The sequence below is a fragment of the Antarctobacter sp. genome (assembly GCF_965277915.1).
Taxonomy (GTDB): Bacteria; Pseudomonadota; Alphaproteobacteria; order Rhodobacterales; family Rhodobacteraceae; genus Antarctobacter.
In genome coordinates this window covers 4,539,344-4,593,874 of record NZ_OZ255849.1, presented here as the reverse complement: position 1 = coordinate 4,593,874, position 54,531 = coordinate 4,539,344, and the positions used below count along the sequence as shown (strand labels likewise).

Below are 54,531 nucleotides of genomic sequence, written 5' to 3'. Positions count from 1 at the left end.
GATGTCACAGACCGACCAGAACAATCTGGATGCCAGCGTGGACGTCGCGATGGGTGGGTCGCTTCTGTTCTTGGTCTGGGCGATCGTGGCGCTGGTTGCCGGGATCTGGATGGCGGTGGCGTGGCACCGATACGTGCTGACCGGCGAACAATCCGGCACCTGGCTGCCAATCTGGCGTCCGCGGCTTGTGCTTGGCTACCTGGGGCGGACCATCCTGCTGGGCCTTCTGAGCATCCTGGCCTTTGTCGTGCTGGGCATTCCGCTGGGCTTCATCATTGCCTTTCTGCCGCTGCTGATGCTGCCGGCGATGGTGGTCTACCTTGCCTTTGGGCTTTTCGTGTTCTTCCGCCTGTCGCTGATCCTGCCCGCCGTCGCGATGGAGAAGCGGATGAAGCTTCTTGCGTCCTGGGACGCCACGGGGACCGACGCCGGCGCGGTACTGGGCTTGTCCGCGATTGTCGCTGTCGTCGTTGCGATGTTGATGTTCGTATCAATGATCTTTGCCGCCATTTCTCCGTTCCTGGGAATGGTGTGGACGATCGGTTCGGGCTGGCTCTTCAGCTTTGTGTCGATCACATGCATGACCACGCTCTATGGCGTGTATGTCGAAGGGCGCGACATTCCCTGACTTGCGTCGGCGCGGGGCTTGGGTCACTTCTGGACCATGACCAGTTTCCAGGACCAGGCCCGCGCCGCCGAGGCCGCCATGCGCGACGTCTTTCCGCCGACGCCGCTGTTGCGCAATGCCCATCTATCCGAACGGTTCGGCGCCGAGGTGCTGCTGAAACGCGAGGATCTCAGCCCGGTGCGCAGTTACAAGCTGCGCGGGGCGTTCAATGCCATGCGCAAGGCCGAGGGCGAGATCCTGTTCGTCTGCGCCTCTGCCGGCAACCACGCACAGGGTGTGGCCTATATGTGCCGACACTTCGGGGTGCAGGGCGTGATCTTCATGCCCGTGACGACGCCGCAGCAGAAGATCCAGAAAACCCGGATGTTCGGCGGCGACAGTATCGAGATCCGCCTGATCGGGGATTATTTCGACGATTGCCTGAAGGCGGCGCAGGCGTTCTGCGCGCAGGAAGGCGGGCATTTCCTGTCGCCCTTCGACGATGACGACGTGATCGAGGGGCAGGCCAGCGTCGCGGTCGAGATCGAACAGCAGCTGGGCCGCGCACCCGATCACCTGGTGATCCCGGTGGGCGGCGGGGGTCTGTCCTCGGGTGTGCTCAGCTATTTCGGCAATGCGGTGCAATACACCTTTGTCGAACCTTCGGGTGGTGCCTGCCTGCGCGCGGCGCTGCAGGCCGGGCGTCCCGTGGCCCTGCCACAGGTCAACACCTTTGCCGATGGCGCCGCCGTGGCGCGGATCGGCGCGCGGACCTTTGACCGGCTCAAGGGCGTGGGCCTTGCCAACACGCTGACCATCAACGAGGACAGGCTGTGCCTGACCATCCTGGAAATGCTGAACGTCGAGGGGATCGTTCTGGAACCGGCCGGCGCCCTGTCGGTCGATGCGCTGCAGGACCTGGGGCAGGGGATCTCCGGGCGGACCGTGGTCTGCATCACCTCGGGCGGGAATTTCGATTTCGAACGCCTGCCAGAGGTCAAGGAACGCGGGCAGCGCTATTCCGGGGTGAAGAAGTATTTCATCCTGCGCCTGCCGCAGAGGCCCGGCGCGCTCAAGGATTTCCTGGGGCTGCTTGGCCCCGAGGATGACATCGCGCGATTCGAATACCTCAAGAAATCGGCCCGCAACTTCGGCTCTGTCCTGATCGGGATCGAGACCTCGGCGCCCGAGAATTTTGCCAAGCTTTTTGCCCAGCTGGATGCGCAGGGTTTTACCTATCAGGACATCACCGAGGACGAGATCCTCGCCCAGTTCGTGATCTGATGTTTGCCGGGCGGCGTATTCTGCTGACCGGTGCGGCGCAGGGGATCGGCCTTGCGTTGGCCCGGGCCCTGGCGGCCGAAGGCGCGCGGCTGTTCCTGACGGACAGGGCGGGTTCGGATCTGGACGATGTTGCGCGGGATTTGGGCGCAGGGACCTTTGCCGCCGATCTGCGCGACCCCGGGCAGATCGAAGCGCTGGTGTCCGGCGCGCAGGACGCGCTGGGCGGGGTCGACATGCTGATCTCGAACGCAGGGTTTGCGCGGGGCGCGATGGAGGGACCCTGCAGCGCCCCCGACGACCAGTGGCAGGACAGCTGGGACCTGCATGTCATGGCACATCTGCGCGCCGCGCGGCTTGTCCTGCCCCAGATGCGGGAAAGGGGCGAGGGCTGGCTGATCAATGTCGCCTCGGCGGCAGGGTTGTTGTCGCAGATCGGCGATGCCCCCTATTCGGCCAGCAAACACGCCGCCGTCAGCCTGGCGCAATCCCTGGCGATCGAACATGGCGACGAGGGAATCCATGTCTCTGTCGTCTGTCCGCTTTACGTCGCCACGCCGCTTTTGGGCTACGAGGCTGGCGAAGAGGACAGGCCCGTGGGCGTCCTGACACCCGAGGTGGTTGCAAACCGGGTCTTACAGGGAATGAGAGAGCAGCGTTTCCTGATCCTGCCGCATCCCGAGGCCGCGGAGTTTGCCCGGCGCCGTGCGGCGGATATGGACCGTTGGATAGAAGGTATGCGCCGATTGCGGCGCGAGGCCTTTTCCGAAGGCGCGCCGCGTGACCTGTCAGAGCTGCACCGCCTGATCTGAGCGGCCCGGATCAATTTTGCCTGTCAGGCGGCCAGCCGGCCGGGCAGATCCTGTTCGAACTTGCGGCGCGATACTTCGAAGGTTTGTCGTACCTGCGCAGGGCTGACCGCGTCCGGATCGTTCGATGCGGCGGATTTCTCACCCTCCAGGCACAGTTGGGCGAGGTCGGCGAACCCCAGGTTCAGCGATGCGCCCTTGAGGAAGTGCATCTGTTCCTCTGTCACCACCGGATTGCCCTCGCATTTTTCCAACGCGACGATGGCGGTTTCGACCTCGTCCAGAAACAGCTCGACCACCTCGGCGAAATCCTCGGCGCCGATTTCTTCCACCAATTCGTCGACACGCGACCAATCAATCATTTCCCGACCTCCTGCGACGTGCACCCCTTGGTTGCGGAGCGGCGAAAGAGGCCGTGGCCCCTTTGTGTGCCCTGTGTATGCGGAGCAGGTAAAGGCAGCCTTTCCGTTCCTGCCGCTGCGGGGAAGGAATGTGGGACATTTTATCTTTCAGGTCCCGTTAAGGAACTGACCTTAGAACCCGCTGCATTGGAAACGCCAGCAGGGGCATGATTTGCAGACCCAAAGCACCAGTATCCCGTCCGGGCTGACAGGCGCTATTCAGCGCGTGCTGGTGGTCGATGACAGCCGCGCCCAGTTGAAGATGGTCGAAACCATGGTCCGCCGCTGGGGGTACGAGGTGATGACCGCCGATTCCGGACACCGGGCGCTGGAAATCGTGCGCAACACGCCGCCCGATCTGATCCTGTCAGATTGGATGATGCCGGGCATGACGGGTTTGGAATTCTGTCGTCATTTCAGGGCCCTGTCCCAGAACGGCTATGGCTATTTCATCCTGCTCACCTCGAAAAGCGAAAAGGGCGACATTGCCAAGGGACTGGACGCCGGCGCCGATGATTTCCTGACCAAGCCGGTCAATGCCCACGAACTGCGCGCCCGTATCACGGCCGGCGAACGTATCGTGTCGATGGAAAGGCAGTTGTCGGAAAAGAACCGCCAGGTCTCTGACGCGTTGGAGGAACTGCGCGAGATCCACACGGCGATAGACAACGACCTGCGCCAGGCGCGCACGATCCAGCAATCGCTGGTGCCCGAACGCATCTGCGAAGTGTTGACCTCACGCGTCAGCCTGCTGCTGCGGCCCTGCGGCCATGTCGGCGGCGATCTGGTGGGCCTGTTCAAGCCGGGATTCGGGCGGCTGGGTCTCTACAGTATCGATGTCTCCGGCCACGGCATCACCTCGGCGATGGTGACGGCGCGCGTGGCGGGGTATCTCTCGTCGACCTTCCCGGAACAGAATGTCGCGCTGGAACGCCGGTTCGAGCGTTTCTACGCCATGCGCGAACCGGCAGAGACGGCACAGATGCTGAACCAGCGTCTGGCGGCCGATCCGGGGGTCGAGGAATACCTGACGATGGCCTATGTGGCCGCCGACCTTGCCTCCGGGCGGATGCGGATGGTTCAGGCTGGACATTCGCCGCCGCTCTTGCTGCGGGCGGACGGCAGCCATGATTTCATCGGGAATGGCGGGCTGCCCATCGGGCTGGTCGACGAGGTCAGCTATGACCAGCATGAGTTCCAGCTACGGTCCGGGGACCGCCTGCTGCTTTACTCCGACGGTTTCACCGAGGCGGTGATGAAGAACGGTGAGATGCTGGGTGACGATGGCCTGGTCGAGATCTTTCGCGAAAGCGCCCGCTTTGGCAGCGGGCCCGACCTGCTCGAAGACATGTTCTGGCGCCTGACCCAGCAGATGGAGAGTGCCGCCAAGCTGGGCGACGATGTCTCTGCCGCCCTGCTGGAATTCGACGTGCTCAGGGACGCCAGGCCCTGATGTCCCGCAGGCAGAATTGCCGGACAAAACCGCTGTCACCACGATTGCCAAGCTCTTGGACCGCCACGTCGGGGCTGCGCCAGATCGCGGTGTGTCCGGCCTCTATCGGGGGGCCATGCGGGCGGACGGGCTGCGCCATGTAGATCACGCACAGCTTTTCCGCCCAGAGGTCATATTCCGGCATGAAGGTGAACCGCCGAAAGGCGCCCAGCCTGCGCGGCCGGGCGATTCGCCAGCCGGTTTCCTCGAACACCTCGCGGTGCAGGGCTGACAGCGGATGTTCCCCAGGGTCGATCCCGCCACCGGGCAGCTGCACCTCTGGTCCCGGATCAGCCTGCAGGGTCAGCAACAGGCGCCCGTTGCGGGGCAGGATGGCATAGACACCGGGCCGCAGCGTGTAGCGCCGCCCGGGTTCCGGCGGCGTCCCGATCCTGGGTGTCATCCCTGGCCCCCTTTGCGTCCGGGTTCATTCCTCTTATATGGACGCGATATGCCAGCCAAAGGCAGACAAGGAAACCCCATGAGCATCGGCAACAAACTCGCCTGGGACGACACCGTCCTGCCCTTTCAGCTTGACCGTTCGGACATGCGCGGCCGGGTCGCCCGACTTGACGGCGTGCTGTCGGGCGTTCTGAAACAGCATGACTATCCTGCCCCGGTCGAAGCACTGGTGGCCGAAATGGCGCTGCTGACCGCGCTGATCGGCCAAACCATCAAGCTGCGCTGGAAACTGTCGCTGCAGGTGCAGACGAACGGTCCGGTGCGGATGATCGCCACCGACTATTTCGGCCCCGAGGAAGAGGGCCAGCCTGCGCGCATCCGCGCCTACGCCAGTTTCGACCGCGACCGGATCACCGACGCGCCGCCGTTCCAGCAGCTGGGCACCGGGTACTTCGCGATCCTGATCGACCAGGGTCAGGGCATGCAGCCCTATCAGGGCATCACGCCCATCGCGGGCAGCAGCCTGTCGGATTGTGCCGCCGCCTATTTCGCCCAGTCCGAACAACTGCCGACCACCTTTGCCCTGTCCTATGGCCGGTCGACCGAACCGGGCGTGGCCGAACACTGGCGCGCGGGCGGGATCATGCTGCAGCACATGCCCAAGGCCTCGCCCTTTGCCAGTGGCGAGGGTGGATCCGGCGAAGAAGGGCTGTTGCAGGCCGAGGATCTGCTCAGCGGTGACAACGAGGAAAACTGGACCCGGGTGAACAGCCACCTGCACACGCTGGAGGAAATGGAACTGATCGGCCCGACCGTGCCGCCGACCGAGCTGCTGCTGCGCCTGTTCCACGAGGAACAGCCGCGCGTCTATGACACGCAGCCGGTCAGGTTCGGATGTACCTGCTCGGAGGACCGCGTGCGCCAGAGCCTGTCGATCTACTCGGCCCGGGACATCGAAAAGATGACCACGGACGAGGGACTGGTGACAGCGGATTGCCAGTTCTGCGGCGCGCATTACACGCTGGACCCGGCCACGGTCGGGTTCGAGGCCGGTGATTCCGACGACAAGGCCCAATGAGACGCATTGACCAGGAAGCGCTGCTGCGCCGGGCGCCGGATGCGCCCGGCGCGCCCTCGTCGGATTTCGACCTGAATCCCAAGGTTGTCCTGCCCGAAGGCCGCAAGCTGCGCCCGGCGGGTGTGCTGGCGGCCTTTCGCCCCGGCGCAGATGGATTGGACCTGATCCTGACCAAGCGGTCCAGCCGGTTGAAACACCATCCCGGTCAGATCGCCTTTCCCGGGGGCAAGGTCGATCCGGGCGATGCCGACGAGGTGGCCGCCGCCCTGCGCGAGGCGCATGAGGAAGTGGCGCTGGATCCGGGCCAGGTCGAGGTGCTGGGCACGCTGCCGCCGCATGAGACGGTGACCGGCTTCGTGGTGACGCCGGTCATCGGACTTGTGCATGGTGACTTCACGCCAGTCCCGGAACCCGGTGAGGTCGAAGAGGTGTTCACCGTGCCCTACGCCCATGTCACGGACCCGGAACGCTATTCCGTGCAATGGCGGCGCTGGCGCGGGCAGCGGCGGCTGTATTACACGGTGCCCTATGGGCCCTATTACATCTGGGGTGCGACGGCGCGGATGCTGCGCGCCCTTGCCGAGCGGGTGCAGCCGTGACCCGGGTCACCGGAGACTGGCTGGAATCGCCCGCGACCCAGACGGTCATGGGCCTGCTCGAAGAGGGGGGGCACCTTGCCTACGCGGTCGGTGGCTGCGTGCGCAACGCGCTTTTGGGTGTGCCGGTCAGCGACGTGGATATTTCCACGGACGCGCGCCCGGAGCGGGTGATGGAACTCGCACGGGACGCGGGGCTCAAGGTCGTGCCCACGGGGATCGACCACGGCACGGTGACGGTGGTCGCCGATGGCGAGGGGTTCGAGGTCACGACCTTCCGTGCCGACGTCGAAACCGATGGCCGGCGGGCCGTGGTGCGCTTTGCCGATGACGTGCATGAGGACGCGGTGCGGCGCGATTTCACCATGAACGCGCTTTATGCCGATCGGCGCGGCACGCTGGTCGACCCGCTGAACGGATTGCCGGACCTCGAGGCGCGGCACTTCCGCTTTATCCTGGATGCCGACACCCGCATCCGCGAGGATTACCTGCGCATCCTGCGCTTTTTCCGGTTCAGTGCCTGGTACGGGGATCCCGAGGCCGGGATGGACCCCGAGGCGCTGGCCGCCATTGCCGCCAACATCGACGGGCTGGACGTGCTGTCGCGTGAGCGGGTCGGCGTGGAACTGGTCAAGCTGCTGAAGGCACCCGACCCGCTGGTGTCGGTTGCGGTGATGGAGCGGCTGGGTGTGCTGGCGCATGTCCTGCCGGGGGCGAGTATCACGGCGCTGGGTCCCTACCTGCTGCTGGAGGCGGAACAGGGCATGGCGCCCGATCCGATGGCCCGCATGGCGGTCATGGGGTATTTCGACGGGGCGGCGTTGCGCCTGTCCCGGGCTCAACAGCGCGAACTGGACCTGTTCCACAGGCTCATGTCCGGGACCGAGGGCCCGGCAGAACTGGCTTATCGCCAAGGACCAAGGGCGGCGCAGACCGTGATGATCCTGCGGGCTGCCAGCCTGGGGATGCCCGTGCCGAGCGATCTGGCGGCAGAGCTGTCGCGCGGGGCGCAGGCCAAATTTCCTCTGAAAGCCAAGCACTTGATGCCAGCCTATCAAGGCGCCGCGCTGGGTGAGGCGCTGAACCGGGCCGAAGATCAGTGGATTGCGCAGGATTTCGCGCCTGATGGCCCGACCCTGCGCAACTGGCTCGACGAGGGGTGACAGGCCGGGATTTCTGGCCTAATACATGTTCGACTCATGTAATTCCCGGGAGACATGATGGTGCGTGACAGGATCCTGATCAGCTTCGCCTGAGCCGATCTGCACGCGCGGGTCGGCCAGAGGCAGCCCCGCTTTACCCTTATCATTGTCAAAATGCTCCAAGGAGCGCCCGGTATGTTCCGTTTCTTTGAAAACCTCGTCGATCCCTACGTCCCCTACACGCAAAAGGACGCCCCGCCGCAGCGCCTGCTGCCGTTCCTGATGGACTATGCCCAGCCGTTCAGGCGGCTGTTCATGCTGACCGCTTTCATGTCGGTTGTCGTGGCGGCGGTCGAGGTCGGCTTGATCTGGGCGATGGGCTGGGTGGTCGACATCCTGTCCGGCAATCCGGCCCAAGTCTGGGAGTCGCATGGCACGGCGCTGATCTGGCTGGCCATCTTCATCCTGCTGCTTCGGCCCGCGATCCAGGTGCTGGACGTGCTCTTGCTCAACAACGCGGTGATGCCGAATTTCGGGACCTTGATCCGCTGGCGGTCACATGCGCATGTGCTGCGGCAGTCGGTGGGCTGGTTCGAGAACGATTTTGCCGGACGCATCGCCAACCGCATCATGCAGACGCCCCCGGCGGCGGGCGAGGCGGTGTTCCAGGTCTTTGACGCGATCACCTTTTCGCTGGCTTACCTGGTTGGCGCGATGGTCCTGCTGGGCGATGCGGACCCGCGGCTGATGATCCCGCTGGTGGTCTGGTTCGGCCTTTATGCCGTTCTGATGCGCTGGATCATCCTGCGCGTCGGCCCGGCGTCCAAGGCGGCCTCTGACGCGCGGTCCAAGGTCACGGGCCGGGTGGTGGACAGCTATACCAACATCCATTCGGTCAAGATGTTCGCGCATCATTCGCGCGAGTTGGACTACGCCAAGGAGGCGATAGAGGACACGCGCCAGACCTTCCAGGTCGAGATGCGGCTATACACGATCATGGACCTTGCGCTGATGATCCTGAACGGCGTGTTGATCGTCGGGGTTGTCGGATGGGCGATTGCCCTGTGGATGCAGGGCGCGGCCTCGACCGGGGCCGTGGCGGCGGCCACCGCGCTGACCCTGCGGCTGAACGCCATGACCGGCTGGATCATGTGGGCGCTGACCACGTTCTTTCGCCAGCTTGGCGTCGTGGCCGAGGGGATGGAGACGATTGCCCAGCCGATCACCCTCGTGGATTCGCCGGAGGCAAAGCCGCTGCAACTGACACAGGGCGAAATTCGCATAGAGCACCTCAGCCACCATTACGGACGCGGGACCGGCGGTCTGGACGACATATCTCTGACCATCGCACCGGGCGAAAAGATCGGCCTTGTCGGGCGATCGGGCGCGGGCAAGTCGACCCTGGTGAAACTGTTGTTGCGCTTTTACGACGTGGAACAGGGCCGGATCCTGATCGACGGGCAGGAGATTTCCACCGTCACGCAGGACAGCCTGCGGCTGAATATCGGGATGGTCCAGCAGGATTCGGCGCTATTGCACCGTTCGGTCCGTGACAACATCCTGTACGGGCGCCCCGACGCTACAGAGGCAGAGATGCTGGAGGCGGCGCAACAGGCACAGGCGCATGACTTCATCCTGGATCTCGAAGATCCGCAGGGGCGCACCGGCTATGACGCCCATGTGGGCGAACGCGGCGTGAAACTGTCCGGCGGCCAAAGACAGCGGGTGACGCTGGCGCGGGTGATCCTCAAGGACGCGCCGATCCTGCTGCTGGACGAGGCGACAAGCGCGCTGGATTCCGAGGTCGAGGCCGCGATCCAGGACACGCTTTACGGCATGATGCAGGGCAAGACGGTGATCGCCATCGCTCACCGCCTGTCGACCATCGCCCAGATGGACCGCATCCTGGTCATGGACGAAGGGCGGATCGCCGAAGAAGGCAGTCATGACGCGCTTTTGGCCAAGGGCGGGCTATATGCCAGTTTCTGGGCACGCCAATCGGGCGGTTTTCTTGATCCGGACACGCAGGCAGCGGAGTAATGCAGGCAATTTTCCAAAAACTGATCGCACGCGCGGGCAACATGATCGACCCGGAGCGGCAAGCCGAAGGCATGCCGCCCGACCGTCTGCGCCCCTTCATTTCATGGGCCCTGAAAGGCGGTGGCGTCATCATCTGGCTGGGCATCGCGATCTCGGTGCTGGCCGGTGTGACGGAGGTGCTGTCGATGTACCTGCTGGGCCGGGTGGTCGACGCGGTCAGCGGTCCCGTGCAGGACGGTTTCCTTTCCGATCACATGGGGTTGATTGCCTTGGCGGTCGGCATCCTGCTGGTCGCACGTCCGTTGTTGTTCGGCGGTCTGGCGCTGACGCAATCCGTGATGATCGGGCCCAACATCTTCAAGCTGGTGCTGGCGCGGCTGTACCGCTGGACCATCGGTCAGTCGGTCACCTTCTTTGACGACGATTACGCGGGCCGTATCGCGCAGAAGATGGTGCAGGCCGCGCGCTCGTTGACGGAAATCGTGATCGAGACGGTCAATGCCGTGACTTTCGGGTTGGCGACCATGATCGGCACCGCCGTGTTGCTGGCCGCGATCCACCCGGGGATGCTGGTGCTGCTGGCGGGATGGTTCGCGCTTTACCTGGCCTTTTTGCGGGTGATGTTGCCGATCATCCGCCGCCGGTCCGCCGCCCGGGCCGAGGCGCAGGCGATGGTGACGGGCCAGGTGGTCGATACGATTTCCAACATCAAGACGGTCAAGCTGTTTGCCGGCGACATGCACGAGGACCGCCGCGCGCTGGGCGCGATGGAAAGCCTGCGGGGCAAAACGCTGGATTTCGGCGAGGCGACCACCGCCTTTCGCCTTGGCCTGATCTTTATCGCCGGGCTTCTGCCCGTGATCATGGTGGGCATGGCCATCGCCATGCGCAGCGCGGGCGTGTCGCCGGGCGACATCGCCGCGGTGGGCGCGGTCACGATCCGGCTGGCGCAGATGACCGGCTGGATCAGCTTCACCCTGATGGTGATCTACGGCCATGTGGGCGAGGTCGAGGACGGGATGACCACGCTCAGCGTCTCGCACGCGCTGACGGACAAGCCCGGCGCCACCGATCTGCAGGTAACAGAGGGCGAGATCACCTTTGACGATGTGCATTTCGCCTATGGCGGCAGGACCGGGGGCGTATCCGGCATCGACCTGACCATTCATCCGGGCGAAAAGCTGGCCATTGTCGGCGCCTCGGGCGCGGGCAAGTCCACGCTGCTGTCGTTGCTCTTGCGGCTATACGATAGCGAAAGCGGGCAGGTGCGGATCGACGGTACCGACGTGTCGGGCGTCACGCAGACCAGCCTGCGCAGCCAGATTGGCATGGTCACGCAGGAAACGGCCATGTTCAACCGCTCGGCGCTGGACAATATCCGCTATGGCCGCCCCGGCGCCAGCGAGGCCGAGGTGATCGAGGCCGCGAAACGGGCCGAGGCGCATGAGTTCATCCTGGAATTGGAGGATTTCCGTGGCCGGACCGGCTATGGCGCCTACCTGGGCGAACGCGGGGTCAAGCTGTCCGGCGGCCAACGCCAGCGGATCGCGTTGGCCCGTGCCATCCTCAAGGATGCGCCGATCCTGGTGCTGGACGAGGCGACCAGCGCGCTGGATTCCGAGGTCGAGGCCGCCATCCAGGAGGCACTGGGCCGGGTGATGGAGGGCAAGACCGTGCTGGCCATTGCGCACCGGCTGTCGACCATTTCCAGCATGGACCGGATCGTGGTGCTGCATGAGGGCCGCATCGCCGAACAGGGCACCCATGACGAGCTGCTGGAGAAGAAGGGCCTTTATGCCCGCTACTGGGATCGGCAGTCCGGCGGGTTCCTGGGCGAGGACGCGGTGGAGGCGGCGGAATGATCCGACGCCTGCTGCCCAGGATCGACCCGTTCCAACCCGCGGACGGTGCGCCGCCGCAGGGCCTGTGGGCCTTTGCACGCTGGGCGCTGAAGGGTGCGGAAAAGCCGATCCTGCTGGCCGTCTTCGTGACCGCGATGACCGGGGTTTCCGAACTGGTCGCGGCGCGCTTTACCGGCTGGGTGATCGACGGCGCAGAGGCCACCGGCCCGGGTGCCTTCTGGGAGCCGTTCTGGTGGTTGATCCTCTTTGGCCTGGCCTTTTTCCTGCTGATCCGCCCGCTGATCTTCGTCTTTGACGCCGGGGTCTCCGGCGTGATGCTGGGGCCGAACCTGTTTCCGATGGTCCTGCAACGGTTGAACAGCCATGTCCTTGGCCATTCGATGCGCTTCTTCGAGAACGATTTTGCCGGGCGGCTCAGCCAGAAGGCGCTGCAGGTTGCGCGCGCGCTGACCGACCTGGTGCTGGAAACCACGGATGTGGTTGTCTATGCGCTGGCGATGTTCGTTGGGGCCTTTTTCCTGCTGGGGGCGATCGACCCCTGGCTGCTGGGGGTCTTTGCGCTTTGGGCGGTGCTCTATGCGATGGCGCTACGCTATTTCATCCCGCGGGTGCGGCGCCTGTCGGCGGCACGGGCGGGGGCGCGGACCGCTGTGACCGGGCAGATCGTCGACACCTATTCCAACATCGCCACGGTCAAGCTGTTCACCCGCGACGATGATGAGGACGCGGCGACCCACGCGGCGCTGGATCATTACCGTGCCCGCGCGCTGGATTTTGGCGAGCTGTCGGCGGTCTTCCGCATGGCGCTGATGACGCTGGGGGGCATCCTGCCGGTGGTGTCGATCCTGGGCGCGCTCTACCTCTACAGCATCGGAACGGCGACGGCGGGCGACATCGCGGTAACGGCCATGGTCACGACCCGGCTGTCGATGCTGACCAACCGGCTGGGCCGCGTGGCCATGTCGATCTTTACCAACATCGGAGAGATGCAGGACGGGATCGGCACGTTGACGCCCGGGCATGAAATCACCAACAGGCCCGAGGCCCTGCCGCAGGCGCCGGTGGGTGAGATCCGTTTTGACAATGTGGGCTTTGCTTATGGCGGCGAGGGCCGCGCGCTGGCCGGGTTCGACCTGACCATCGCGCCGGGGGAAAAGGTGGCATTGGTGGGCGCCTCGGGCGCCGGGAAATCCACCGCCGTCTCGCTGCTGTTGCGGCTTTACGACGTCGAAAAGGGGCGCATCCTGATGGGCGGCACGGATATCCGTGACCTGACCCAGCAGGCGCTGCGGCGGCAGATCTCTGTCGTCCGCCAGGAAACCGCCATGTTCAACCGCTCGGCGCTGGAAAACATCCGTTACGGTCGCGCCGAGGCAAGCGACGAAGAGGTCTATGAGGCCGCGCGCCGCGCCTCGGCACATGACTTCATTCTCGATCTGACGGACCACAAGGGCAATCGGGGTTATGCCGCGCGACTGGGTGAACGTGGGGTAAAGCTCTCGGGCGGGCAACGGCAGCGTATTGCGCTGGCACGCGCCATCCTCAAGGACGCGCCGGTGCTGGTGCTGGACGAGGCGACAAGCGCGCTGGACAGCGAGATCGAGGCGGAAATCCAGGATGCGCTGGGCGAGGTCATGCGCGGCAAGACCGTTCTGGCCATCGCGCACCGATTGTCCACCATCGCCCAGATGGACCGGATCCTGGTTCTGGACCAGGGACGTATCGTCGAGGAAGGCAGCCACGAGGCGCTGTTGGCGAAAGGCGGGCTATACGTCCGCTACTGGGAGCGGCAGTCCGGCGGTTTCATCGGTGCAGAGGCGGCCGAGTAACACCGGGCTCTGGCCTGTCTGGCCGGTGCCGGATAGTGAGTATTTTCAGAGAGAAGAAGCAGCAGGGGGTCGCGCATGTCGGACAGTGCGCAGGAAGTGACCATCGAGCGTCTGGGCCATCACGGCGACGGGATCGCGCCGGGCCCGATCTATGTGCCCGGTGTCCTGCCGGGTGAGGTGGTTTGCGGCGAGGTGGTCAATTCGGTCATGGCGGCGCCGCGCATCGTGACGCCCTCGGATCAGCGGGTGTCACCGCCCTGTCGGCACGCGAAATCCTGTGGCGGCTGCCAGTTGCAACATGCCGCCGACGGTTTCGTCACCGGCTGGAAGGAAGAGGTGGTGCGCCGCGCGCTGGAGGCACAGGGGCTGGGCTGTCCGATGCGCGAGACGGTGACATCCCCTGCGCGGTCGCGGCGGCGGGCGGCGTTTTCCGTGCGCCGCACCAAGAAGGGCGCCCTGGCGGGCTTTCACCAGAAGGCCTCTGACGTGATTGTCGCGGTGCCGGACTGCCAGTTGGTGACGCCCGCATTGTCGGCCGCGCTGCCGATGGTGGAAAGGCTGGCGGTGGCCGGCGCCTCGCGCAAGGGAGAGATGTCGGTCCTGGTGACCGAGAGCCTGGCGGGGCTGGATGTCATGGTGAAGGGCGGCAAGTCTGTGGATGAGGCTCTGAGGGTCGAACTGGCCAATATCGCGCAGGGTGACGGGCTGGCCCGGCTGGCCTGGGGCGACGAGGTGCTGACCCTGAGGCCACCGCACCAGCAATTCGGCACGGCCCTGGTGACACCGCCGCCGGGCGCCTTTCTGCAGGCGACACAGACCGGGCAGGAGGCGCTGCTGGCGGGTGTGCTGGAGGCGCTGGAGGGGGCAAAGCACGTTGCCGATCTGTTCGCAGGTTGCGGTACCTTTGCCCTGCCGCTGGCGGAAAAGGCCCGGGTGCACGCGGTCGAGGGGGACCGGGCCATGACCGCCGCGCTGGACAAGGGGTGGCGGCAGGGGCAGGGGCTGCGCCATGTCACGATGGAGGCGCGCGACCTGTTCCGCAACCCTTTGCTGCCGGACGAATTGAAACGATTTGACGGGGTGGTCATCGACCCGCCGCGCGCGGGGGCCGAGGCGCAGGTGGCCGAACTGGCGCGTGCGCGGGTGCCGCACATCGCCCATGTTTCGTGCAACCCCGTCACCTTTGCGCGCGACTGTGCGCGGCTGGTGGCGGCGGGCTATCGCCTCGACTGGGTGAGGGTGGTTGACCAGTTCCGCTGGTCCACCCATGTGGAACTGGTCGCCGCATTGCAGCTGGAGAATTGAACCCATGAGTTTTCGCGCCCGCGCCGGGGCCATCGTCGATGCGCCCCGCGTGCAGAATGCCATCATCGCCGTCATCATCCTGAACGCCGTGGTCCTGGGCATGGAGACCTCTGAGGTCCTGATGGGCCAGTATGGCCCGCTGATCATCGCGCTGGACAAGCTCTGTCTTGCGGTCTTTGTCGTCGAGATCGCGGCAAAACTGCTGGCCCGCGGGGCCGGGTTCTTTCGCAATGGCTGGAACGTCTTCGATTTCCTGATCGTGGGCATCGCGCTGGTGCCGGGCGGGCAGGGGCTGTCCGTCCTTCGGGCGCTGCGCATCCTGAGGGTGTTGCGGGTGATTTCCGTGGCGCCGCGTCTGCGCCGGGTGGTCGAGGGGTTCGTCACCGCGTTGCCGGGCATGGGCAGCGTCTTTCTGCTGATGGCGATCATCTTCTACATCGGCAGTGTCATGGCGACAAAGCTCTTTGGCGACAGTTTCCCGGACTGGTTCGGCGACCTGGGCCTGTCGGCCTATTCGCTGTTCCAGATCATGACGCTGGAAAGCTGGTCGATGGGGATCGTGCGCCCGGTGATGGAGGTCTACCCCTATGCCTGGGTGTTCTTCGTGCCTTTCATCATGGTCACCACCTTTGCGGTGGTGAACCTGCTGGTCGGCCTGATCGTGAACTCGATGCAGGACGCCCACCACGAGGAGGATACGATAGCCACCGATGCCTACCGTGACGAGGTGCTGGCCCGGCTGGATGCGATTGAGCGGCGCCTGGCCGAAAGGACGGATGATGGCGAAAACGTGAGCTACGCAAAACAGGGCGACTGAGATAGACTGCCGCAAAACAAAACGAGGCAGTGAAATGACGATTCTCAGGCTGGTCCTGTTGGTGGCCCTGGGTCTGACGGTGGCGGGATGCGGAAAGTTTCCCACCTACAACGGACCGGCGGTGACCCATGTCCTTGTGAACAAGGGCGAACGCAGAATGTACCTGATTCATGACCAGGAGGTGCTGGAATCCTATGACATCGGTCTGGGATTCGCGCCGCAGGGTGACAAGAAGATAGAGGGCGACGGAAAGACGCCCGAAGGCAGCTACATCATCGACCGGCGCAATCCGAACAGCCAGTTCTACCTGTCGATCGGCGTGTCCTATCCCAACCAGGAAGACCGGGCAGAGGCTAGGGAACTGGGCAAGAGCCCGGGGGGCGACATCTTTATCCATGGCCGCCCGCGAAAGTACCGCAAGGGCGGACAGGACTGGACGGCGGGCTGTATCGCCGTGACCAACCGTGAAATGCGCCAGATCTATTCGATGGTAAAGAACGGCACACCCATCACGATCACGCCGTAAGGCGGTGCCAGAGGTCCCGGGTCACGCCTGGGACCGGATCGGCGGCAGTCGTCGCCGGGCCCGAAAGCCGGGCGATACTCGGTGCGTCAGCTTGCGGCGGGGGGTGTCGCGCTGGGGACCGGACCTGCGGTGCCGGGGGCGCCAAGCACCATCGTCCACCAGATCTTGCCGTTGGATTCCTGGTGCCAGGCAAAACCGAGGTCGCGCGCGGCAGGATCGAGGATCACGTTGCGCGTGCTTTCCTGTTCCATCCAGGCGGCCAGGGTTTCCAGCTCGGATTCGTAGGTTTCGGACAGGGTTTCGCCCACCAGGCTGCCCTCGTAGCCGACGCGGCGCACGCGGTCGATCGGAGAGGACCCGTCCGAGCCGAAATGCCAGGGCCGGTTCTGGACCGACATGTCGCGGGCATGCGTCTCTGCGGCGGCGTTGAGCTTGGAGTCCAGTTGCAGCTCGGGGGCGCCGGCGCTCTTGCGCAGGGCATTGACCGAGTCGAGCATCCGGTACTGGATACGGCCGCGCCCGACCGAAGAGATCCGATAGACCTGCGGCAACGGCTTGCCGTCCGGCCCCAGGCGCGGTTCGGAGGTGCCGGTCGGGGTCGTGGTGCAGGCCGCCGCTGCGGCGGAGGCGGACAGGGCGATAAAGGCGCGACGGTTCATCTGGCTGCTCTTGGACTTTTCATTTGACCCTGCCTTAGCGAAGGACGCGTTGCCGATCAAACCCACATCGGCGTGAGTCGGCATATTGACAGGTGTTTGAATTGCGACTGAGGCATTCGAGCCATATTATGTGCAACAGTATTCATACCCCCGAGGACAATGCAGCATGACGAAACCGGCAGGAAGACCCTTTGACCGCCGCGCGTTCCTCGCCGGCGGAGCGGCGCTGATCGGCACACCCGCGCTGGCACAGAACGTGAATGACGGCACCACCGAGATCGAGCGCAACGTGACGAATGTCGTGCGCCGCAACATCTCGAGCTTTCGCACGCTGGAGTGGAAGGACTACTTCAGCAACCTCAACAAGGGCGCGATCCTCGTCGACATCTCGTCGCGGGCGCTGCACTTCTGGCGTGAGGACGGCAGCTATTACCTGTACCCGTCGTCCGTCCCCCTGACTGAGGACCTGACCCGGCGGGGCCGCACCCGCGTCATCCTGAAGGACCCCGAGCCCGACTGGCGTCCGACCCCGGCGATGAAGCGTCGCAACCCGGAATGGCCGGACTATGTCGGTCCCGGTCCGGACAACCCGCTGGGCACCCGCGCCCTGCACCTCAGCTGGACGTATTACCGGATTCACGGCACCCACGACACCCGCAAGATCGGGCGTCGATCGTCCAACGGATGCATCGGTCTGTACAACGAACATATCGAGCAACTGTACGAGATGGCCTACGTCGGAACGCAGGTGTTGCTAATTTGACGACATGGGGGTGGACCTCAAAATCGGGCGCCCAAGAACCAATTGCAAAGCCTCTGAATTACTGCTTAGACAGGGTTACGAGGTAAGTCTTGGGTGCCTGTCGTGTGTTCAATAGTGGCCACGGTAGGCGAATATCTGGAGAAGAAACATGAAAAAACTCGCTCTCGCAGCCGTTTTCGCTGGTGCAGCAACCACCGCATTCGCCGGTTCGTACAAGTCGTACGCCAAGGACGAAGTGGTCATGGAGCCCGTCGTGGTCGTGGAAGAAACCCAAGAGGCATCGTCCTCCGCTGGTCTCCTGATCCCGCTGCTGCTCATCGCGATCATCGCAGCTGTTGCCGCCGACTAATCGTCGACGGTCGCAAGATCATGCAAAAAGGCGGTGCAACGGCACCGCCTTTTTCATTTCCGGACCCAGGTATCGCGCGGCCACTCGTCGGTTTTCACCAACGAAACCGTGAGCTTGGCCGGGTCAGGAGACCCAGCCGCCCAGGTTCTCCTCGATCAGTTGCGACAGGGCGTCGATATGCGCCGGGTCGTCGTTGAGGCAGGGAATATAGGTGAATTTCTCGCCGCCCGCCTCTTCAAAGCTCTCCTTGATCTCTTCGTTGATCTCTTCGAGCGTCTCGATGCAATCGGCCGAGAAGGCAGGGGCGCAGACGGCGATGTGCTTCTTGCCGTCCTCTTTCGCAAGCCGGGCGACCTCGTCCACCGTGTAAGGTTTCAACCACTCCTCGGGGCCGAATCGACTCTGGAAGGTGGTGGTGATCTCGGTCTTGTCCCAGCCCAGACGCTCGCGCAGCAGGCGTGTCGTCTTCTGGCACTGGCAGTGGTAGGGGTCGCCTTCCAGCAGGTAGCGTTTCGGCACCCCGTGGTAGGAACAGACCAGGATGTCGGGGCGCGATTCGGCCTGGGCGTAGGCACGTTCGATCGACTGGGCCAGTGCATCGATGTACATCGGATGGCCAAAATAGGGATCGACGACCCGCGCGGTCGGCTGCCATTTCTCCTGCATCAGCGCGCGAAAGAACTGATCGTTCGCGGTGGCCGAGGTGGCGCCGGCGTAATGCGGATATAGCGGGAAAAACAGGATCTTGTGGCAACCGGCCTCGACCATCTCGCGCACCTTGGACTGGGTCGAGGGATTGCCGTAGCGCATGCAGAAATCGACCCGGACCTGGTCGCCGTAGCGGTCGGCCATCTTGCGGGCGATGGCCGCGGTCTGGTCCTTGGTGATCGTCATCAGCGGGCTTTCCCCCGCCTCTTCATTCCAGATCGACTTGTAGGCCTCGCCCGAGCTGAAGGGGCGTTTGGTCAGGATGATGAGTTGCAACAACGGCTGCCATTTCCACTTGGGATAGTCGATCACCCGCTGGTCCGAGAGGAATTCGTTCAGGTAGCGCCGCATCGACCAATAGTCGTAGTTGTCCGGCGTCCCAAGGTTGGCCAGCAGCACACCCACGCGTTCGCGCGGGAGGCTGGGATGGTCGTCGGGCGCATGGGCCGGACGTTCGGCAGCAGAGGAGGCGTCAAGCATGATGTCTGTCCCGTGATCACGCGTTTGGCTGGATGTATCGTCGTTTTGCAATGCGTCAATCTTTCAAAGGCGTTTCCGAGGTATTAAGCGCATCGGCCAGGCGCTGGGCGGCGGACCCGGGGCGCAGCGGCTTTGGCTGCGAGGCATCGGGCGCCCATCCGGTCAGCGTGATGATCTCGAATGTCGCGGGCACCCGCCCGTCGGGCAGCGCGAACTCCCGGGCATAGATCTCGGCCGCGCGCAGCAGGACGGCGCGCCGTGTGGGGTGCCGCAACCGGCCTTCCAGGGCGTTGCCTTCTCCCATCGCGCGCAGTTCGTGCATCAGGTGCAGCGGCGTGGCGTAGCTGGCGGTCAATGGCGCGGAATCAGCTACCGGCAGAGCCAGCCCCGCGCGTTGCAACAGGGCGCCCAGGTCGCGGATCTCGCCCATCGGGGCCACCCGCGGCGACAGCCCGCCGGTGACTTCGGTTTCGGCCTGGGCCAGCGCGGCCCGCAACTCGTGCAAGGTCTGCCCGCCCAGTGTCAGCACCAGGCACAACCCGTCGGGCCGCAGCGCGCGTCGGCACTGGATCAACTGGCCCACGGGGTCATCCGCCCAGTGCAGGCACAGCGCGTGGATCACCAGGTCATGCGCGCCTTCGTCGAGGTCCAGCACCTCGGCGTCGGCGAGGCATTTCGCCGAGGCGAAATGCGGCTGCCAGACCTGCGGGAAAGGCGTCACCACGGCGATGTCCGTAAACCCCTTGTTAACCATCGAGAGACGATCCTGCGCGTCGTCCCGCGCGGCCTCGTGCAGGAACAGCGCGTCCATGCGCGCACGGGCGCGGTGCAGGGTCAGGGCGTGCCGGTCGGTAAGGCGGGGAGGATTGGGCATATGTTGGCTCATAGGCTGTGGTCGACGGGGATGCAAACCCTGGTGCAGATGGTCTATCCGCCGCGTTGCCTGGCCTGCGGCGGGCTGGTGGAGACGGACTTTGGCCTGTGCGGAACCTGCTGGCGGGATACGCCATTCATATCAGGCCTGTCCTGTGATCTATGCGGTGTACCCCTGCCCGGCCAGTCCGACCGGACGGAACATTGCGACGATTGTCTCACCATTGCACGCCCCTGGAGCCACGGGCGCGCCGCGCTGGTCTATCGCGACCGGGGTCGGCGGATGGTGCTGGCGCTGAAACACGGCGACCGCCACGACATCGCGCGCCCGGCGGCAAAGTGGATGGCCCGGGTTTCGCGCGGGATGATCCGGGACAACATGTTGGTGGTGCCGGTGCCCCTGCATGTCAGACGTCACCTGAAACGGCGCTACAACCAGTCCGCCCTTCTGGCAGAGGCCTTGGCGCGGGATCTGGGCCTGGATTGGTGCCCTGACGCATTGCACCGGCTCAGGGCCACGCCCAGTCTCGAAGGCAAGAGCCGCGAGGAACGCTTCAGCGCGCTGTCCGGCATGATCCGCGTGCCGGACTGGCGCACCCCGATGATTAAGGGGCGGCCGGTGTTGATCGTTGACGATGTCATGACTAGCGGGGCGACCCTGGCGGCGGCGTCAGAGGCCTGTCTTGCAGCCGGCGCAACGGAGGTTTGTGTCAGCGTACTGGCGCGCGCGGCCAAAGACGCATAAGTCCTGCGGGAAGCGAACGAACGATCTGGAGGACCGAAATGCAACCGGTCGAGATGTACTATTCACCGCTCTGCGGCTACTGCCACGCGGCCAAACGCCTGCTGGACAGCAAGGGTGTCGACTATGCTGGCGTCAACGTGCTCGAAGAGCCGAACCGCCGATCCGAGATGATGGACCGCGCCCACGGCCGCCACACCGTGCCGCAGATCTTCATCGGAGAGACCCACGTGGGCGGCTACGATGAACTCGCGGCACTGGAACAGCAGGGCAAGCTGGACGCCTTGCTGGCCGGCTGATGCGGGCCGCATTGCTGCAGATGACCTCGTCGGATGATCCGGCGGACAACCTGGCCACGATGCGGGGGATGTTGTCCCGCGCACAGGGCGACGGTGCGCAGATCGCGCTGACGCCCGAGGTCTGCAATTGCGTCTCGATGGACCGTGCCCACCAGGCCGAAGTGCTGCATCCCGAGAACGCGGACCCGACACTGGCCGGTCTGCGGGATGCGACGGCGGACCTGGGGATCTGGGTACTGGCCGGATCGCTTGCGCTGAAGGCAGAGCCGCCGGAAACGCGTTTCGTAAACCGGTCGGTCCTGATCGCGCCCGATGGCAGCATCGCGGCGCGCTATGACAAGATGCATATGTTCGACGTGCAGGTCTCCGAGACGGAGACCTACCGCGAATCCTCGGGCTTTGCGCCGGGCGGGCAGGCGGTTCTGGCGCACACGCCACTGGGCAAGCTGGGCCTTAGCATCTGCTACGACATCCGCTTCGCCTATCTCTATCGCGCGCTGGCGCAAGCGGGCGCGCAGGTGCTCACCGTTCCGGCGGCCTTTTCGCCGGGCACCGGTCCCATGCATTGGCAGCCGCTCTTGCAGGCCCGCGCAATCGAGACCGGCTGTTACGTCCTGGCCCCGGCGCAGACGGGCCGGCACAGGGCCAAGGAGGGCCGCGCGCGTAAGACTCATGGCCATTCGATGGCGATTTCTCCCTGGGGCGAGGTGCTGTTGGACGCGGGCACGGAACCGGGCGTTTTTTGCGTCGATCTCGACATGGGCGCGGTCGACGAGGCACGCCGCAAGGTGCCTGCGCTGACCCACGATCGCAGTTTCGAGGGACCGGCATGAGCGACGCCAGCGGCCTTGCCATCTCGCTTTTCTCGGAACTGCTGACGGCGGATCAGCTGTTGCGCGCGCGCCTGACCAAGGTCCTGCCGAACCGCATGGAAATCTCGCATTTTTCCGTGCTCAACCATCTTGCCCGGGGCGGAGAGAAGACCCCGGCACAACTGGCGCGCGCCTTTCACGTCACCCGTGGCGCGATGACCAACACCTTGTCGAAACTGGAAATCGCGGGCTACGTCCACATCCGCCCGGATTGGGACGATGCACGGCGCAAGCTGGTCTCGATCTCGCCTGCGGGCCGGTCTGCCCGCGAGGCGGCGCTTGCCGCGATCACGCCGCTCATCGACGAGATGCTGGGCGACCTGGGCGAGGACCGCGTGCGCGCGGCCTTGCCCGTCCTGCGGGAATTGCGGCTGCGGCTGGAGGAATAAAGGGCCACCGCCGCGGTCCTTCCCCGCAGGTCTTCAGCTCACAGGAAAGTCGCAGGGCGCGCCCGTGTTTCTTTGGGCCAAAAATACCTCCGGGGGAGCCGACCGGAGGGAGACGGGGGGCAGCGCCCCCCTCCTCAGACCGGGTTCAGCGCGGCAGTGACATAGTTCACGCTGAGGTCGCGGTCCGACACGCTCCACGCCCAGCTGATCGGGTTGAAGACGAATCCCTTGCGGTCCACCGGCTCCAGCCCGGCCTGGCGCATCAACTCGTACAACTCGTCCGGCGTGATGAACTTGGCCCATTCATGGGTGCCCTTTGGCAGCCAGCGCATCACATATTCCGCGCCCACGATGGCCACCGCGAAACTCTTGGGGTTGCGGTTTATGGTCGAACAGATGTGCAGACCGCCGGGTTTCAGCAACTGCCGGCAGGCCGTCAGGTAGGCCAGCGGATCGGCGACGTGTTCCACCACTTCCATGTTGAGCACCACGTCGAACCGTTCGCCCGCCTCGGCCATGGCTTCGGCCGTGGTATGACGATAGTCGATCTGCAGGCCGGATTGCGCCGCGTGGGTCTGGGCCACGGGGATGTTGCGCTCGGCGGCATCCACGCCGACAACATCGGCGCCCAGCCGCGCCATCGGTTCGCTGAGCAGCCCGCCGCCACACCCGATGTCCATGATGCGCAGGCCCGCAAAGGGCTGCGCGCCGGTCAGGTCGCGGTCGAATTCCGCCGCGATCTGGCTGGTGATATAGTCCAGCCGCACGGGATTCATCATGTGCAGCGGCTTGAACTTGCCGTGCGGATCCCACCATTCGGCGGCCATCGCTTCGAACTTGGCGATCTCGGATGCGTCCACGGTGGTCGTCATGAATTTCCTCATGGTCTTTTGCCCTTGAGGCGCAATATAGGTAGGGCATGGACAAAATCCCGGGCCAAAAGCGCGCAGTGCAATATCTCTATCCGGCGATCGACCCGTTCGACCAGCGTATGCTGGACGTGGGCGACGGGCACAGGATCTATGTCGAACAATGCGGCAATCCCGAAGGCCAGCCTGTCATCGTGTTGCACGGGGGCCCCGGCGGTGGCTGCAGCCCGGCGATGCGACGCTATTTCGACCCAAGGCACTATCGCGTCATCCTGTTCGATCAGCGCGGCTGCGGTCGCTCGCGGCCCCATGCCAGCGTGGTCGCCAATACCACCTGGAACCTCGTCGCCGACATCGAGACGATCCGCGCCGAGCTGGAAATCGACCGTGCCGTGGTCTTTGGCGGCAGTTGGGGCGCCACGCTGGCGCTGATCTATGCCATCAGCCACCCCGAGGCCGTGTCCCAGTTGGTGCTGCGCGGTGTCTTCCTGATGACCCGGACAGAACTGGACTGGTTCTATGGTGGTGGCGCCGGGCAATTCTGGCCAGAGCCCTGGGCGCGATTTGCCGACATGGTCCCCGAGGACGAGCGCGGCGACCTGATCGGCGCCTATCACAAGCGTCTGTTCAGCGGCGACCTTCGGACCGAGACGCGCTTTGCGCAGGCGTGGTCGTCCTGGGAAAACGCGCTGGCCTCTGTCTATTCCAACGGGATCGGCGGCGAGGCGCCCGGTGAATACGCGCGTGCCTTTGCCCGGCTCGAGAATCACTATTTCATCAACGCGGGCTTCCTGGACGAGGACGGCTGGATCCTGAACAACATCGGCCGGCTGGCCGATGTGCCGGGGGTCATCGTGCAAGGCCGCTATGACATGATCTGCCCGCCGCGCCGCGCCTGGGACCTGGCGCAGGCCTGGCCGGGGGCCGACCTGCGGATGATCCGGAACGCGGGTCACGCGCTTTCGGAACCCGGGATCAGCGCCGAATTGGTGCGCGTCATGGACGATCTGGCCAGCCTGAGGGACTGAAACGGTCCAGACACAGGGTTTACACACCGATTTCAGGCGCTAACCTAACTGTAACGAAAACAAGAAAACGACAGGGATCTTGAATCCGGTAATCAAAATCATCCTCCAGCGACTTGCGCTGGGCCTTTTGACTCTGTTCATCGTTTCAATCGTGATCTTTGCGGCGGTGAACATGCTGCCGGGGGATTTCGCCGAGGCGATCTTGGGGCAGGGGGCCACACCCGAGGCCGTGGCGGCCATCCGTCGGGATCTCGGGCTCGATCAGGACCCGGTGACGCGCTACCTTCAATGGCTGGCCGGTGCGTTGCAGGGCGATCTGGGCAATTCCTTTGCCCAGGCGAATTTTGCCAGCTTCGTCGGTGACGATTCGGGTGTGCGGACCACCGTGGCCCAGCAGATCGCACCGCGCTTTGCGAACACGATGTTCCTTGCCGGTGTCACTGCCGCCATCGCGGTGCCCTTTGCGGTGACGCTTGGGGTCCTTGCGGCGCTTTATCGGAACTCCGTCTTCGACAAGGTGGCGAACATCTCGACGCTGACCTCGATTTCCAGCCCCGAGTTCTTTCTGGCCTATGTGCTGATCCTCTTCCTCGCGGTGCTGAACCCGCTGCTGCCGTCCTTGTCCAACATCTATGCGGACATGGGCTTTGGCGAGCGGCTGCAAAAGACGCTGTTGCCGGCACTGACGCTGACGCTGGTGGTGACCGCGCACATGATGCGCATGACCCGCGCGGCGATCATCAACCTGCTTGCCAGCCCCTATATCGAGATGGCGCGCCTGAAAGGCATCAAGCCGATGCGGGTGATCGTGCACCATGCGCTGCCCAACGCGCTGGCGCCGATCATCAACGTGATCGCGCTGAACCTGGCCTATCTCATCACCGGCGTCGTGGTGGTCGAGGTGGTTTTTGTCTATCCCGGCATCGGACAGCTTTTCGTGGACAGCGTCAAGATCCGTGACATCCCGGTGGTGCAGGCCTGCTGCCTGATCTTTGCTGCCGCCTATATCCTGCTGAACCTGACAGCCGACATCCTGTCGATCCTGTCCAACCCGCGGTTGAGGCATCCGAAATGAGCACCGTACTCTGGATTCTCGGCGCCATCGTGGTCTTGCTGGCGGGCGGATGGGTCATGCGCCTGGCCGGGCAGACCCTGACCGGAAACAAGCCCTTTTTCCGCGACATGCCGCTGGCGGTGGCCTTTGGCTACGTTCTGGGCGCGGCGCTGTTGCTGTTCGGCATCTGGTACTACTTCCAGCCTGCGGTGACGGCCGATGGCGTGCCCGTGGCCTCGGTCCAGTTCTTCCGCTGGGCGGTGCAGGGCGTGCTGATCGGCGCGGCGGCGGCCTTTGCCTTTCGCCTGATCGGGCGCACCGTGGGCACCGCGGGCAGCCGCAAGATGTTCCGCCAGATGCCGCTGACCGCCGCCTTCGGCGTGCTGGTCATCCTGATCTATGCGCTTTTGGCGATCTTTGCCCCGGCGCTGGCCCCACACGGACAGGAAGAGGTCTTCGGCCAGGCCAACATCGTGCCCGGCGGTAACCCGGCGCTGGGCGGCAACCCGGATTTCCCGCTTGGCACCGACCAGATCGGCCGGGACATCCTGTCCCGCCTGATCTACGGCGCCCAGAACACCGTGGGCATCGCCTTTGCCACGACGGTGCTGGCCTTTGTCCTCGGCGGCACCTTCGGCTTCCTGGCCGCCACCCTGCGCGGCTGGATGGACCAGGTCTTGAGCCGCATGGTCGATGTGCTGATGGCGATCCCCTCGCTGATCTTCTCGCTTTTGCTGATCACCGTGGCCTCGGCCTGGGTGTCCGGCTTTGGCCTGACGGTGGCGATGGTAGTGATCATCGCGGTGATCGATTCGACGCGGGTCTTTCGCCTGGCGCGCGCCGTGGGCATGAACATCGTCGTGATGGATTACATCGAGGCGGCCAAGCTGCGCGGCGAGGGACTGCCCTATCTCATCTTCCGAGAGATCCTGCCCAATGCCACCGCACCGCTGCTGGCAGAGTTCGGGTTGCGGTTCTGTTTCGTGTTCCTGACGATTTCCGCACTCAGCTTCCTCGGCCTTGGCATCCAGCCGCCGCTCGCGGACTGGGGCACGATGGTCAAGGACCTCTCGGCCTTCATCAACTACGCCAGTTTCGCGCCGCTTGCGGCCAGCGTGCCGCTGCTGGCCGCCGGGGCGATCGCCCTGCTGACGGTCGCCGTGAACTTCGTGGTCGACTGGATGCTGAACCGCTCCTCGGGGCTGAAGGATTGAGCCATGTCTGACTTTCTGGTCGAAATGCGCGACGTGCGGATCGAGGGCCGCTCGGACGAAACCTGGATGCCAATCATCAACGGCGTCGACCTGACCCTGAAAAAGGGCGAGGTGCTGGGCCTCATCGGTGAATCCGGTGCCGGCAAGTCGACGCTGGGCCTGGCCGCGATGGGCTTTTGCCGCGACGGCGTGCGCATCTCGGGCGGCAACGTGACGTTCGACGGCATCGACTTGCTGTCCGCCAGCGCCGAACAAAAGCGCCAGTTGCTGGGCAAGCGCATCGCCTATGTGGCGCAATCCGCCGCGGCCAGTTTCAACCCCGCGCACAAGCTGATCGATCAGCACACGGAGGCGCCGGTACAGCATGGCGTATCCGGCAAGTCCGAAAGCGCCGACGACGGGATCGAACTGTACCGCAAGCTGCGGCTGCCCAACCCGGACGAGATCGGTTTTCGCTATCCGCACCAGGTCTCTGGCGGCCAGTTGCAGCGGGCCATGACCGCGATGGCCATGGCCTGCCGTCCCGACCTGATCATCTTTGACGAGCCGACCACCGCGCTGGACGTGACCACCCAGATCGAGGTGCTGGCCAGCATCCGGCAGATTGTCGAGGAATTCGACACCGCCGCGATCTACATCACCCATGACCTGGCCGTGGTCGCGCAGATGGCCGACCGCATCAAGGTGCTGCTGAAGGGCGACGAGGTCGAAGAGGCCGATACCCGCACGATGCTCAGCACGCCGACGCAGGAGTACACGAAAAGCCTATGGGCCGTGCGCGCCTTTGAACGGCCCGACAAACCGCCTGTCGCCACCGATGCGACGCCGGTGATCTCTGTCCAGGGGGTGACGGCGGCCTACGGGACGGTGGACGTTCTGCACGACGTCAGCTTTGACATCCATGCGGGTCGTACGGTGGCTGTGGTGGGCGAATCCGGTTCCGGCAAATCGACCACCGCGCGCTGTATCACTGGGCTCTTGCCGCCGCGCATTGGCACGATCGAGCTGGATGGCGAGCCGCTGCCGCTGGACTATCGCAAGCGCAGCAAGGAACAGCTGCGCCAGGTCCAGATGATCTATCAGATGGCGGACACCGCACTGAACCCGCGCAAGACCATCGGAGAGATCATCGGCCGCCCGGTCGAATTTTACATGGGCCTGCGCGGGTCGGCCAAGCGCAAGCGCGTGGCCGAGCTGATGGACCAGATCGAGCTGCCCGCCGACCAGTATATCGACCGTCTGCCCTCGGAGCTGTCGGGCGGGCAGAAACAACGCATCGGCATCGCCCGCGCCCTGGCCGCCGAGCCGAAGTTCATCATCTGCGACGAAGTCACCAGCGCGCTGGACCAACTGGTTGCCGAGGGTATCCTCAAGTTGCTGGCCCGGCTGCAGGACGAACTTGGCCTGAGCTACATGTTCATCACCCATGACCTGGCAACCGTGCGTGCCATCGCAGACGAAGTGGTGGTGATGAAGGACGGGCTGGTGGTCGAACAGGGGCCGAAACGCGACATGTTCAAGCCCCCTCACCACGCCTACACCGATCTGCTGCTGTCCTCCGTCCCCGAGATGGACCCGGATTGGCTGACAAATCTGCTGAAAGAACGCGGAGTTGATAACATAGGCGATGCCGCCGTTGATAAAATGTCGTAGGAATCGCCAAAAAGCGACAAACCTGTCCCGAAACCGAACCGGGGCGGGCAATGACCAAGGGAGACTGACATGACCAGAATTAGCAGACGCGGACTTCTGACCACCGGCGCCGCTGCCGGTGTGCTCGCCGCCAGCGGCCTGCCGCTGCGTGCCCAGGCCAAGCGGGGCGGCCGCCTGCGCGCCGCTCTGTCGGGGGCCAACACCTCGGACAGCTGGGATGCCCGCACGCATTCCGACCTGTTCATGATCGCCTCGGCCCAGGGGTCGGTCTTTGACAACCTCACCGAGGTCGGCGCCGACGGCACGCTCAAGGGTGAGCTGGCAACCTCCTGGGAGGCGACGCCGGACGCCAAGACCTGGACCTTCAACCTGCGCCAGGGCGTGACCTTCCACAATGGCAAGGCCTTTGGCGCGGATGACGTGATCGCCTCCTTGCAGATGCACGTTGCCGAGGGTGCGAAATCGGCGGCCAAGCCGATCATCGAATCCATCACCGAGATGAAGAAGATCACCGACCACCAGGTGCAGTTCACGCTGGAGGCCGGCAACGCCGACTTCCCCTACCTGCTGTCGGATTATCACCTGCTGATCTACCCGGCGGGTCAGATCGAAGAGGCCATCGCCAAGGGCATCGGCACCGGGCTGTACAAGGTCCAGAGCTTTGAACCGGGCGTGCGCATGGTCGCGACGCGGGTCGACAGCCACTACAAGGATGGTGACGCCGGGTTCTTTGACGAGATCGAGTACATCGCGGTCAACGACAACACCGCGCGGATGAATGCGCTGCTGACCGGTCAGGTCGACGCGATCAACCGCATCGACCTCAAGACAGAGTCGCTGCTCAAGGCGAACCCGATGGTGCGCATCCAGGAAGTGTCCTGCAACCAGCAGTACACCTTCCCGATGCTGACCGACGTGGCGCCCTTCAACGACGTCAACGTGCGCCGGGCGCTGAAATTCGCCATCAACCGCCAGGAGATGGTCGACAAGATCCTGCTGGGCCACGGCCGCGTGGGCAACGACACGCCCATCGGTCCCGCAAACCAGTATTTCGCCGCCGACATGGAGCAGAACAGCTACGATCCGGACAAGGCGAAGTTCTACCTCAAGGAGGCGGGCCTTTCCTCGCTGGATATCGACCTTTCCGCCTCCAGCGCGGCCTTCGAGGGTGCCGTCGACGCGGCGCAGCTGTACCAGGCCTCGGCCAAGTCGGCGGGCATCAACATCAACGTGGTGCAGGAACCGGCGGATGGCTACTGGTCGAACGTCTGGCTGAAAAAGCCCTTCTGCGCCTGCTACTGGTCGGGCCGTGCGACCGAGGACTGGATGTTCTCCAGCGCCTACGAGGAAGGCGTGCCGTGGAACGACACCCAGTGGGGACGCGAAGACAGCGAACGCTTCCAGGACCTTCTGGTCGAGGCCCGCGCCGAGCTGGACCCGACCAAGCGCCGCGAGATGTACACGGAGATGCAGCAGATCCTGCGCACCGATGGCGGCGTGGTCCTGCCGATGTTCGCCAACTACGTGCAGGCGGTTTCCAACAAGATTGCCAACCCGGAAAAGGTGGGCAACCTCTGGCAGATGGACAACGCCCGCATGGCCGAGCGTTGGTGGACGGCCTGAGCATGACCTTGTCCCGGATCTGATCCGAGACCTCTACCGAAACGAAACGCCCCGCAGGATCTGCGGGGCGTTTCCTTTTTTGGGGGCGGCCCATGTTTCCTGGGCCGAAGGATTCCTTTGGTGGCGCGAGGGGCCAGCCGCTCGCGATCCGCCGAAATTCAGAGAACGTAGCGGCTCAGGTCGGTCGAGCGGGTCAGTTCGCCCAGGTGCTGCTCGACGAAATCCGCATCCACCGTGACCTCGGTCCCGGCTTGATCCGGCGCGGTAAAGCTCAGTTCTTCGAACACACGCTCCATCACCGTGTAAAGCCGCCGCGCGCCGATATTCTCGACGCTGGTGTTTACCTCGGCTGCGATCTTGGCCAGTGCGGCGATGCCCTCGTCGGTAAAGCTGACAGTGACCTCTTCGGTTGCCATCAGCGCCGTGTACTGGCGGGTCAGGGCATTGTCCGTTTCGGTCAGGATGCGCACGAAATCCTCTTCGGTCAGGGCACGCAGGTTGACGCGGATTGGCAGACGTCCCTGCAGCTCCGGCAACAGGTCCGACGGCTTGGCGATGTGGAAGGCGCCCGAGGCGATGAACAGGATGTGGTCGGTCTTGACCGCGCCGTGCTTGGTGCTGACGGTCGTGCCCTCGATCAACGGCAGCAGGTCACGCTGCACGCCCTCGCGGGAGACATCGCCACCGCGTGCCTCTTGCCGCGCGGCCACCTTGTCGATCTCGTCAAGGAAGACGATGCCGTTCTGTTCGACCGTCTCAAGGGCTGCCGTCTTGACGACCTCGTCGTCCAGAAGCTTGTCCGCCTCTTCGGAAATCAGCACCTCGTAGCTTTCGGCAACGGTCATCCGCTTGCGGGTAGTGCGCCCGCCAAAGGCCTTTCCGAACATTTCTCCGAGGTTCATCATGCCCATGTTTCCGCCGGGCTGGCCGGGGATCTCCATCATTGGAAAGGGCGAGCCCGTCTCGGCCACGTCCAGCTCGATTTCGGTGTCGTCCAGTTCGCCGTTCTTGAGTTTCCGGCGGAACATCTCACGCGTGCCTTCGCGCGCATCGGTGCCGGCGATGGCGGTGATGACCCGGTCCTCGGCGGCCTCATGGGCGCGTGCCTTGACCTCTTCGCGCATGTGTTCGCGGGTGTCGACGATGGCGGTGTCCACCAGGTCCCGGATGATCTGTTCCACGTCGCGGCCAACATAGCCCACTTCGGTGAACTTGGTCGCCTCGACCTTGATGAAGGGCGCGCGGGCCAGTTTCGCCAAGCGACGGCTGATCTCGGTCTTGCCGACGCCGGTGGGGCCGATCATCAGGATGTTCTTGGGATAAACCTCGTCACGCAGATCGTCCGACAGTTGCTTGCGCCGCCAGCGGTTGCGCAGGGCCACGGCGACGGCGCGCTTGGCCTCTTTCTGGCCGATGATGAAACGGTCGAGTTCCGAGACGATTTCGCGGGGGGTGAGGTCGGTCATGCGTCTTGTTCCTTGTGCCGCGCCAGTGGGCGTGGGTTTCGCCGTGAGATATACATGTGACGCCAGAATCCAAGCCCTTTCCGGGAACCGCCTTCGTCGCTGGGGGTTCCCGTCAACGAAAGCGAGGGCGCCATGCGGGATACGGGCACGATGCAGGACGGCATGAAAATCGGGGCGACCGGGCGGATCTGCATCGTCGCCAACCTGAAATCCGGGCGCAACTCGCGCGATGCAGCGGCGGTTGACGCGGCCGCGCAGGTTCTGGGGGCCGAGGTGCTGGCCTGCACCCGCCCCGACCAACTGGGTGCGACGCTGGACAAGGCCGTGGCCCGGCAGCCCGATATGATCGTCTCAGCCGGGGGCGACGGCACCGCGGTTGCCACCGCGGGCAAGCTGCTGGGGACCGGGATTGCGATGGGGGTCCTGCCTCTGGGGACCTTCAACTATTTCGCACGGGGTCTTGGGCTGCACCCGGACCCGGCCGAGGCCGCCCGCCAGATCGCGGCCGGCCGGATCGAGCCAAGGCGGTTGGGCCAGGTGAACGGGCAGATCTTTCTCAACAACGCCAGCGTCGGCGTCTATCCCCGCATCCTGAAAGAGCGCGAGGAGATCTATCGCCGCTGGGGCCGCCGGCGCCTGATGGCGCATTGGTCGGTCGTCCGCAGTTTCCTGCGCTTTCGCCGTCCGATGCGGGTTCGACTTGGTACCGGCGATGGCAGTCACGTCCGCAAGACGGCCCTCGTGTTTGTCGGGCGTTCGGGCTTTCAACTGGCGCGGTTTGGTCTGGCCGGGGGCGAGGCGATCAAGGCCGGCGGTTTCGCGGTATTGGTTGTCCGCGCAGAAAGTCGCGGAGAACTGTTCCGCAGGGTGGCTCGTCTGGCCGCGGGCGCGGTCGAGGAAGGCGTGGACTACGACCTGATCCGGGGCGACCGGCTGGATCTCGACCTGCTCGGGAAACGGCGGATGCTGCTGGCCTATGATGGTGAAAAGCGCAAGATGGAGGGGCCGTTGCGCTTTGCCATGACGGAGGAGGAATTGCGGCTGGTCATGCCGCAGGAGAGACAATGAAGCGAATTCTTCACCTGTCGGACCTGCACTACGGGCGCGCGCGGGAAGACCTGGAACAGCCGCTGCTGGATACGATCGGCCGGTTGGCGCCAAATCTGGTGGTGATCTCGGGCGATTTCACCCAGCGCGCGCGCCTGGGCCAATTCGCACGGGCGCGGGCCTTTCTGGACCGCCTCGATGCGCCCTGGCTGGCGGTGCCGGGCAACCATGACACGCCGCTCGACAATCTCTGGCTGCGGATGGTCGCGCCTTGGCGGCGCTATAGGCGCGCGGTCCATCAGGACCTGGAACCGCGATACGCCGATGACGGCATGGTGGTGGTCGGCGTGAACACGGTGAACCGCTTTTCCTGGCAACGCGGGCGGCTGTCTTCGCGGCGGATAGAACGGGCCTGCAAGGGCTTCGATGCCGCTGGTGACCGGGCGCGCGTCGCGGTGTTGCATCATCCCCTGCAACACGGTGCCGGGGTGCGGAAACGGCTGATGCGGGGGGCAGACGCGGGGCTGAGGGGGTTTGCGCAATGCGGTGCGCAGATCGTCCTGTCCGGCCATCTGCACAACACGGTGGTTGCCCCGATGCGGGCCTGGCCCGAATTGCTGTTCGTGCAGGCGGGCACCTGCCTGTCCAGCCGGGTGCGGGGTGAGCCCAATACCTTCAACCTGCTCGATCTCGACGGACCGGGCGTGCGGATCGGGCGCTGGGCAGCTGAAGGAACGCGATTCGTCGAAAGCGACGCCGTCAGCTATGTGAGGCGTGACGGCGTCTGGAACCGAACGGGCTGAACCGAGGTCAGCCCAGCGTTTCCACGGTCAGATTGCCGTTGGTGTAGACGCAGATGTCGGAGGCAATGGCCATCGCGGTGCGTGCCACCTCTTCGGCGGACTTGTCGGTGTCCATCATGGCACGCGCTGCTGCCAGGGCGAAATTCCCGCCCGAGCCAATGGCCGCCACGTCATGTTCCGGTTCAAGAACGTCGCCGGCGCCCGTGATCACATAAAGATCCTTGCCGTCGGTCACGATCAGCATCGCCTCGAGTTTCTGGAGGTACTTGTCGGTGCGCCAGTCCTTGGCCAGCTCGACGCTGGCACGCTGCAACTGTCCCGGCGCGGCCTCCAGCTTTTTCTCCAGCCGTTCCAGCAGGGTAAAGGCATCCGCCGTGGATCCGGCGAAGCCGCAGAGCACGTCATGACCGCCCGGAGACAGGCGGCGCACCTTGCGCGCGGTGCCCTTTATCACGGTCTGGCCAAGGCTGACCTGCCCGTCACCTGCGATGACCACCTGCCCGCCCTTGCGGACGCCGATGATCGTGGTGCCGTGCCAGCCGGGAAACTCGTCGGACATGAGAACGCTCCTTGTCGGTTGTGGCCCGATATGGGCCATGCCGCGCAAAACGACAAGGGCGCCCGAAGGCGCCCTTGCGAATTCAACTGGTTACGCGGCTCAGATCGATTCTTCGATCCAGCTTTGCAGTGCGGCCTTGGGGCGCGCACCGGCAAGGTTCGACACCGCCTGGCCGTCCTTGAAGACGAAGAGCGCGGGGATGCCGCGCACGCCCATTGCCGCGGCGGTGTTGGGGTTCTGGTCAACGTCGACCTTGGCGATCTTGACCTTGCCTTCCATCTCGGCGGACAGCTCTTCGAGCGCGGGGCCGATCTGCTTGCAGGGGCCGCACCACTCGGCCCAGAAATCGACGACGACGGGGATGTCGGAATTCTTCACTTCGGCGTCGAAGGTGTCATCGGTGACGGCGACGGTGGCCATAGGGGAATCTCCTGAGATTTGAGGCAGCCTGTTCAGGTGTGGGAAGGTATGGAGGGGCCGCCAGCACGTCAAGATGCGGCGGCCCGACCGAGAGCTTGTGTCACAACATCGTGCGGCAGCGGCATATAGTGTGCACTGGCGGTCCAGATCAGGGCGGTTTCGATTTCCCGACCGGGATAGACCTGCGCCAGGGCGGCGGCATAGGCCCCCATCTGCCGCAAGAGCCCGTCGGGCACTTCTGCGGCATTGGCAGGCACAGTGCGGTTGGATTTGAAATCGACGGCGGTGATCCGGTCGGGCGCGATCAGCAGCCGGTCGATGATGCCATGTATCCGCCCCAGCCCCGGCAGGTCGGCTGTCACGGGCACCTCTGCCAGCGCATCGGGGGCAAAGACATGCGCCAGCGCGGGCGCCTCCAGCACCGCCAGCGCCTCGTCCCGGATCGCGGGCAGATGTTCGGTGACAAGGATCAGGTCCGGGTCCGTTTCCATTTGGGTGCAGAGCGCTTCAGCCGCTGCGGCGCGATGTTCCGCAGGCAGGGGCGCGAGGTTTTCCAGCAGGTGATGCAGCGCCGTGCCGCGGGCCTTCGCCATGTCCTCGGTATCGCCGGCAGCCCCGGGCAGGGCCTTGGCGCCGCCAAGGTCGGAAGGGGACAGGGCCTTTGCGGCGGCCACTGGATCCGGCGCGGGGGCCAGCAACGCCGCTGGGAGATCGACCGGCGCGGGCCGTGGCGTGTCGTGGGTGTCCAGCGGCAGGTGCGACCAGTCCGATAGGCCCAGCCGCAGCCCTTCGCCGCCGCCCAGGTCACCGAAATCGAACATCACCTGTTCCGGGCCGGAGGCCTCCATCCCGCGCGCAACCTTGTCGTACCAGGCCTCGCCGGATTTCCCCAGGTCGCCTGCCGCCGCCACGATCAGCCATTTCTCGGCCCGTGTCATGGCGACATACAACAGCCGGTCTTTTTCCTGCGCCGCTTTTTCCTTGGCCGCTTCGACCACGGCCTGCTGGCGCGGCGGCATGGCGTCGGCGCCCGTCTTCCACATCGGGCCGTCATCGTCGGCGAACAGATCGTCGCGCAGCTTGGTGTCCGGCTCGGCACAGTCGGGCAGGATGACGATGGGCGCCTCCAGACCCTTGGAGCCATGCACCGTCATCACCCGGAGGGTTTCGCCCGCGCTGTCCGGGGCGCGCTTGATTTTCAGGTTGTCCGACCGCGCCCATTCCAGAAATCCGGTCAAAGAGGGCACGGCGCTTTGCTCATAGGCCAGTGCCTGTTGCAGCAGCGCGTTGATCCCGTCTTCGGCCTCTGGTCCCAGCCGACCGATCAGCAGGCGGCGGCCCTCGTGGCGGGTCAGGATGCGGTCGATCAGGTCATAGGGGCGCAGGAAATCGGTCTGCCCGCGCAGATCGTCCAGAACGCGCAACACCTCGGGGAATTCCTCGCGCCGCACGCGCAGTTCCTCCCAGAGATATTTTTTCCGGCGCCGGTGGGCGAGGTCGAACAGCGCCTGTTCCGTGAGGCCGAAGAGCGGCGAACGCAGCAACGTCGCCAGCGACAGGTCGTCCTCTGGCGTGGCAAGGAAACTGAGCAGGGCGATGATGTCCTTGACCGCCAGTTCCGCCATGACCTTGAGCACGTCGGCCCCGGCAATGGGCAGGTCCTGCTGCTTGCAGGCGCGGATGATCTCCTTGAACAGGCGCCCGCGCTTCTGCACGAGGATCAGGAAATCCCCCGCGTGGACGGGCCGCGCCCGGTAGGTGCCGGTATGGCCGACCTCCTCTGGCAGCGGGGTGCCGGTCTCGATGCTTTCCTTGATGAAATGCGCGATGCGTTGCGCCAGCTGCACGGTGTGATGCGTGGCACTTGGCCGGTCGACGGGTTCGTGCCAGGCGCCATCCTCCTCGTCGCCGACCTTGTCCACCAGGGGCCAGAGATCGACCCGCCCCGGCATGGCGTCCTTGAAGGCGCGGTGCCCGTCCCCGACAAAACCCGAGGCCTCGGCGCCGCGAAAGGTATTGTCGACCAGCCGCAGGATCGGCTCGGCGGAGCGAAAGCTGTAGTCAAGGCTGGCGGGCACCAGCGGCGCATCGGTCCGGGCAAGCCGGTCCGCGAAATCGTCGCGCATCCGGTCGAACTCGGACGGGTCGGCGCCCTGGAAGGAATAGATCGACTGTTTCTTGTCTCCGACGACAAAGATCGTGCGCCGCACATCGGCCCGTGCGCCTTCGCCGGCGGTGAATTCCTGCGCCAGCCGCTCGATCACCTGCCATTGCACGGGCGAGGTGTCCTGGGCCTCGTCGACAAGGATATGGTCGATGCCGCCGTCCAACCGGTAGAGCACCCATTCCGCCACACCGGGATCGCTGAGCAGGTCGCGCGCGCGGGTGATGAGATCATCGAAATCCAGCCAGCCGCGCCGCTGTTTCTCGGCGTCGTAATCGCGCAGAAAGGCATGGGCAAAGCCGTGCAGGGCGGTATCGCGGTCGGCGGCGGCCAGCGCGCGTTGCATCGCAAGCGCGTCCTCGACCCGCGCCGCCAATTGATCCAGCGCCTCGAAAAGGTCAGCAGCGGACTTGCGCACGCCCTTGGTGCCCAGCGTCTTGCGGATGGTTCCGGCCTGCGTCAGCAGCGCGGCCTGTAGCTGTGCCAACCCGGTGCGGTCCGGTGCCTCGATGGCGCCCAACTGACTGGACAGGGCCTGATCGGTCTTGCCACCTGTGGCGAGGATCTCGGCCAGCGCCCCGAAAAGATCGAGTTCGGACCCCAGAAAGACCTGGTCCAGCAACGTGTCCGCGTCATCCGTTTCGCGCAATCCGTAGGCGGCGCGGATCTCGCGCGGGCCCTTTGGCGGCGAAAAGGCATCACGGTGGCGGCAGACCTGTGCGGCGATCGTGTCCACGTCATCGCCCGAGACATAGGGCGCGATGGCGCGGACCAGATGTGCCTCTGGCCCTTCGGCCAACCGGTCCAGCACTTCGGCCCGCAAGAGCTCGGCGGCGCGATCTTCCATCTCCTGGAACTGTGGCGTGACGCGGGCCTCCAGCGGGAACCGACGCAGCAGGGAGGCGCAGAAAGAGTGGATCGTCTGGATGCGCAAACCGCCGGGGGTCTCGATGGCGCGGGCGAAAAGCGTGCGCGCCTCGCGCAGGAAATCGCCGGTCAGGTCGGTCTCGACTCCCAGTTCGCGCAGCTCATCCCGCAGCGCAGCTTCGTCCAGCATCGCCCAGCCGCCCAGCCGCTTGAACAGGCGGTTCTGCATCTCGCTGGCGGCGGCCTTGGTATAGGTCAGGCAGAGGATGTGCGAAGGGTCCACCCCGTCCAGCAGCAGCCGCGCCACCCGGTCGGTCAGCACGCGGGTCTTGCCCGACCCCGCATTGGCAGCCAGCCATGTGGAATGCCCCGGTTCGGCGGCGCGGACCTGCGCCTCTGTCGCGTCGTCGCGCCTCATGTCAGCACCTCCTTGTCCGGCGCGTCGGTCACGTCCCATTCGCCGTAACGTGCGAGGTGGTCGAAGTCCCCGGCATCGCTGTCCTTTTGCAGGGCACGGCGAGCGGTAAAGCCGGTCTCTGCCGCGTGATAGGCGCTGATGAGGGCGACGAACTCCTGCCAGACCTGCTCGGGCGGCGCGTCCTCCAGAGGGGCCAGCACCTCTTTCGGATTGGACGGTTGCAAGGAAATGAAAACCGCGCGTTCCACATGGGGCGGGTCCAACGGGGGAAATCCGCCCTCGTCCAGCATCGCCGCCTCCAGAAGCAACTGCTTGTCGAAGGAGCGCTGTTCCTTGGCCGAAGGCGCGGCACCGGTCTTGTAGTCGTAGATATGCGCGCCGCCGCGCCCGTCGATATCGATCCGGTCGGCGGTCGCACTCAGGGTAAAGCCCAGCGCCGGGATCTGGCGTTCGCCCTTGATCTCGTACTTGCTGGGGGTGGCGCGGCCCTGCCGTTCCATCTCTGTTTCCACGAACCAGGGTGCGATGCGGGCCATGCGCGCCTGCCACAGGGCGCGGACGGTGGGAAAGGGCACCTGGTCCGGGTCGCCGATGATCTGTTCGGCCAGGGCCATCAGGCGATCGGGCCGCAGGTCCAGCGGCTCTTCCTGCGTGGCCTTCACGAAATCCTCCAGCACCTTGTGGGTGAGGATGCCGCGCATCAGCGCGTCGGGCGCCTGCATCAGCGGATCCAGCGGGCGCAGCCGCAGGACATGTTTGGCGTAGATCGCGTAGGGGTCGCGCACCAGCCGCTTGATTTCCGTGACCGAGAGTTTTGCGGGCCGCGTTCCCGCGGGCGGCGCCGGAGAGGGGCGCGGCACCGGTGTGGCCTCGATCGGCGTTTCCGAGGCACGCGCCAGCGCCAACCAGCGGTTGCCGCGCGCCTGCATCGCCGCGATGGTGTCCTTGCCGCCCTTCGCCTCCAGCCCGCGCATCAGGTTCAACAGCCGGTTGACCCAGCGCGAGGGCACTGTTTCCGCCTCGTCCGATTTCAGCGACCGCGACAGCCAGACCTCGGGCGCGCCCGCGGCCTGTTGAAAGTCATGCGCCGACAGGCCGATGCGCCGTTCCGGCAGCAGCAACCCCGCCTTGGCGCGCATCTGCCGGTTCAGCCAGGGGTCGGCGCCGGGCAGCTCCGGCCAGGCGCCTTCGTTCAGACCGGCGAGGATCACCAGGTCGGCGTCCATGACCCGTGCCTCCAGCGTGCCCCAGATCAGGATGTCAGGGTGAGGCGCGTCGCGGTCGCGGACCTCTTCGCGCGACATGAGTGCGCCCAGCAGGTCGGCGAAATCGCGGGCGCTCATCTCGGCGCCATGTTCCGCCTCTCGTTCCAGGCTTGCCATGACGCCTTGCAGCTTGCGGCCCGCCGCCTCTTGCCACAGCCCGCCCGTGCCTTTGGTGTCCGGCCCGGCGCAGATCGCGCCCGCCAGTGTCAGCAGATCGGCGAGCCAGTCGGCCAGAGCGCGCTTGCCGTCGCGCCGTTGTTCGCAGAACTGCGCCCCCACCCAGGCCGCCCAGTCGCCCTGCGACCGCTTTTGACCCCAGAGCGCCAGCGGTTCGGTCTGGGGGTAGGGCATACCGTTGCGGCGGATGAACAGTTCCAACTCACGGGTGTTCAGCAGGTGCGGTCCCCGGTCGGCGCCGCTGTGAACCAGCGGATGCTTGAGCAGGGTCAGCAGCATCTCGGCCGTCAGGGGTTTGACGAAGAGTTCCGCTACATGGCGCAAGAGCCGCCCCGGCGGGGTCAGTTGCGCCGGTGTGCCGCCGCTGTCGTCGGGCAGGATGTTCCAGCGGTCCAGCGCCGAGGTGACCCGGCGGGTCAGCATCCGGTCCGGCGTGATGACGGCGGCGCGCTGGCCGTCCGCCACCGCTTGCCGCAGGCGCAGCGCGATGGCCAACGCCTCGTCCCGCTGGCTGGGCGCCTCCAGCAGGGTCACATCCTGCATCGCGGTGTCCAGCGGCGGCAGGGACGGTCCTTCGGAAAGCCATTGGTGGGTGACGGGTGCTGGCCGCAGGGCCAGCGACAGCACGCGGTTGCGCACCGGGCTGGGTGGCGGTGTCTCGGTCCAGGGGCGGATATCGCCGGGCGTCATGTCCAGCGCCTGCATCAGCCGAGCAAAGCGGAACTGCGGGTGGTCCTCGCCGGTCAGCGCGGTGTCCAGCCGGTCCCAGACGTGATCCGGCGTGTCGCTGTCAAAACCGGGCAGGACCACCGCCCCCTGCGGCAGTCGCGCCACCGCCTCCATGAAGGCCGCGGTGGTTCCGCGCGACCCGGTCGACCCTGCAACGAGGATCGGGTGCTGCGGCGGGGTGTCCCGCCATTTCTGCAAGCGCAGATCCAGCGCGCGACGGGCATAGGCCTGCGGGTCGGGGTCGCTGTCGACCTCGAAATACTGTTGCACGATGCGCAGGAAGGTCAGCGCCCGTTGCCAGTGACCCGACTGGTCCGAGACGTCGAGGTTCTCGATCACCTCGGGTGCCACGCCCTCGCCCTGCATTTCCTCCATCAATGTCGCCAGACTGTCAGCCAGGTCAAAGAGTGCCGCACGCGGGGCAAGGTCGGGCGCCTGGTCCAGCAGTTTCGACACCAGGCCCGTCAGTTCCAGCCGCCGGCGCAGTGGCGGCACCGGGGCGGGCAGGGCGGCCTTGGTCAGCGGATCGGCCAGGTCCGTCACAAGTCGGATGCGCGGCAGCAGGCAGGCGGGGCCCTTGTCGAACACCTCGCGCAGGCGCCGCGCCATGCGGTCGGAGTTGACGTAGATTTCCACCTGCGCCAGCGCCTCGGGAGGGGTGTCGCGCAAACGGGCACGCAGGCCCGCAACAAGGTCTCTGGCAAAATCGGCACCCGGCGGCAGGCCGAACAGGCGCGGTCCCGTGTCGTCAAACATGCAATAGTCCTTCGGCCAGCGCGATGCCTTCGGGGTGGCCCACATCGCACCATTGACCTGGATAGGTCAGGCCGAAAAGACGGCCCGTTTCCGCCTGTGCGTTCCACAGGCGATTGAGCGAAAACACCTGGTCGGGGATGGCGTGCAGCCCCTCGGTCTTGATGATCTGCGCTCCGGTGTAGACCAGATCGCCCCTGCGGGTCAGTTGCCCGTCCGGCTGCAGGCTGAAGTCGCCGGGGGTCTTGCGGCCCACGGCCCGGGCCAGTGGCACGCAGAGCAGAAGCGCATCCATCCGGTCGGGCTCCCATGCGGCGACGAGCAGGTCCAGGGGGTTCGGACCGTTCCAGACCGCATCTGTGTTCAATGTGTATACTGGTTGTGTACCCAGTTTCGGCAAGGCGAACCGCAAGCCCCCGCCGGTGTCCAGGATCTCGGGCTGCTCCACGGAGACATGGATGCCGGTCCCGCTCAGGTGCGATACGATCTGGTCCGAAAGGTAATGGGCATTCACCACGCGGGTCGGGATGCCGGTGGTCAGGTCCAGCGTATGATCCAGCAGAGGCTTCCCGGCGACTTCGATCAGGGGTTTGGGTCGGGTGGCTGTCAGCGCGCCCATGCGGGTGCCGAACCCCGCGGCAAAAAGCATCACGGCGTCGGGCATGGGGACTTCAATCTTGTCAGGTGGTCGGCAGTTGGTGCGGGCAGGACAGCGTCGAGGACCTCTTTCACCGGGGCCAGCAGGGGATGTGAAAGGTCGGCCTGCAGGTGTGCCCAGACGCGAGGGATGAGGTCGATGTAATGCGGTTTGCCCCGGGTCGCGGCGAGACGGGCAAAGACCCCCAGGATGCGCAGGTTGCGCTGGGCGCCCAGCACGGCAAGCGAGGCGCGGAACGGCCAGTCTGCCTGCGCCGTGGCGGCGCAGTAATGCGCGATACAGGCCTCGGCGGTCTCTGGCCTCACGTTGCGGCGCGCGTCCTGGATCAGCGAGACGAGGTCATAGGCGCGGTGCCCCAGCAGCGCGTCCTGGAAATCCAGCAGACCGGCGCGGGCGGTGCCCACGCGATCGGGTAGAAGCAGAATGTTCTCGGCGTGGTAATCGCGGAGCACCATGACATCGGCGGGCTGCGCGTGCGACTCCAGCAGGGGGCGAAAGGCGGCGATGGCGCGGGGCAGGGCCTCTGCAGCGGGCGTGTAATGGATAAAGGCCAGGTCGATCTGCCGGGCCAGGTGATCCGGCGTGGCGATGGGCAGGTCGGCCGGTGGCGGATGCCGCTGCACGTCGATCAGAGCGTCGGTGGCCAGCAGGTACAACTCGCGCTCGGCAGCGGGTGTCTCCGCAAGACGCGCGACCAGCCCGTCACCCAGATCCTCGATCAGCAACAGGCCCTTGGCGCTATCCTCGGCCAGGATGCGTGGCGCGCTGAGCCCCGCGCCCGTCAAGTGTCGTGCAAGGCGGGCAAAGAGCGCCACGTCGCCCTCTGGGTCCTGCATCAGGATGGCGGTCTGGCCGTCTAGGAACAGCCGCGAATAGCTCCGGGCCGAAGCATCCCCGGCCAGCGCCTCTTGTCGGGCAGCGCCCCATCCGGCGGCGTCGAGAAAATCGTTCACGCCGCCTGCTCCGCGATCAGCGCGTCCCAGCGCGGTACCTCCCAGTCCAGCACCAGCGCGCGGGCGTCCTCGGTCGGTCCGGCGGCAAAGCTCAGCCGCAGGGCGTTGCGGGGGGACAGATCCTCCAGCCGGTCCGGCCATTCGACAAGGCAGATCGCGGTTTCGAATGCCTCTGTCAGGCCCAGCTCCACGCTCTCGTCCGGGCCGGGGAGCCGGTAGAGATCCGCGTGCCACAGCTCTCCGGCGGCGGTGTCATAGGTCTGGACGAGGGTAAAGGTGGGAGAGGGAACATCCTCTGGTTCATCCAGCAGGGACTGGATCAGGCAGCGCGCGAAATGGGTCTTTCCGGCGCCGATCTCACCCGTCAACAGCAGCACGTCGCCGGGCCGGAGACCGGCGCCGATTCGGCGGGCCAGGGCACAGGTGGCCTCTGGCGTGGGCAGGGTGAGGGCGGTTCGGCGGGCTGTCATGGCGGCGAGGATACCGGCGCCGCGCGGGGACCTGCAAGCGGCTATCCAACCACCTTCTGGCGATTGTCGGGCTGGGGCGTTTCCCCAGCCTGAACGGGCAGGCTGGTAAAGCGGACCAGGGTCGCCCCGGCGGCCACCGGCTGCACCATGCAGCGCAGTTGTTCACCGGACTTGCGGGTCAATTGCGCCTCCCAGCCCTGGCGGTCGCGCAGGGTCAGGACAAATTCGCGCAGGTCGGCCCAGATCGGGCTGGGCTGGCAGTCCTGCTGCCATTCCTTGGTGGCATCGACGATGGTGATCTCGGCAAAGGCGCTGTCGGGGTCGCATTTCCACTGTGCCCGGTAGGCGGCATTGGAAAAGGTCAGCACGCCCAAACGAGAGAAGACGGCCACCGCGTCATCGAAACAGTCCAGCACCGATTGCGTCAGTTCCAGTTCCGACCGGAAGCGGCGGGTCAGCGATATCTCGGCGCTGATGTCCTCGATCAGGAAGGCGACGGCGCCGTCCGGATGCGGGCGGCCGGTGATCTTGTAGGTCAAGCCCGAGGGCAGGTTCCAGGTCTCGCAATATCGGTCTTCGCGCGCGGCAGAGACCACGTCGTATAACTTGTCCCGCCAGGAGGCATAGTTTTTGGGTTCTGGCATCATGCGGTTTTCCCGCATGTGATCGAAGAAGGACAGCAGGTTGGGCTTGGCCGAAAGGAAATCCACCGGCAGATGCGTCAAGTCCACCAGCGCGGGGTTGAACAGTACCAGCTGGCGGTCGCGGTCAAAGACGGCAAGGCCGATCGGCAGATGGGCAAAGGTCTTGGTCAGCGTCTGGACAAAGTTGCGCTGCGCCATCTCCGCGTGCACGAGGCTGTCGATGCTGGTGGCGTAATGGACCCAGCCGTGTTCGACCGGACGCGAGACGACCTCGAGCCAGCGCTGCGGCTGGCCCTCGGGCTGGATGTTGATGCGGGTGCTGCGCTCGACCCGTTTGGCAGGCAGTTCGATGTTGATGGGGCAGGTGTCGTCGATTTCGCACCCGGTGCTTTCGCACAGCAGTTCATAGGCCTCGTTGTACCAGATCAGCCGCCCGTCCTCATCGGTCTGCCAGAGCGCATCCGGCGCATTGCGCGACATCTCCGAAAGGCGGTGGTATTCGCCGCTCTGGCAACGGGCGCGAAAAAGGGTGGCCGCACCTTCGGGCGTGCATTGCAGGCGCAGGTGCAGCATGTTGCCCGCGGGGTCTGCCCACAACTCGGCATTGGACACATTGGGTGAGCGCCAGTGCCCAGGGCGATACGGCAGGTCTTCGGGCAGATCGGGAAAGCCGGGCAACAGCGTTTCGCGCACCTCGTCCCAGCCCATGCCGGTCAGGACCGTGCGATCAAACAGTTCTGCAGCGTCCTGGGTCGAGTCGACCACTTCGCCGTTTCGGAACAGAAGCACGGTTTCAGGCGTGCCGGAGTACTGCAATTGCGAGCGGCGCGGGCGCAGCGTGAACAAGATCAGGACCGCGGCCATGAATGCCGCCGCGGCGCCAGCCCCGATTGCCAGAAATAAGAGATCCTCCAAGATTCTGCCTCTTGCTCCTGTCCCGCGGATTAGTCTTCAGGTTGAATTCAGTTTGGTTAATTTCGCGTTAAGCAGAAAACATTAATATTAAATTCACCTTAAACTTCGATGGGGCGGTTTTCTCCCAATCCGGTGCCCGGTTTTGCTGCGTCGGCAACGATCTTGCTGTGCGGCCAGACCACCTCGACGATGGCGCCACGGCGTTCGGACTGGTCCGGAGCTGCCGAGTAGGGGTCCGATCCATTGGCAAAGCTCAGCTCTGCCCCGGTGCGTTCAAGCAGGGTCTTGGCAATGAAAAGCCCCAGCCCCATGCCCTCGTATTCCGGCCGGGCACGCTTTTCGCTTTCGCTGCGGCGGCGGCGCACGAAAGGATCGCCGATGCGACCGATCAGGTGCTGGGGAAAGCCGCGTCCGTCATCGACGATGCGGATGGAAATCACGTCATCGGTCCACATCGCCTCGACCCAGACCTTGGTCCGGGCGAAATCGACCGCGTTCTGAACCAGGTTCCGCAAGCCGTGAATGACCTCGGGGCGGCGCAGGATCTGCGGCTGCGTATAGTCGCCCCCCGGACCCGGCCCTTCTTCGATCAGGATTTCCTTTCCGCGGTCCTGATGCGGTTCCGCGGCCTCTCGGATCACCTCAATCAGGGGCGCATGGCGCATGTGCAGGTCGTCCTTGCCCGCCCGTCCCATGCTGCGCAGGATGTCGCGGCAGCGGTCGGCCTGTTCGCGGATCAAAAGGGCATCTTCCTTGAGATCGACGAGTTCCGGGTGATCATCCAGTTCCTCGGCCAGTTCCGACGAGGTCAGCTTGATCGTGGCCAGAGGCGTGCCAAGTTCATGCGCCGCCGCGGCGACCACACCGCCAAGATCGTTCAGCTTTTGCGCCCGGGCCAGCGCCATCTGTGTGGCGGCCAAGGCATCGGACATCGAGTTCATCTCGCGCGTGATGCGGCGCGAGTAGACAGAGATAAAGACCAGCGCGATGCAGATCGCCGCCCATTGGCCGTACACGAAAATGTCAGGAATGCGCAGGATGAAGCCCTGCTCGGTCCGCAGGGGCAAGTGGTAATAGACCATGCCGGTGACCAGTGCGAAGGCGGTAAAGCCCAGCAGAAAGGTCGACCTCAGGCTGAGCACTGCCGCCGAGACCGTGACAGGGGCCAGCACCAGCAGCGAGAACGGGTTGTGCAGCCCGCCCGTCAGGTACAGCAGGAAACACAACTGCAAGAGGTCGAACATCACCATCATGAAGTTCTCTGTCTCGCTCAAGCGCTTGTTTTCGGGGAAAACAGAGATCGCGATCAGGTTGCCGACGATCGAGACTCCCACGGCCAGGTAGCACAGGCCCAGTTCCAGCTGCAGGTTGTAAAGACGCTGTGCCAGCGTGATCGCGATCAGCTGGCCGATCACGGCGAACCAGCGCAACAGAATCATCGTGCGCAGACGAATCCAGTTGCTGCGCTGTTCGTCGCCGATCAGTCCGAGATCCCCCTGCGCCATCTGCGCCCTTTCGTCCCTCTTGCGTCCCGCTCCTCAACGGATAGCTAAAGCTAAACCATTCCAGAGGAATAAAGTCATGCAGCGTCTTGCCGCAATCGCCGCCTTCGCCGGTCTCGTCGCCATCAGCGCCGGTGTCTGGGTCTACACACAGCAGTCCGCCTCGGCCGATCCCTTTGCCCAGTGCCGCTCCAGCAAGATCGCCGGTGGCGCGGAAACCATTGGTGGGCCATTCGAGCTGTTGAACAAGAACGGCGAGACGGTGACCGACAAGGATGTGATCACCAAGCCCAGCCTGGTGTATTTCGGCTACACCTTCTGCCCCGATGTGTGCCCCTTTGATGTCGCGCGCAACGCTGATGCAGTCGACATGCTGGCGGAACGTGGCCACGACGTGACCCCTGTCTTCATCTCCATCGACCCCGAGCGGGACACACCCGAGGTGGTGGGCGAGTTCGCCGAGGTGATGCACGACAAGATGATCGGGCTGACCGGCTCTGCCGAACAGGTCAAGGCGGCCAGCCAGGCCTATCGCACCTACTACCGCAAGGAGGCCGACGCGGACCCGGAATACTATCTCGTCGACCACTCGACCTTCACCTACCTCGTGCTGCCCGAGCATGGCTTTGTCGAGTTCTTCCGGCGCGAGGTCACGCCCGAGCAGATGGCCGACCGCACGGCCTGCTTCATCGAGGCATCTTGACTTGTCCCGATGCGTTTGACCGCCGGAACTTAGCCAGCTAATAATCGTGTTCACGCAGTGGTGGCGGGAGGAAGGCTATTGGCGGAACGCAGCATCGAAGAACTGGGGGCTGACCGCTCGTTGCTCCTGGTCGATGACGACGAGCCTTTCCTGAGGCGCCTCGCCAAGGCCATGGAAAAACGCGGTTTCGAGGTGGAGATGGCAGGCTCTGTCGCGGCGGGCACGGCCATCGCCACCGCCCGCCCCCCGGCCTATGCGGTGGTCGATCTCCGGCTGGAGGACGGCAACGGCCTGGACGTGGTCGAAGTGCTGCGCGAAAAGCGCCCGGACAGCCGCGTGGTCGTGCTGACCGGCTATGGCGCCATCGCCACCGCCGTTGCCGCGGTCAAGATCGGTGCGACGGACTACCTGTCGAAACCGGCGGATGCCACCGATATCACCAACGCGCTGCTGGCCAAGGGTGATGATCTGCCGCCACCGCCGGAAAACCCGATGAGCGCGGACCGCGTGCGCTGGGAGCATATCCAGCGGGTCTACGAGTTGTGTGATCGCAATGTCTCGGAAACCGCGCGGCGGCTGAACATGCACCGCCGGACCCTGCAACGCATTCTGGCCAAGCGCTCGCCGCGCTGACGGCGCCGACACGCGAACGTGTTGCGCTCTCCCTTGTGGTGTCAGTGCCTGGATCCCCATATATTGGGTACATGCAATGAACGCTGGCGAGAGCGCCGGTAGCGACCTCTCCGGCGAAAGGAGAGATCATGTTCAAACGTCTGTTCACCGCTTCACTTGTCCTTGGCGCCGCAGCGCTGGCGCCGCCCGTCGCCGCCCAGACACCTGTTTTCTGTGCGGATCGCGATGCCGTGATCACGCGCCTCGATGATCGTTTTGGCGAGCGTCAGATCCTGATCGGCCTGACGTCGAAGACGACGATGCTGGAACTCTGGGCCTCTGAGGACAACGGTCGATTCACCGTCCTGATCACAAACGCCGACAAGAGCAGCTGCATCGTGGCCAGCGGCACCGACCTGATGATCGACTACCCCGAGCCGCCGGGTGTGGACGTCAGCAACTGAGCGGTTGCCGGTGACAATGGCACGCCGTCGCTACAGCTCGTAGCGTTTCAGCACCTTGTCGACCGCCTGGCCGTTTCCCAACGGCACATCCCGTTTCATGCCGCAGTCCTCGAACCCCCTGCTCTGGTAGTAGGCCAGCCCGCCCATGTTGTCGGCCCGGATGTTGGCATTGATCCAGCGATAGCCAAGCGCGGAAGCCGCCCTTTCGGTTTCACGAAACAGCGCCGAGCCGATGCCAAGCCCGGTCCGGCCGTGGCGTGCAAAGGTGGCGATTTCTGCCACCTCATCGGGCAGATCGTCCGCCGGTTCGATCCATTGGACTCCCATGATTTCGCCGGCGTCATCCTCGGCCAGGTGCCAGGCCGTGCGGTCGGGGCAGCGTGTCATCCAGTCACGCAGGTCCGCGGCGTCGACGGTACGGGTCATCGCGGTGGTGCCGCCTGCCGCGATCACCTCGTTCAGCAATTCGGCAAGGGGACGCGCGTCCAGCGGGCCGGCCCGGCGGATCGTGATCGTCAACTGGGCATTTCCTGCAATAGCGCCGCATGGCGCGCGGTGAAATCGGCGCGAACCTCGACCGGGGGGCGCAGGTGAATCGACAGGTCCGCGATCATGTCCATGTCGGGCGCACCAAAGAACCTGTCCGCCTCGGTGCGGGTGAACCCGGCGATCTGGGTCGCCTCCATCCAGGCACTGATGCGATCCGCCTTCTTGATCTGCCGTTTCAGACGCTGGGGCGTAATGGCGGGAAGGCCAAAGCGGATGTGGATGGCGGCGGAGAGCCGCTTGTCCAGGCCGTCGTAGCCCGGGCCGACGGCGGCCTTCACCGGGGAAATCATGTCGCCGATGACGTATTCCGGCGCGTCATGCAGCAAGGCGGTCAGCCGCTCGGCCGGGCGCGCCTTGGGGCACAGCCTGCCGAATATCACTTCGACCAGCAGCGAATGTTCGGCCACCGAATAGGCATAGTCGCCCCGTGTCTGGCCGTTCCATCGGGCGACAAAGGCCAGCCCGTGCGCGATGTCCTCGATCTCAATGTCCACCGGGGTCGGGTCCAGCAGGTCCAGCCTGCGCCCCGAAAGCATCCGTTGCCAGGCTCGCGTCTGTTTCGCCATTCTCTTCCCCGGGGTCTTGCTGCGCGGCCCTGACTAAGACGCGAATTCCTGCTTGTAAATCGGGCGCTGGCCGGAACGTCACGGCGCTGCGGCGGAGTATGACGTTGTGCGCGCAGGCCGCTGGTGCTACCTGCTCCCCGGAGCATTGCCGCCCCGTAGAAGGGGCGCGCCACCGCATTCGAAGGAACCGAGATGACCCAGGATTACATCGTCAAGGACATTGCACTGGCCGGGTTCGGCCGCAAGGAACTGGACATTGCCGAAACCGAGATGCCGGGGCTGATGGCGCTGCGCGAGGAATACGGCGCGAGCAAGCCGCTGTCGGGCGCGCGCATCGTCGGGTCGCTGCACATGACGATCCAGACCGCCGTCCTGATCGAGACGCTGGTGGCGCTGGGCGCGGACGTGCGCTGGGCCTCCTGCAACATCTTCTCGACCCAGGACCACGCCGCCGCGGCGATCGCCGATGCCGGTATCCCGGTCTTCGCGATCAAGGGCCAGACGCTGGAAGAGCACTGGGACTACCTCGACAAGTCCTTCCTGTTCGACGACGGCCCCAACATGATCCTCGACGATGGCGGCGACGCCACCCTGTACGTCCTGTTGGGCGCGCGCGCCGAGGCGGGTGAGGACATCATCGCCATGCCGACCTCGGAAGAAGAGGAAGTCATCAAGGCGCAGATCAAGAAGCGCATGGCGGCCTCCCCGGGCTGGTTCACCAGGACCCGCGACCAGATCATGGGCGTCTCCGAGGAGACCACCACCGGCGTCAACCGCCTGTACCAGCTGGTGCGCGACGGTCAGCTGCCCTTCCCGGCGATCAACGTCAACGACAGCGTGACCAAGTCGAAGTTCGACAACAAGTACGGCTGCAAGGAATCGCTGGTGGACGGCATCCGCCGCGCCACCGACACGATGATGGCCGGCAAGGTCGCCGTGGTCTGCGGCTACGGTGACGTGGGCAAGGGCTCGGCGGCGAGCCTGCGCGGCGCCGGCGCCCGGGTGAAGGTGACCGAGATCGACCCGATCTGCGCCCTGCAGGCGGCGATGGACGGCTTCGAGGTGGTGACGCTGGAAGACGTGGTCTCGAGCGCCGACATCTTCATCACCACCACCGGCAACAAGGACGTGATCCGCATCGAGCACATGCGCGAGATGAAGGACATGGCGATCGTCGGCAACATCGGCCACTTCGACAACGAGATCCAGGTTGCCGCGCTGAAGAACCACAAGTGGACCAACATCAAGGAACAGGTGGACATGATCGAGATGCCGGGCGGCAACCGGATCATCCTGCTGTCCGAGGGGCGTCTTTTGAACCTTGGCAACGCCACCGGTCACCCGTCCTTCGTGATGTCGGCCTCCTTCACCAACCAGGTCCTGGCGCAGATCGAGCTCTACAAGAACGGCGACCAGTACGAGAACAAGGTCTACATCCTGCCCAAGCACCTGGACGAAAAGGTCGCCCGCCTGCACCTGGAGCGCATCGGCGTCAAGCTCAGCGAACTGTCCAAGGACCAGGCCGACTACATCGGCGTCGCGCCCGAAGGACCGTTCAAGCCGGAACACTACCGGTATTGATCTCGGCGTGGCGCGGGCGGGTCATCCCGCCTGCGCCGTGTCCGCCTCCACCAGCCAGCGGTCCAGAGCGTTCATCGGGCCGGTCCGCACTGATCCCCCCACGTCCCTCTGTTCCAACAGCATGACCATCGCACCCGCAGGGTGTCGCACTCGGCGCCGAAGCTGGGCTGATCCCAGGGGTTGCAGAAGGCGGCGCAACTGTCCGGCATGCGCTGCTCTCCTGCGGACGGACACGGGGACGGCGTCAGCCTTTCCTGTTCCGGGCCCAAACCGCCGCATGGCGCAAACTGACCTTGTGAACCGCCCCTCGTGCCCTGAACAGGGGGAAGAGAGCGACCGCATTTCCCTTGCCAATAACGCGCTTGTGCGGTCACCATGCGATTGCATGGCCGCTTTGGCCGCAAAACAACACGGACAGCGCTCGCGGAACGCGGCGCATGATACGAGGGAGTGAACATGGGACGTCGCGACGAACTGATCGCCAAATACGCCGAGGACCTGAAGAACAAGTGCGGCATGGACCCGGACATGGACCTGCTGACCAAGGTCACCATCGGCTGTGGCCCGGCCATCTATGACGCGGATGCCTCTACCGTTGCCTCGTCGCAGGACAGCGAGCTGGAAACCGTCAAGGACAAATTCCTGGTCAAGAAGCTGGGCCTTGCGGATGGTCCCGAGTTGATGGACGCGATCAACAAGGTGATCGAGACCTACGGCAAGTCCGAGCGCAACAAGTACCGCGCCGTGGTCTATTACATGCTGACCAAGCATTTCGGCAAGGAAGCCGTCTACGGCTGAGCCGTGGCCACCGGATCCACCTGCCACGAGGCCCCTGCATCGCGGGGGTCTTTTTCATTTCCGGGGCAGCGGTTCCGCGCAATTGACTGAAATTGCGAATAGTTCCGGATTGCCGGAAGGCCGGGAATTCCGTAGGGTCTACTGGACTGGCCAGAAAGGCCGGAACCGTAGATTTCATAACACATGTGGTGCGTAGGGAGCATGTGGGGTGGACGGAGGGTTCCGGGTTTTCCGGGGCCCTCCGTTTTTATTGCTTGGGGCATCGACCTCAGAAAAGCGTCAGCACCAGGCCCATTATAGCGCAAGCCAGTGTCGCATAGCCGCCGTCGATCAATGTCAGCGTCACAGGGCGCATGGAATTGGCGTTGTTCAATGCGATCCACGGCGTGATGAAGAACAAGCCGATCCCGAGGCCGGACACGAGTCCGGCGCCGGGCGTTTCGACACCGCTGGCGGCAAAGACATGGCGCATCATCCCGGCCACGACCACCTGCATGACGAAGGTCAGAATCATGACGCGCACACTCATGCCGCCTTGCGGATTTCCTTCCGCGTCCAGTGCCACGCCAGAGGCGGTTTTCCAGGGTCCGGCCAGGGCCATGTACCATAGGGCGCCGGCCGCAAAGGCCACGATTGCGGCGGCAAGACTGTTGACGACTTCAAGCATGGTGGGTTCTCCGGCGTGTCCTTTGCGCGCTAAAATTGAGGGGCGCGAAAAAAGATTGATGCTCAACCCCTTTTCAGCGCGAAATATGCTATAGTTTACAACATATGTTATCTTGAGTCCCCACAACTTTTACGAGCGTCAGTCATACCCGTAGACCTCAAATATTTCCCTGATCTCGACCTGGTGTGGATTCGTCATAACGGACATGTCACGCGTGGAGAATTGCGCGAATTGTTTGAACGACTGCACGGGGCGGACCCGTCTGCGGTTGCAGGGAAGAACTTTACCGACCTGGCCGACGTTGCCGCGGTCGAATTCGGGTTCCGAGAGCTTCACTGGCATTCACAGCGCCTGCAGGACAGGCTGCGATCCCGCAATCAGAGATTGCTCGACTCCATCCATGCGCCTGACGGGGTTTCCTTTGGACTGGCGCGCATCTATCAGCAGGTCGTCGACCCGGAGGGGCCTTTGCAGGTTCATGTCAATGACGAGCGCCGACAGGCCCTTGCGGCACTCGCCCTGCCACATATTCCCGAGGAATTGCTTTGACCCGGATCAGGCGGACAAGCCGGCCAGCCCGCAGATGACCTGCCATTCCTCCTCGGAAACCGGTTGGACCGACAGGCGGGAATTCTTTACCAGCACCATTTCCGCAAGCCGGGGATCCTCTTTGATCTGGTCCAGCGTGACCGGGGTCGCGGCGGACTCCAGCGCCTTGATGTCCACGCATTCCCAGCGATCGTCATCGGTGGTGCTGTCGGGATGCGCCTCGGCGATCACTTCGACCGTGCCGACAATCGCCTTTTCCTTTTGCGAATGGTAGAAAAACCCCCGGTCGCCCTTTTCCATCTCGCGCATGAAATTGCGCGCCTGGTAATTGCGGACGCCGTCCCATTCCTCGCCCGCGTCGCCCTTGGCCTGCTGGTCCTGCCAGGACCAGGTGGAGGGTTCGGATTTGAAAAGCCAGTAGCGCATCAGATCACCTTGTTCCACGCGGTCAGGGTGACGCTCTGGAACAGGCCGGCCTTGGCATAGGGATCGTTTGCGGCCCATTCCTCGGCCGCCGCCTTGTCGGCCACGTCGAGGATCACCAAGGAGCCGATCATGACGCCTTCGTCATCCAGCAGCGGCCCGGCCTGCGCAACCACTCCGGTGGATTTCAGGTAGTCCAGGTGCGCGTCACGCGTGTCCTTGCGGATCTGCAGGGCATCGGGTTTGTCGTGGGCGATCAGGGCAATCAGCATGTCATTCATCCTTGAGTGGTCGGGAAAGCAGGGTGTCCATGGCCTGGCGCACGGTCAACCGTCCCTGGGACAGGTCGGCCACTGCGGAACAGACGGGCAGGGGCAGGTCCAGTTCGGTCGACAGGCGGGCGGCGGCGCGGGCGGTGGCCGCGCCTTCGACGGTCACGGAGGGGTCGAAGGCCTCACCCTGTCCCAGCGCCAGGCCAAAGCGGTAGTTGCGCGACCCGTCAGAGGTGCAGGTCAGTGTCAGGTCACCCAATCCGGAAAGGCCGGTCAGCGTTTCCGGACGCGCGCCCAGCCGCGCCGACAGGCGCATCATCTCGGCAAAGCCCCGGGTCATCAGGGCCGCACGGGCGCTGTCGCCAAGGCCCGCACCGATGCAGGCCCCACAGGCGATGGCGATCACGTTCTTGAGCGCGCCGCCCAGTTCGGCGCCGATCGTGTCGTTGCTGCGGTACAATCGCAGAACCGGGGTCGAGAGTTGTTCCTGCAGAGCCCGCCCCCGGGTCTCGTTGCCACAGGCCAGCGTCAGCGCCGTCGGCAGGCCGCGCGCGATGTCCCCGGCAAAGCTGGGCCCGGTCAGGACGGCGGGCACAGCGCCGGGTTGATGCCTTGCGATCAGCGCCGACGGCCCGACGCCCTCGGCCAGGTCGATCCCCTTGCAGCAGGCGACAAGGGCGCGCCCGTCCAGCGGCGTGGAAATCCGGTCCAGCAGGGTCGAGAGCTGTTGCATCGGCACCGACAGCAGCAGCGTGTCACAGGCGGCGGCCTCTTCCAGATCACCGGTGACGGTGACGGCATCGGGCAACGTGACACCCGGAAGGCGCGGGCTTTGCCGGGTGTCGTTCAGGGCGGTCACGTCGCGCGCCCAAAGCGTCACCTCGCGCTTGCGTCCCAGCGCAACCGCCAGCGCCGTGCCAAAGGCGCCACCGCCGAGAACCGCGATGCTCATGCCTTGGCGCCTTTCTTGCCAGAGCCGACAAGGGGCGCGGCGGTCTTGTCCAGCGGCCATCGGGGCCGGGCCGACAGGCTCATGTCATGGGTGACGCCATGGGCCAGCAGCTCGCCGCCCGCATAGGCGATCATCGCGGCGTTGTCGGTACACAGCCGCAGCGGTGGTGCCGTGAACCGCACGCCGGTCTCGGCACAAAGCGCCTGCAACGACCCGCGCAGCGACTGGTTGGCAGCCACACCTCCGGCGACGGCCAGCGCCGGTTCCGTCGGGGCCTCGTTCAGGTAGAGCGCTATCGCCCGACGGGCCTTTTCCGTCAGCACGTCCCGCACCGCTGCCTGGAACCCGGCGCAAAGGTCGGACACGTCCTGCTCATGCAACCCGCCCTGATCGGCGATCAACTGGTCGCGCTGGCGCAGAAGCGCGGTTTTCAGTCCTGAAAAGCTCATGTCGCAGCCGGGCCGATCCAGCAGCGGGCGGGGAAAGCGGAACCGGCGTTCATCGCCGTCGCGTGCGCGCGCCTCGACCGAGGGGCCGCCGGGCTGCGACAGACCCAAAAGACGGGCGGTCTTGTCAAAAGCCTCTCCGGGGGCGTCATCGATGGTGCCGCCCAGCCGGGTGAAATCCTGCGCACCGCGCGCGATAAGGAACTGGCAGTGCCCGCCCGACACCAGCAGCATCAGGTAGGGAAAGGCCAGCCCGTCGGTCAGGCGGGGCGTCAGCGCATGGCCTGCGAGGTGATTCACCCCCACCAGAGGCACGCCCAGCCCGGTTGCCAGCCCCTTGGCCAGCATCACGCCCGAGAGGACCCCGCCGATCAGGC

The 54,531-nt window shown here is 64.9% G+C and carries 56 protein-coding genes (2 of these 56 only partly in view); 32 read left to right on the top strand and 24 right to left on the bottom strand.

Annotation, left to right across the window (positions count from 1 at the left end; translation table 11 throughout):
- The 3 genes in view from ACQY5B_RS23330 to ACQY5B_RS23320 are tightly spaced (at most 36 nt apart) and all read left to right on the top strand, a layout consistent with a single transcriptional unit that may run on beyond the window.
- On the top strand, positions 1-628 hold the 3' portion of the coding sequence (locus tag ACQY5B_RS23330; protein WP_420327113.1) for a hypothetical protein. It extends 116 nt beyond the left edge of the window; only the last 628 of its 744 coding nucleotides appear in the window; the start codon falls outside the window, past its left edge; it ends in the stop codon at positions 626-628.
- A 36-nt stretch (positions 629-664) separates the two neighbouring features.
- The gene (gene ilvA / locus ACQY5B_RS23325; protein WP_420327114.1) at positions 665-1,891 is read left to right on the top strand and encodes a threonine ammonia-lyase IlvA; all 1,227 of its coding nucleotides are present in this window, start codon (positions 665-667) and stop codon (positions 1,889-1,891) included.
- Positions 1,891-2,700, top strand: coding sequence for an SDR family NAD(P)-dependent oxidoreductase (locus tag ACQY5B_RS23320; protein WP_420327115.1), 810 nt, complete (start codon positions 1,891-1,893; stop codon positions 2,698-2,700). The genes ilvA and ACQY5B_RS23320 overlap by 1 nt, the downstream gene beginning before the upstream one ends.
- A gap of 23 nt (positions 2,701-2,723) precedes the next feature.
- Here ACQY5B_RS23320 and ACQY5B_RS23315 read toward each other — a convergent pair whose 3' ends face one another.
- Entirely contained in the window at positions 2,724-3,059 is a 336-nt protein-coding gene (locus tag ACQY5B_RS23315) for an Hpt domain-containing protein (RefSeq protein WP_420327116.1), read from the bottom strand.
- Positions 3,060-3,360: 301 nt separating this feature from the next.
- Between ACQY5B_RS23315 and ACQY5B_RS23310 the strand changes: the two genes are divergently transcribed.
- The gene (locus ACQY5B_RS23310) at positions 3,361-4,551 is read left to right on the top strand and encodes a PP2C family protein-serine/threonine phosphatase (RefSeq protein ID WP_420328577.1); all 1,191 of its coding nucleotides are present in this window, start codon (positions 3,361-3,363) and stop codon (positions 4,549-4,551) included.
- Here ACQY5B_RS23310 and ACQY5B_RS23305 read toward each other — a convergent pair.
- The gene (locus tag ACQY5B_RS23305; protein WP_420327117.1) at positions 4,532-4,993 is read right to left on the bottom strand and encodes an NUDIX domain-containing protein; all 462 of its coding nucleotides are present in this window, start codon (positions 4,991-4,993) and stop codon (positions 4,532-4,534) included. The genes ACQY5B_RS23310 and ACQY5B_RS23305 overlap by 20 nt on opposite strands.
- 78 nt (positions 4,994-5,071) lie before the next feature.
- On the opposite strand from ACQY5B_RS23305, the gene hslO reads away from it, so the two are divergent.
- The 9 genes from hslO to ACQY5B_RS23260 all read left to right on the top strand — a co-directional run bounded on the left by hslO (position 5,072) and on the right by ACQY5B_RS23260 (position 16,187).
- Positions 5,072-6,070: an Hsp33 family molecular chaperone HslO gene (hslO, locus tag ACQY5B_RS23300; RefSeq protein ID WP_305970013.1), complete on the top strand. Its 999-nt coding sequence runs from the start codon at positions 5,072-5,074 to the stop codon at positions 6,068-6,070.
- Positions 6,067-6,669, top strand: coding sequence for a CoA pyrophosphatase (locus tag ACQY5B_RS23295; RefSeq protein WP_420327119.1), 603 nt, complete (start codon positions 6,067-6,069; stop codon positions 6,667-6,669). The genes hslO and ACQY5B_RS23295 overlap by 4 nt, the downstream gene beginning before the upstream one ends.
- Complete coding sequence (locus tag ACQY5B_RS23290; protein ID WP_420327120.1) at positions 6,666-7,829, top strand: CCA tRNA nucleotidyltransferase; 1,164 nt, start codon at positions 6,666-6,668, stop codon at positions 7,827-7,829. Before ACQY5B_RS23295 ends, ACQY5B_RS23290 begins: the two co-directional genes overlap by 4 nt.
- Before the next feature lie 174 nt (positions 7,830-8,003).
- Positions 8,004-9,848, top strand: a complete 1,845-nt coding sequence (locus ACQY5B_RS23285) for an ABC transporter ATP-binding protein (protein ID WP_420327121.1) — start codon at positions 8,004-8,006, stop codon at positions 9,846-9,848.
- A 41-nt stretch (positions 9,849-9,889) separates the two neighbouring features.
- Positions 9,890-11,710, top strand: a complete 1,821-nt coding sequence (locus ACQY5B_RS23280) for an ABC transporter ATP-binding protein (protein ID WP_421917735.1) — start codon at positions 9,890-9,892, stop codon at positions 11,708-11,710.
- Positions 11,707-13,539: an ABC transporter ATP-binding protein gene (locus tag ACQY5B_RS23275; protein WP_420327124.1), complete on the top strand. Its 1,833-nt coding sequence runs from the start codon at positions 11,707-11,709 to the stop codon at positions 13,537-13,539. Before ACQY5B_RS23280 ends, ACQY5B_RS23275 begins: the two co-directional genes overlap by 4 nt.
- A 75-nt stretch (positions 13,540-13,614) precedes the next feature.
- Positions 13,615-14,844: a class I SAM-dependent RNA methyltransferase gene (locus tag ACQY5B_RS23270; protein WP_420327125.1), complete on the top strand. Its 1,230-nt coding sequence runs from the start codon at positions 13,615-13,617 to the stop codon at positions 14,842-14,844.
- A 4-nt stretch (positions 14,845-14,848) separates the two neighbouring features.
- Positions 14,849-15,661 (top strand): ion transporter, encoded by an 813-nt coding sequence (locus ACQY5B_RS23265; RefSeq protein ID WP_420327126.1) that lies wholly within the window; start codon positions 14,849-14,851, stop codon positions 15,659-15,661.
- Positions 15,662-15,695: 34 nt separating this feature from the next.
- The gene (locus ACQY5B_RS23260; protein WP_420327127.1) at positions 15,696-16,187 is read left to right on the top strand and encodes a L,D-transpeptidase family protein; all 492 of its coding nucleotides are present in this window, start codon (positions 15,696-15,698) and stop codon (positions 16,185-16,187) included.
- 86 nt (positions 16,188-16,273) lie between these two features.
- Here the strand turns inward: ACQY5B_RS23260 and dalA are convergent, their stop codons facing one another.
- Complete coding sequence (dalA, locus tag ACQY5B_RS23255) at positions 16,274-16,846, bottom strand: divisome-associated lipoprotein DalA (RefSeq protein ID WP_305970004.1); 573 nt, start codon at positions 16,844-16,846, stop codon at positions 16,274-16,276.
- 166 nt (positions 16,847-17,012) lie between these two features.
- On the opposite strand from dalA, the gene ACQY5B_RS23250 reads away from it, so the two are divergent.
- Both ACQY5B_RS23250 and ACQY5B_RS23245 read left to right on the top strand, forming a co-directional pair.
- Positions 17,013-17,609, top strand: coding sequence for a L,D-transpeptidase (locus tag ACQY5B_RS23250; RefSeq protein WP_305970003.1), 597 nt, complete (start codon positions 17,013-17,015; stop codon positions 17,607-17,609).
- A gap of 148 nt (positions 17,610-17,757) precedes the next feature.
- A complete protein-coding gene (locus ACQY5B_RS23245) occupies positions 17,758-17,958 on the top strand; it encodes a hypothetical protein (RefSeq protein WP_043142766.1) in 201 nt (66 codons plus the stop codon).
- A 123-nt stretch (positions 17,959-18,081) separates the two neighbouring features.
- On the opposite strand, the gene hemH is transcribed toward ACQY5B_RS23245, so the two are convergent.
- Complete coding sequence (gene hemH, locus ACQY5B_RS23240) at positions 18,082-19,146, bottom strand: ferrochelatase (RefSeq protein ID WP_420327129.1); 1,065 nt, start codon at positions 19,144-19,146, stop codon at positions 18,082-18,084.
- 55 nt (positions 19,147-19,201) lie between these two features.
- Entirely contained in the window at positions 19,202-20,020 is an 819-nt protein-coding gene (locus tag ACQY5B_RS23235; protein WP_420327130.1) for a methyltransferase domain-containing protein, read from the bottom strand.
- Here ACQY5B_RS23235 and ACQY5B_RS23230 point away from each other — a divergent pair, their 5' ends adjacent.
- The 4 genes from ACQY5B_RS23230 to ACQY5B_RS23215 are packed head-to-tail and all read left to right on the top strand — an operon-like array spanning position 20,021 to position 22,321.
- On the top strand, positions 20,021-20,764 hold the full coding sequence (locus ACQY5B_RS23230) for a ComF family protein (protein WP_420327132.1): 744 nt from the start codon (positions 20,021-20,023) through the stop codon (positions 20,762-20,764).
- A gap of 38 nt (positions 20,765-20,802) precedes the next feature.
- Positions 20,803-21,060: a glutaredoxin 3 gene (gene grxC / locus ACQY5B_RS23225; protein ID WP_305969999.1), complete on the top strand. Its 258-nt coding sequence runs from the start codon at positions 20,803-20,805 to the stop codon at positions 21,058-21,060.
- Entirely contained in the window at positions 21,060-21,893 is an 834-nt protein-coding gene (locus tag ACQY5B_RS23220; RefSeq protein ID WP_420327133.1) for a carbon-nitrogen hydrolase family protein, read from the top strand. Before grxC ends, ACQY5B_RS23220 begins: the two co-directional genes overlap by 1 nt.
- Positions 21,890-22,321 (top strand): MarR family winged helix-turn-helix transcriptional regulator, encoded by a 432-nt coding sequence (locus ACQY5B_RS23215; RefSeq protein WP_043142755.1) that lies wholly within the window; start codon positions 21,890-21,892, stop codon positions 22,319-22,321. Before ACQY5B_RS23220 ends, ACQY5B_RS23215 begins: the two co-directional genes overlap by 4 nt.
- A gap of 134 nt (positions 22,322-22,455) precedes the next feature.
- Here the strand turns inward: ACQY5B_RS23215 and ubiG are convergent, their stop codons facing one another.
- Positions 22,456-23,193: a bifunctional 2-polyprenyl-6-hydroxyphenol methylase/3-demethylubiquinol 3-O-methyltransferase UbiG gene (gene ubiG / locus ACQY5B_RS23210; protein WP_305969996.1), complete on the bottom strand. Its 738-nt coding sequence runs from the start codon at positions 23,191-23,193 to the stop codon at positions 22,456-22,458.
- A 47-nt stretch (positions 23,194-23,240) separates the two neighbouring features.
- On the opposite strand from ubiG, the gene pip reads away from it, so the two are divergent.
- From pip to ACQY5B_RS23185, 5 genes are all read left to right on the top strand, one after another.
- Complete coding sequence (gene pip, locus ACQY5B_RS23205) at positions 23,241-24,218, top strand: prolyl aminopeptidase (protein WP_420327135.1); 978 nt, start codon at positions 23,241-23,243, stop codon at positions 24,216-24,218.
- 79 nt (positions 24,219-24,297) lie between these two features.
- Complete coding sequence (locus ACQY5B_RS23200) at positions 24,298-25,293, top strand: ABC transporter permease (RefSeq protein WP_305969994.1); 996 nt, start codon at positions 24,298-24,300, stop codon at positions 25,291-25,293.
- Entirely contained in the window at positions 25,290-26,486 is a 1,197-nt protein-coding gene (locus ACQY5B_RS23195) for an ABC transporter permease (protein ID WP_420327136.1), read from the top strand. Before ACQY5B_RS23200 ends, ACQY5B_RS23195 begins: the two co-directional genes overlap by 4 nt.
- Positions 26,487-26,489: 3 nt before the next feature.
- Complete coding sequence (locus ACQY5B_RS23190) at positions 26,490-28,139, top strand: ABC transporter ATP-binding protein (RefSeq protein ID WP_420327137.1); 1,650 nt, start codon at positions 26,490-26,492, stop codon at positions 28,137-28,139.
- A gap of 69 nt (positions 28,140-28,208) precedes the next feature.
- The gene (locus ACQY5B_RS23185; RefSeq protein WP_305969991.1) at positions 28,209-29,762 is read left to right on the top strand and encodes an ABC transporter substrate-binding protein; all 1,554 of its coding nucleotides are present in this window, start codon (positions 28,209-28,211) and stop codon (positions 29,760-29,762) included.
- Positions 29,763-29,920: 158 nt separating this feature from the next.
- Here ACQY5B_RS23185 and hslU read toward each other — a convergent pair whose 3' ends face one another.
- Positions 29,921-31,228 carry an ATP-dependent protease ATPase subunit HslU gene (hslU, locus tag ACQY5B_RS23180; RefSeq protein ID WP_420327138.1) on the bottom strand — a complete coding sequence of 436 codons (1,308 nt, stop codon included), beginning with the start codon at positions 31,226-31,228 and terminating at the stop codon, positions 29,921-29,923.
- A gap of 132 nt (positions 31,229-31,360) precedes the next feature.
- Between hslU and ACQY5B_RS23175 the strand changes: the two genes are divergently transcribed.
- Together ACQY5B_RS23175 and ACQY5B_RS23170 are read left to right on the top strand one after the other, a co-directional pair.
- On the top strand, positions 31,361-32,296 hold the full coding sequence (locus ACQY5B_RS23175) for a diacylglycerol/lipid kinase family protein (protein WP_420327139.1): 936 nt from the start codon (positions 31,361-31,363) through the stop codon (positions 32,294-32,296).
- Entirely contained in the window at positions 32,293-33,078 is a 786-nt protein-coding gene (locus ACQY5B_RS23170; RefSeq protein ID WP_420327140.1) for a metallophosphoesterase family protein, read from the top strand. Before ACQY5B_RS23175 ends, ACQY5B_RS23170 begins: the two co-directional genes overlap by 4 nt.
- Positions 33,079-33,085: 7 nt before the next feature.
- Here the strand turns inward: ACQY5B_RS23170 and hslV are convergent, their stop codons facing one another.
- The 9 genes from hslV to regB form a co-directional block, all read right to left on the bottom strand.
- Complete coding sequence (gene hslV / locus ACQY5B_RS23165) at positions 33,086-33,637, bottom strand: ATP-dependent protease subunit HslV (protein ID WP_305969987.1); 552 nt, start codon at positions 33,635-33,637, stop codon at positions 33,086-33,088.
- Between the two features lie 99 nt (positions 33,638-33,736).
- Positions 33,737-34,057 carry a thioredoxin gene (gene trxA / locus ACQY5B_RS23160; RefSeq protein WP_305969986.1) on the bottom strand — a complete coding sequence of 107 codons (321 nt, stop codon included), beginning with the start codon at positions 34,055-34,057 and terminating at the stop codon, positions 33,737-33,739.
- 68 nt (positions 34,058-34,125) lie between these two features.
- Positions 34,126-37,506 (bottom strand): double-strand break repair helicase AddA, encoded by a 3,381-nt coding sequence (gene addA / locus ACQY5B_RS23155; protein WP_420327142.1) that lies wholly within the window; start codon positions 37,504-37,506, stop codon positions 34,126-34,128.
- Positions 37,503-40,433: a double-strand break repair protein AddB gene (gene addB / locus ACQY5B_RS23150; RefSeq protein WP_420327143.1), complete on the bottom strand. Its 2,931-nt coding sequence runs from the start codon at positions 40,431-40,433 to the stop codon at positions 37,503-37,505. The genes addA and addB overlap by 4 nt, the downstream gene beginning before the upstream one ends.
- Positions 40,426-41,094, bottom strand: a complete 669-nt coding sequence (locus tag ACQY5B_RS23145; protein WP_420327144.1) for a nucleotidyltransferase family protein — start codon at positions 41,092-41,094, stop codon at positions 40,426-40,428. Before ACQY5B_RS23145 ends, addB begins: the two co-directional genes overlap by 8 nt.
- A complete protein-coding gene (locus tag ACQY5B_RS23140; RefSeq protein ID WP_420327145.1) occupies positions 41,079-42,041 on the bottom strand; it encodes an aminoglycoside phosphotransferase family protein in 963 nt (320 codons plus the stop codon). The genes ACQY5B_RS23145 and ACQY5B_RS23140 overlap by 16 nt, the downstream gene beginning before the upstream one ends.
- Positions 42,038-42,511, bottom strand: coding sequence for a tRNA (adenosine(37)-N6)-threonylcarbamoyltransferase complex ATPase subunit type 1 TsaE (tsaE, locus tag ACQY5B_RS23135; RefSeq protein ID WP_420327146.1), 474 nt, complete (start codon positions 42,509-42,511; stop codon positions 42,038-42,040). The genes ACQY5B_RS23140 and tsaE overlap by 4 nt, the downstream gene beginning before the upstream one ends.
- Positions 42,512-42,552: 41 nt before the next feature.
- Positions 42,553-44,070 carry a PAS-domain containing protein gene (locus ACQY5B_RS23130; RefSeq protein WP_305969980.1) on the bottom strand — a complete coding sequence of 506 codons (1,518 nt, stop codon included), beginning with the start codon at positions 44,068-44,070 and terminating at the stop codon, positions 42,553-42,555.
- Between the two features lie 98 nt (positions 44,071-44,168).
- Positions 44,169-45,575, bottom strand: coding sequence for a sensor histidine kinase RegB (regB, locus tag ACQY5B_RS23125; RefSeq protein ID WP_305969979.1), 1,407 nt, complete (start codon positions 45,573-45,575; stop codon positions 44,169-44,171).
- Positions 45,576-45,651: 76 nt separating this feature from the next.
- On the opposite strand from regB, the gene ACQY5B_RS23120 reads away from it, so the two are divergent.
- The 3 genes from ACQY5B_RS23120 to ACQY5B_RS23110 all read left to right on the top strand — a co-directional run bounded on the left by ACQY5B_RS23120 (position 45,652) and on the right by ACQY5B_RS23110 (position 47,351).
- Positions 45,652-46,275: an SCO family protein gene (locus tag ACQY5B_RS23120; RefSeq protein ID WP_420327147.1), complete on the top strand. Its 624-nt coding sequence runs from the start codon at positions 45,652-45,654 to the stop codon at positions 46,273-46,275.
- 78 nt (positions 46,276-46,353) lie between these two features.
- Positions 46,354-46,908, top strand: a complete 555-nt coding sequence (locus tag ACQY5B_RS23115) for an ActR/PrrA/RegA family redox response regulator transcription factor (protein ID WP_043142704.1) — start codon at positions 46,354-46,356, stop codon at positions 46,906-46,908.
- Between the two features lie 128 nt (positions 46,909-47,036).
- Entirely contained in the window at positions 47,037-47,351 is a 315-nt protein-coding gene (locus ACQY5B_RS23110; protein WP_305969977.1) for a hypothetical protein, read from the top strand.
- Between the two features lie 30 nt (positions 47,352-47,381).
- Here ACQY5B_RS23110 and ACQY5B_RS23105 read toward each other — a convergent pair whose 3' ends face one another.
- Positions 47,382-47,870 (bottom strand): GNAT family N-acetyltransferase, encoded by a 489-nt coding sequence (locus ACQY5B_RS23105; protein WP_420327149.1) that lies wholly within the window; start codon positions 47,868-47,870, stop codon positions 47,382-47,384.
- Positions 47,867-48,466: an HD domain-containing protein gene (locus tag ACQY5B_RS23100; RefSeq protein WP_305969975.1), complete on the bottom strand. Its 600-nt coding sequence runs from the start codon at positions 48,464-48,466 to the stop codon at positions 47,867-47,869. Before ACQY5B_RS23100 ends, ACQY5B_RS23105 begins: the two co-directional genes overlap by 4 nt.
- A gap of 192 nt (positions 48,467-48,658) precedes the next feature.
- Here ACQY5B_RS23100 and ahcY point away from each other — a divergent pair, with 192 nt between their 5' ends.
- The gene (ahcY, locus tag ACQY5B_RS23095; RefSeq protein WP_420327150.1) at positions 48,659-50,047 is read left to right on the top strand and encodes an adenosylhomocysteinase; all 1,389 of its coding nucleotides are present in this window, start codon (positions 48,659-48,661) and stop codon (positions 50,045-50,047) included.
- A gap of 21 nt (positions 50,048-50,068) precedes the next feature.
- Here the strand turns inward: ahcY and ACQY5B_RS23090 are convergent, their stop codons facing one another.
- Positions 50,069-50,197, bottom strand: a complete 129-nt coding sequence (locus ACQY5B_RS23090; protein WP_420327151.1) for a hypothetical protein — start codon at positions 50,195-50,197, stop codon at positions 50,069-50,071.
- A 306-nt stretch (positions 50,198-50,503) separates the two neighbouring features.
- Between ACQY5B_RS23090 and ACQY5B_RS23085 the strand changes: the two genes are divergently transcribed.
- Positions 50,504-50,845 carry a DUF2853 family protein gene (locus ACQY5B_RS23085; RefSeq protein WP_305972576.1) on the top strand — a complete coding sequence of 114 codons (342 nt, stop codon included), beginning with the start codon at positions 50,504-50,506 and terminating at the stop codon, positions 50,843-50,845.
- 268 nt (positions 50,846-51,113) lie between these two features.
- On the opposite strand, the gene ACQY5B_RS23080 is transcribed toward ACQY5B_RS23085, so the two are convergent.
- A complete protein-coding gene (locus ACQY5B_RS23080) occupies positions 51,114-51,512 on the bottom strand; it encodes a DUF1761 domain-containing protein (protein ID WP_420327153.1) in 399 nt (132 codons plus the stop codon).
- A gap of 231 nt (positions 51,513-51,743) precedes the next feature.
- On the opposite strand from ACQY5B_RS23080, the gene ACQY5B_RS23075 reads away from it, so the two are divergent.
- Positions 51,744-52,061 carry a hypothetical protein gene (locus ACQY5B_RS23075; protein ID WP_305972574.1) on the top strand — a complete coding sequence of 106 codons (318 nt, stop codon included), beginning with the start codon at positions 51,744-51,746 and terminating at the stop codon, positions 52,059-52,061.
- Between the two features lie 6 nt (positions 52,062-52,067).
- On the opposite strand, the gene ACQY5B_RS23070 is transcribed toward ACQY5B_RS23075, so the two are convergent.
- The 4 genes in view from ACQY5B_RS23070 to tsaD are tightly spaced (at most 1 nt apart) and all read right to left on the bottom strand, a layout consistent with a single transcriptional unit that may run on beyond the window.
- The gene (locus tag ACQY5B_RS23070) at positions 52,068-52,487 is read right to left on the bottom strand and encodes an EVE domain-containing protein (protein WP_420327155.1); all 420 of its coding nucleotides are present in this window, start codon (positions 52,485-52,487) and stop codon (positions 52,068-52,070) included.
- Positions 52,487-52,756: a YciI family protein gene (locus ACQY5B_RS23065; RefSeq protein ID WP_420327157.1), complete on the bottom strand. Its 270-nt coding sequence runs from the start codon at positions 52,754-52,756 to the stop codon at positions 52,487-52,489. Before ACQY5B_RS23065 ends, ACQY5B_RS23070 begins: the two co-directional genes overlap by 1 nt.
- Position 52,757: 1 nt before the next feature.
- A complete protein-coding gene (locus tag ACQY5B_RS23060; RefSeq protein WP_420327158.1) occupies positions 52,758-53,708 on the bottom strand; it encodes an NAD(P)H-dependent glycerol-3-phosphate dehydrogenase in 951 nt (316 codons plus the stop codon).
- On the bottom strand, positions 53,705-54,531 hold the 3' portion of the coding sequence (gene tsaD / locus ACQY5B_RS23055; RefSeq protein ID WP_305972570.1) for a tRNA (adenosine(37)-N6)-threonylcarbamoyltransferase complex transferase subunit TsaD. 253 nt of this gene lie beyond the right edge of the window; 827 of the gene's 1,080 nt are visible here — the last part of the coding sequence; the start codon falls outside the window, past its right edge — the gene reads right to left on this strand; the stop codon is at positions 53,705-53,707. The genes ACQY5B_RS23060 and tsaD overlap by 4 nt, the downstream gene beginning before the upstream one ends.

What these genes read in the sequence shown, in the direction of transcription:
- ACQY5B_RS23080 (WP_420327153.1), bottom strand. Translation starts at nt 51,512, where the DNA reads ATGCTTGAAGTCGTCAACAGTCTTGCCGCCGCAATCGTGGCCTTTGCG.
- ACQY5B_RS23235 (WP_420327130.1), bottom strand. Translation starts at nt 20,020, where the DNA reads ATGCCCAATCCTCCCCGCCTTACCGACCGGCACGCCCTGACCCTGCAC.
- addA (WP_420327142.1), bottom strand. Translation starts at nt 37,506, where the DNA reads ATGAGGCGCGACGACGCGACAGAGGCGCAGGTCCGCGCCGCCGAACCG.
- hslO (WP_305970013.1), top strand. Translation starts at nt 5,072, where the DNA reads ATGAGCATCGGCAACAAACTCGCCTGGGACGACACCGTCCTGCCCTTT.
- ACQY5B_RS23185 (WP_305969991.1), top strand. Translation starts at nt 28,209, where the DNA reads ATGACCAGAATTAGCAGACGCGGACTTCTGACCACCGGCGCCGCTGCC.
- ACQY5B_RS23215 (WP_043142755.1), top strand. Translation starts at nt 21,890, where the DNA reads ATGAGCGACGCCAGCGGCCTTGCCATCTCGCTTTTCTCGGAACTGCTG.
- ACQY5B_RS23265 (WP_420327126.1), top strand. Translation starts at nt 14,849, where the DNA reads ATGAGTTTTCGCGCCCGCGCCGGGGCCATCGTCGATGCGCCCCGCGTG.
- ACQY5B_RS23275 (WP_420327124.1), top strand. Translation starts at nt 11,707, where the DNA reads ATGATCCGACGCCTGCTGCCCAGGATCGACCCGTTCCAACCCGCGGAC.
- ACQY5B_RS23085 (WP_305972576.1), top strand. Translation starts at nt 50,504, where the DNA reads ATGGGACGTCGCGACGAACTGATCGCCAAATACGCCGAGGACCTGAAG.
- ACQY5B_RS23260 (WP_420327127.1), top strand. Translation starts at nt 15,696, where the DNA reads ATGACGATTCTCAGGCTGGTCCTGTTGGTGGCCCTGGGTCTGACGGTG.
- hslV (WP_305969987.1), bottom strand. Translation starts at nt 33,637, where the DNA reads ATGTCCGACGAGTTTCCCGGCTGGCACGGCACCACGATCATCGGCGTC.
- ubiG (WP_305969996.1), bottom strand. Translation starts at nt 23,193, where the DNA reads ATGACGACCACCGTGGACGCATCCGAGATCGCCAAGTTCGAAGCGATG.
- ACQY5B_RS23305 (WP_420327117.1), bottom strand. Translation starts at nt 4,993, where the DNA reads ATGACACCCAGGATCGGGACGCCGCCGGAACCCGGGCGGCGCTACACG.
- ACQY5B_RS23175 (WP_420327139.1), top strand. Translation starts at nt 31,361, where the DNA reads ATGCGGGATACGGGCACGATGCAGGACGGCATGAAAATCGGGGCGACC.
- tsaE (WP_420327146.1), bottom strand. Translation starts at nt 42,511, where the DNA reads ATGACAGCCCGCCGAACCGCCCTCACCCTGCCCACGCCAGAGGCCACC.
- ACQY5B_RS23170 (WP_420327140.1), top strand. Translation starts at nt 32,293, where the DNA reads ATGAAGCGAATTCTTCACCTGTCGGACCTGCACTACGGGCGCGCGCGG.
- grxC (WP_305969999.1), top strand. Translation starts at nt 20,803, where the DNA reads ATGCAACCGGTCGAGATGTACTATTCACCGCTCTGCGGCTACTGCCAC.
- hemH (WP_420327129.1), bottom strand. Translation starts at nt 19,146, where the DNA reads ATGCTTGACGCCTCCTCTGCTGCCGAACGTCCGGCCCATGCGCCCGAC.
- ACQY5B_RS23110 (WP_305969977.1), top strand. Translation starts at nt 47,037, where the DNA reads ATGTTCAAACGTCTGTTCACCGCTTCACTTGTCCTTGGCGCCGCAGCG.
- ACQY5B_RS23280 (WP_421917735.1), top strand. Translation starts at nt 9,890, where the DNA reads ATGATCGACCCGGAGCGGCAAGCCGAAGGCATGCCGCCCGACCGTCTG.
- ACQY5B_RS23285 (WP_420327121.1), top strand. Translation starts at nt 8,004, where the DNA reads ATGTTCCGTTTCTTTGAAAACCTCGTCGATCCCTACGTCCCCTACACG.
- ACQY5B_RS23190 (WP_420327137.1), top strand. Translation starts at nt 26,490, where the DNA reads ATGTCTGACTTTCTGGTCGAAATGCGCGACGTGCGGATCGAGGGCCGC.
- addB (WP_420327143.1), bottom strand. Translation starts at nt 40,433, where the DNA reads ATGTTTGACGACACGGGACCGCGCCTGTTCGGCCTGCCGCCGGGTGCC.
- ahcY (WP_420327150.1), top strand. Translation starts at nt 48,659, where the DNA reads ATGACCCAGGATTACATCGTCAAGGACATTGCACTGGCCGGGTTCGGC.
- pip (WP_420327135.1), top strand. Translation starts at nt 23,241, where the DNA reads ATGGACAAAATCCCGGGCCAAAAGCGCGCAGTGCAATATCTCTATCCG.
- ACQY5B_RS23310 (WP_420328577.1), top strand. Translation starts at nt 3,361, where the DNA reads ATGGTCGAAACCATGGTCCGCCGCTGGGGGTACGAGGTGATGACCGCC.
- ACQY5B_RS23295 (WP_420327119.1), top strand. Translation starts at nt 6,067, where the DNA reads ATGAGACGCATTGACCAGGAAGCGCTGCTGCGCCGGGCGCCGGATGCG.
- ACQY5B_RS23250 (WP_305970003.1), top strand. Translation starts at nt 17,013, where the DNA reads ATGACGAAACCGGCAGGAAGACCCTTTGACCGCCGCGCGTTCCTCGCC.
- hslU (WP_420327138.1), bottom strand. Translation starts at nt 31,228, where the DNA reads ATGACCGACCTCACCCCCCGCGAAATCGTCTCGGAACTCGACCGTTTC.
- dalA (WP_305970004.1), bottom strand. Translation starts at nt 16,846, where the DNA reads ATGAACCGTCGCGCCTTTATCGCCCTGTCCGCCTCCGCCGCAGCGGCG.
- ACQY5B_RS23100 (WP_305969975.1), bottom strand. Translation starts at nt 48,466, where the DNA reads ATGGCGAAACAGACGCGAGCCTGGCAACGGATGCTTTCGGGGCGCAGG.
- ACQY5B_RS23320 (WP_420327115.1), top strand. Translation starts at nt 1,891, where the DNA reads ATGTTTGCCGGGCGGCGTATTCTGCTGACCGGTGCGGCGCAGGGGATC.
- ACQY5B_RS23120 (WP_420327147.1), top strand. Translation starts at nt 45,652, where the DNA reads ATGCAGCGTCTTGCCGCAATCGCCGCCTTCGCCGGTCTCGTCGCCATC.
- regB (WP_305969979.1), bottom strand. Translation starts at nt 45,575, where the DNA reads ATGGCGCAGGGGGATCTCGGACTGATCGGCGACGAACAGCGCAGCAAC.
- ACQY5B_RS23065 (WP_420327157.1), bottom strand. Translation starts at nt 52,756, where the DNA reads ATGCTGATTGCCCTGATCGCCCACGACAAACCCGATGCCCTGCAGATC.
- trxA (WP_305969986.1), bottom strand. Translation starts at nt 34,057, where the DNA reads ATGGCCACCGTCGCCGTCACCGATGACACCTTCGACGCCGAAGTGAAG.
- ACQY5B_RS23060 (WP_420327158.1), bottom strand. Translation starts at nt 53,708, where the DNA reads ATGAGCATCGCGGTTCTCGGCGGTGGCGCCTTTGGCACGGCGCTGGCG.
- ACQY5B_RS23145 (WP_420327144.1), bottom strand. Translation starts at nt 41,094, where the DNA reads ATGCCCGACGCCGTGATGCTTTTTGCCGCGGGGTTCGGCACCCGCATG.
- ilvA (WP_420327114.1), top strand. Translation starts at nt 665, where the DNA reads ATGACCAGTTTCCAGGACCAGGCCCGCGCCGCCGAGGCCGCCATGCGC.
- ACQY5B_RS23230 (WP_420327132.1), top strand. Translation starts at nt 20,021, where the DNA reads ATGTTGGCTCATAGGCTGTGGTCGACGGGGATGCAAACCCTGGTGCAG.
- ACQY5B_RS23270 (WP_420327125.1), top strand. Translation starts at nt 13,615, where the DNA reads ATGTCGGACAGTGCGCAGGAAGTGACCATCGAGCGTCTGGGCCATCAC.
- ACQY5B_RS23070 (WP_420327155.1), bottom strand. Translation starts at nt 52,487, where the DNA reads ATGCGCTACTGGCTTTTCAAATCCGAACCCTCCACCTGGTCCTGGCAG.
- ACQY5B_RS23245 (WP_043142766.1), top strand. Translation starts at nt 17,758, where the DNA reads ATGAAAAAACTCGCTCTCGCAGCCGTTTTCGCTGGTGCAGCAACCACC.
- ACQY5B_RS23315 (WP_420327116.1), bottom strand. Translation starts at nt 3,059, where the DNA reads ATGATTGATTGGTCGCGTGTCGACGAATTGGTGGAAGAAATCGGCGCC.
- ACQY5B_RS23220 (WP_420327133.1), top strand. Translation starts at nt 21,060, where the DNA reads ATGCGGGCCGCATTGCTGCAGATGACCTCGTCGGATGATCCGGCGGAC.
- ACQY5B_RS23195 (WP_420327136.1), top strand. Translation starts at nt 25,290, where the DNA reads ATGAGCACCGTACTCTGGATTCTCGGCGCCATCGTGGTCTTGCTGGCG.